Annotated in this window: 55 protein-coding genes; 22 read left to right on the top strand and 33 right to left on the bottom strand. The window is 58.5% G+C overall.

Features of this window, described 5'->3' with window-relative positions:
- Positions 1–136 precede the first annotated feature (136 nt).
- The gene (locus QMX93_RS10785) at positions 137–802 is read left to right on the top strand and encodes a DsbA family oxidoreductase (protein WP_282355560.1); all 666 of its coding nucleotides are present in this window, start codon (positions 137–139) and stop codon (positions 800–802) included.
- A 210-nt stretch (positions 803–1,012) separates the two neighbouring features.
- On the opposite strand, the gene QMX93_RS10780 is transcribed toward QMX93_RS10785, so the two are convergent.
- The 11 genes from QMX93_RS10780 to QMX93_RS10730 form a co-directional block, all read right to left on the bottom strand.
- Positions 1,013–1,351: a GlpM family protein gene (locus QMX93_RS10780; RefSeq protein ID WP_008079444.1), complete on the bottom strand. Its 339-nt coding sequence runs from the start codon at positions 1,349–1,351 to the stop codon at positions 1,013–1,015.
- A gap of 11 nt (positions 1,352–1,362) precedes the next feature.
- Positions 1,363–2,691, bottom strand: coding sequence for a sigma-54 dependent transcriptional regulator (locus QMX93_RS10775; protein WP_053123444.1), 1,329 nt, complete (start codon positions 2,689–2,691; stop codon positions 1,363–1,365).
- Positions 2,688–4,589 carry an ATP-binding protein gene (locus tag QMX93_RS10770; RefSeq protein ID WP_282355555.1) on the bottom strand — a complete coding sequence of 634 codons (1,902 nt, stop codon included), beginning with the start codon at positions 4,587–4,589 and terminating at the stop codon, positions 2,688–2,690. Before QMX93_RS10770 ends, QMX93_RS10775 begins: the two co-directional genes overlap by 4 nt.
- Positions 4,590–4,842: 253 nt before the next feature.
- The gene (locus tag QMX93_RS10765) at positions 4,843–5,577 is read right to left on the bottom strand and encodes an amino acid ABC transporter ATP-binding protein (RefSeq protein ID WP_053123439.1); all 735 of its coding nucleotides are present in this window, start codon (positions 5,575–5,577) and stop codon (positions 4,843–4,845) included.
- Positions 5,574–6,245: an ABC transporter permease subunit gene (locus QMX93_RS10760; RefSeq protein ID WP_003227756.1), complete on the bottom strand. Its 672-nt coding sequence runs from the start codon at positions 6,243–6,245 to the stop codon at positions 5,574–5,576. Before QMX93_RS10760 ends, QMX93_RS10765 begins: the two co-directional genes overlap by 4 nt.
- Entirely contained in the window at positions 6,245–6,991 is a 747-nt protein-coding gene (locus QMX93_RS10755) for an amino acid ABC transporter permease (protein WP_053123437.1), read from the bottom strand. Before QMX93_RS10755 ends, QMX93_RS10760 begins: the two co-directional genes overlap by 1 nt.
- Before the next feature lie 193 nt (positions 6,992–7,184).
- Positions 7,185–8,111 (bottom strand): glutamate/aspartate ABC transporter substrate-binding protein, encoded by a 927-nt coding sequence (locus QMX93_RS10750; RefSeq protein ID WP_159815120.1) that lies wholly within the window; start codon positions 8,109–8,111, stop codon positions 7,185–7,187.
- A gap of 523 nt (positions 8,112–8,634) precedes the next feature.
- Complete coding sequence (gene glpD / locus QMX93_RS10745) at positions 8,635–10,176, bottom strand: glycerol-3-phosphate dehydrogenase (protein ID WP_282355549.1); 1,542 nt, start codon at positions 10,174–10,176, stop codon at positions 8,635–8,637.
- A 247-nt stretch (positions 10,177–10,423) separates the two neighbouring features.
- Positions 10,424–11,179, bottom strand: a complete 756-nt coding sequence (locus QMX93_RS10740; RefSeq protein WP_007916700.1) for a DeoR/GlpR family transcriptional regulator — start codon at positions 11,177–11,179, stop codon at positions 10,424–10,426.
- Positions 11,180–11,274: 95 nt separating this feature from the next.
- Positions 11,275–12,777, bottom strand: a complete 1,503-nt coding sequence (glpK, locus tag QMX93_RS10735; protein ID WP_212546291.1) for a glycerol kinase GlpK — start codon at positions 12,775–12,777, stop codon at positions 11,275–11,277.
- A 77-nt stretch (positions 12,778–12,854) separates the two neighbouring features.
- The gene (locus tag QMX93_RS10730; protein ID WP_282355545.1) at positions 12,855–13,706 is read right to left on the bottom strand and encodes an MIP/aquaporin family protein; all 852 of its coding nucleotides are present in this window, start codon (positions 13,704–13,706) and stop codon (positions 12,855–12,857) included.
- 361 nt (positions 13,707–14,067) lie between these two features.
- Between QMX93_RS10730 and ybaK the strand changes: the two genes are divergently transcribed.
- Positions 14,068–14,538 (top strand): Cys-tRNA(Pro) deacylase, encoded by a 471-nt coding sequence (gene ybaK, locus QMX93_RS10725; RefSeq protein ID WP_053123427.1) that lies wholly within the window; start codon positions 14,068–14,070, stop codon positions 14,536–14,538.
- Between the two features lie 97 nt (positions 14,539–14,635).
- Complete coding sequence (locus QMX93_RS10720) at positions 14,636–15,418, top strand: PhzF family phenazine biosynthesis protein (RefSeq protein WP_282355541.1); 783 nt, start codon at positions 14,636–14,638, stop codon at positions 15,416–15,418.
- A gap of 78 nt (positions 15,419–15,496) precedes the next feature.
- Here QMX93_RS10720 and QMX93_RS10715 read toward each other — a convergent pair whose 3' ends face one another.
- Positions 15,497–16,606 (bottom strand): ABC transporter ATP-binding protein, encoded by a 1,110-nt coding sequence (locus tag QMX93_RS10715; RefSeq protein WP_159815398.1) that lies wholly within the window; start codon positions 16,604–16,606, stop codon positions 15,497–15,499.
- Positions 16,603–17,523 (bottom strand): ornithine carbamoyltransferase, encoded by a 921-nt coding sequence (gene argF / locus QMX93_RS10710; protein WP_045123046.1) that lies wholly within the window; start codon positions 17,521–17,523, stop codon positions 16,603–16,605. The genes QMX93_RS10715 and argF overlap by 4 nt, the downstream gene beginning before the upstream one ends.
- A gap of 403 nt (positions 17,524–17,926) precedes the next feature.
- Between argF and QMX93_RS10705 the strand changes: the two genes are divergently transcribed.
- The 3 genes from QMX93_RS10705 (at position 17,927) to grxD (ending at position 20,896) form a co-directional block, all read left to right on the top strand.
- Complete coding sequence (locus QMX93_RS10705; protein ID WP_053123421.1) at positions 17,927–18,217, top strand: hypothetical protein; 291 nt, start codon at positions 17,927–17,929, stop codon at positions 18,215–18,217.
- A 134-nt stretch (positions 18,218–18,351) separates the two neighbouring features.
- Entirely contained in the window at positions 18,352–20,457 is a 2,106-nt protein-coding gene (locus QMX93_RS10700; protein WP_282355531.1) for a molybdopterin oxidoreductase family protein, read from the top strand.
- A 97-nt stretch (positions 20,458–20,554) separates the two neighbouring features.
- Positions 20,555–20,896, top strand: coding sequence for a Grx4 family monothiol glutaredoxin (gene grxD, locus QMX93_RS10695; protein WP_007916674.1), 342 nt, complete (start codon positions 20,555–20,557; stop codon positions 20,894–20,896).
- Between the two features lie 213 nt (positions 20,897–21,109).
- Here the strand turns inward: grxD and bfr are convergent, their stop codons facing one another.
- Together bfr and QMX93_RS10685 are read right to left on the bottom strand one after the other, a co-directional pair.
- On the bottom strand, positions 21,110–21,583 hold the full coding sequence (bfr, locus tag QMX93_RS10690) for a bacterioferritin (protein WP_042560739.1): 474 nt from the start codon (positions 21,581–21,583) through the stop codon (positions 21,110–21,112).
- 201 nt (positions 21,584–21,784) lie between these two features.
- A complete protein-coding gene (locus QMX93_RS10685) occupies positions 21,785–22,003 on the bottom strand; it encodes a bacterioferritin-associated ferredoxin (RefSeq protein WP_003227725.1) in 219 nt (72 codons plus the stop codon).
- A 314-nt stretch (positions 22,004–22,317) separates the two neighbouring features.
- On the opposite strand from QMX93_RS10685, the gene QMX93_RS10680 reads away from it, so the two are divergent.
- From QMX93_RS10680 to QMX93_RS10670, 3 genes are all read left to right on the top strand, one after another.
- Positions 22,318–22,920 carry a peroxiredoxin gene (locus QMX93_RS10680; RefSeq protein ID WP_003227723.1) on the top strand — a complete coding sequence of 201 codons (603 nt, stop codon included), beginning with the start codon at positions 22,318–22,320 and terminating at the stop codon, positions 22,918–22,920.
- A 216-nt stretch (positions 22,921–23,136) separates the two neighbouring features.
- Complete coding sequence (locus QMX93_RS10675) at positions 23,137–23,607, top strand: type II toxin-antitoxin system antitoxin SocA domain-containing protein (protein WP_007916669.1); 471 nt, start codon at positions 23,137–23,139, stop codon at positions 23,605–23,607.
- 3 nt (positions 23,608–23,610) lie between these two features.
- Positions 23,611–24,024, top strand: a complete 414-nt coding sequence (locus QMX93_RS10670) for a hypothetical protein (RefSeq protein ID WP_282355519.1) — start codon at positions 23,611–23,613, stop codon at positions 24,022–24,024.
- Between the two features lie 58 nt (positions 24,025–24,082).
- Here the strand turns inward: QMX93_RS10670 and rnt are convergent, their stop codons facing one another.
- Together rnt and pyrC are read right to left on the bottom strand one after the other, a co-directional pair.
- Positions 24,083–24,760 carry a ribonuclease T gene (gene rnt, locus QMX93_RS10665; protein WP_007916667.1) on the bottom strand — a complete coding sequence of 226 codons (678 nt, stop codon included), beginning with the start codon at positions 24,758–24,760 and terminating at the stop codon, positions 24,083–24,085.
- Positions 24,757–25,803: a dihydroorotase gene (pyrC, locus tag QMX93_RS10660; RefSeq protein ID WP_008079419.1), complete on the bottom strand. Its 1,047-nt coding sequence runs from the start codon at positions 25,801–25,803 to the stop codon at positions 24,757–24,759. Before pyrC ends, rnt begins: the two co-directional genes overlap by 4 nt.
- A 160-nt stretch (positions 25,804–25,963) precedes the next feature.
- On the opposite strand from pyrC, the gene QMX93_RS10655 reads away from it, so the two are divergent.
- Both QMX93_RS10655 and QMX93_RS10650 read left to right on the top strand, forming a co-directional pair.
- Complete coding sequence (locus QMX93_RS10655; RefSeq protein ID WP_282355510.1) at positions 25,964–26,872, top strand: OmpA family protein; 909 nt, start codon at positions 25,964–25,966, stop codon at positions 26,870–26,872.
- Positions 26,873–27,001: 129 nt separating this feature from the next.
- Entirely contained in the window at positions 27,002–28,219 is a 1,218-nt protein-coding gene (locus QMX93_RS10650; RefSeq protein ID WP_053123414.1) for an argininosuccinate synthase, read from the top strand.
- A 113-nt stretch (positions 28,220–28,332) separates the two neighbouring features.
- Here the strand turns inward: QMX93_RS10650 and QMX93_RS10645 are convergent, their stop codons facing one another.
- Positions 28,333–28,977 carry a hypothetical protein gene (locus QMX93_RS10645; protein WP_282355508.1) on the bottom strand — a complete coding sequence of 215 codons (645 nt, stop codon included), beginning with the start codon at positions 28,975–28,977 and terminating at the stop codon, positions 28,333–28,335.
- A 474-nt stretch (positions 28,978–29,451) separates the two neighbouring features.
- Here QMX93_RS10645 and QMX93_RS10640 point away from each other — a divergent pair, with 474 nt between their 5' ends.
- Positions 29,452–30,078 (top strand): response regulator transcription factor, encoded by a 627-nt coding sequence (locus QMX93_RS10640; RefSeq protein ID WP_053123410.1) that lies wholly within the window; start codon positions 29,452–29,454, stop codon positions 30,076–30,078.
- 88 nt (positions 30,079–30,166) lie between these two features.
- Here QMX93_RS10640 and QMX93_RS10635 read toward each other — a convergent pair whose 3' ends face one another.
- The 8 genes from QMX93_RS10635 to metG all read right to left on the bottom strand — a co-directional run bounded on the left by QMX93_RS10635 (position 30,167) and on the right by metG (position 37,167).
- Complete coding sequence (locus QMX93_RS10635; RefSeq protein WP_053123408.1) at positions 30,167–30,349, bottom strand: hypothetical protein; 183 nt, start codon at positions 30,347–30,349, stop codon at positions 30,167–30,169.
- Between the two features lie 107 nt (positions 30,350–30,456).
- Positions 30,457–31,095: an endonuclease III gene (gene nth / locus QMX93_RS10630; protein ID WP_159815393.1), complete on the bottom strand. Its 639-nt coding sequence runs from the start codon at positions 31,093–31,095 to the stop codon at positions 30,457–30,459.
- On the bottom strand, positions 31,092–31,661 hold the full coding sequence (locus tag QMX93_RS10625; RefSeq protein ID WP_159815392.1) for an Rnf-Nqr domain containing protein: 570 nt from the start codon (positions 31,659–31,661) through the stop codon (positions 31,092–31,094). The genes nth and QMX93_RS10625 overlap by 4 nt, the downstream gene beginning before the upstream one ends.
- Positions 31,658–32,263 carry an RnfABCDGE type electron transport complex subunit G gene (locus QMX93_RS10620; protein ID WP_282355502.1) on the bottom strand — a complete coding sequence of 202 codons (606 nt, stop codon included), beginning with the start codon at positions 32,261–32,263 and terminating at the stop codon, positions 31,658–31,660. The genes QMX93_RS10625 and QMX93_RS10620 overlap by 4 nt, the downstream gene beginning before the upstream one ends.
- A complete protein-coding gene (locus QMX93_RS10615) occupies positions 32,260–33,243 on the bottom strand; it encodes an RnfABCDGE type electron transport complex subunit D (protein ID WP_282355500.1) in 984 nt (327 codons plus the stop codon). Before QMX93_RS10615 ends, QMX93_RS10620 begins: the two co-directional genes overlap by 4 nt.
- Positions 33,230–34,435 carry an electron transport complex subunit RsxB gene (gene rsxB, locus QMX93_RS10610; protein ID WP_282355499.1) on the bottom strand — a complete coding sequence of 402 codons (1,206 nt, stop codon included), beginning with the start codon at positions 34,433–34,435 and terminating at the stop codon, positions 33,230–33,232. Before rsxB ends, QMX93_RS10615 begins: the two co-directional genes overlap by 14 nt.
- Positions 34,432–35,001, bottom strand: coding sequence for an Rnf-Nqr domain containing protein (locus tag QMX93_RS10605; protein ID WP_282355497.1), 570 nt, complete (start codon positions 34,999–35,001; stop codon positions 34,432–34,434). Before QMX93_RS10605 ends, rsxB begins: the two co-directional genes overlap by 4 nt.
- A 114-nt stretch (positions 35,002–35,115) precedes the next feature.
- Positions 35,116–37,167 (bottom strand): methionine--tRNA ligase, encoded by a 2,052-nt coding sequence (gene metG / locus QMX93_RS10600; protein WP_282355495.1) that lies wholly within the window; start codon positions 37,165–37,167, stop codon positions 35,116–35,118.
- A gap of 338 nt (positions 37,168–37,505) precedes the next feature.
- Here metG and apbC point away from each other — a divergent pair, with 338 nt between their 5' ends.
- Positions 37,506–38,600, top strand: a complete 1,095-nt coding sequence (gene apbC, locus QMX93_RS10595; RefSeq protein WP_212546272.1) for an iron-sulfur cluster carrier protein ApbC — start codon at positions 37,506–37,508, stop codon at positions 38,598–38,600.
- An 82-nt stretch (positions 38,601–38,682) separates the two neighbouring features.
- On the opposite strand, the gene QMX93_RS10590 is transcribed toward apbC, so the two are convergent.
- Entirely contained in the window at positions 38,683–39,441 is a 759-nt protein-coding gene (locus QMX93_RS10590; RefSeq protein ID WP_282355492.1) for an SDR family oxidoreductase, read from the bottom strand.
- 163 nt (positions 39,442–39,604) lie between these two features.
- Between QMX93_RS10590 and QMX93_RS10585 the strand changes: the two genes are divergently transcribed.
- The 4 genes from QMX93_RS10585 (at position 39,605) to groL (ending at position 43,128) form a co-directional block, all read left to right on the top strand.
- Positions 39,605–40,336 carry a HugZ family protein gene (locus QMX93_RS10585; RefSeq protein ID WP_282355490.1) on the top strand — a complete coding sequence of 244 codons (732 nt, stop codon included), beginning with the start codon at positions 39,605–39,607 and terminating at the stop codon, positions 40,334–40,336.
- 65 nt (positions 40,337–40,401) lie between these two features.
- Positions 40,402–40,878, top strand: coding sequence for an FxsA family protein (locus tag QMX93_RS10580; protein ID WP_159815384.1), 477 nt, complete (start codon positions 40,402–40,404; stop codon positions 40,876–40,878).
- A 259-nt stretch (positions 40,879–41,137) separates the two neighbouring features.
- On the top strand, positions 41,138–41,431 hold the full coding sequence (locus tag QMX93_RS10575) for a co-chaperone GroES (protein ID WP_007916610.1): 294 nt from the start codon (positions 41,138–41,140) through the stop codon (positions 41,429–41,431).
- A gap of 50 nt (positions 41,432–41,481) precedes the next feature.
- A complete protein-coding gene (gene groL / locus QMX93_RS10570) occupies positions 41,482–43,128 on the top strand; it encodes a chaperonin GroEL (RefSeq protein WP_053123383.1) in 1,647 nt (548 codons plus the stop codon).
- A gap of 164 nt (positions 43,129–43,292) precedes the next feature.
- On the opposite strand, the gene QMX93_RS10565 is transcribed toward groL, so the two are convergent.
- Positions 43,293–44,036 carry a phosphatase PAP2 family protein gene (locus tag QMX93_RS10565; RefSeq protein ID WP_282355485.1) on the bottom strand — a complete coding sequence of 248 codons (744 nt, stop codon included), beginning with the start codon at positions 44,034–44,036 and terminating at the stop codon, positions 43,293–43,295.
- 221 nt (positions 44,037–44,257) lie between these two features.
- On the opposite strand from QMX93_RS10565, the gene QMX93_RS10560 reads away from it, so the two are divergent.
- The 5 genes from QMX93_RS10560 to QMX93_RS10540 all read left to right on the top strand — a co-directional run bounded on the left by QMX93_RS10560 (position 44,258) and on the right by QMX93_RS10540 (position 47,981).
- A complete protein-coding gene (locus QMX93_RS10560; RefSeq protein WP_053123379.1) occupies positions 44,258–44,929 on the top strand; it encodes a response regulator transcription factor in 672 nt (223 codons plus the stop codon).
- Positions 44,929–46,203, top strand: a complete 1,275-nt coding sequence (locus QMX93_RS10555; RefSeq protein WP_053123377.1) for a HAMP domain-containing sensor histidine kinase — start codon at positions 44,929–44,931, stop codon at positions 46,201–46,203. The genes QMX93_RS10560 and QMX93_RS10555 overlap by 1 nt, the downstream gene beginning before the upstream one ends.
- A 161-nt stretch (positions 46,204–46,364) precedes the next feature.
- Entirely contained in the window at positions 46,365–47,033 is a 669-nt protein-coding gene (locus QMX93_RS10550) for a class I SAM-dependent methyltransferase (RefSeq protein ID WP_282355478.1), read from the top strand.
- 4 nt (positions 47,034–47,037) lie between these two features.
- Positions 47,038–47,751 carry a lipopolysaccharide kinase InaA family protein gene (locus tag QMX93_RS10545; protein WP_282355476.1) on the top strand — a complete coding sequence of 238 codons (714 nt, stop codon included), beginning with the start codon at positions 47,038–47,040 and terminating at the stop codon, positions 47,749–47,751.
- 2 nt (positions 47,752–47,753) lie between these two features.
- Positions 47,754–47,981 carry a hypothetical protein gene (locus tag QMX93_RS10540; protein WP_053123372.1) on the top strand — a complete coding sequence of 76 codons (228 nt, stop codon included), beginning with the start codon at positions 47,754–47,756 and terminating at the stop codon, positions 47,979–47,981.
- 178 nt (positions 47,982–48,159) lie between these two features.
- Here QMX93_RS10540 and QMX93_RS10535 read toward each other — a convergent pair whose 3' ends face one another.
- The 5 genes from QMX93_RS10535 to QMX93_RS10515 all read right to left on the bottom strand — a co-directional run bounded on the left by QMX93_RS10535 (position 48,160) and on the right by QMX93_RS10515 (position 56,160).
- The gene (locus tag QMX93_RS10535; protein ID WP_282355473.1) at positions 48,160–51,195 is read right to left on the bottom strand and encodes a multidrug efflux RND transporter permease subunit; all 3,036 of its coding nucleotides are present in this window, start codon (positions 51,193–51,195) and stop codon (positions 48,160–48,162) included.
- Between the two features lie 13 nt (positions 51,196–51,208).
- Positions 51,209–52,357, bottom strand: coding sequence for an efflux RND transporter periplasmic adaptor subunit (locus QMX93_RS10530; protein ID WP_159812575.1), 1,149 nt, complete (start codon positions 52,355–52,357; stop codon positions 51,209–51,211).
- Positions 52,358–52,525: 168 nt separating this feature from the next.
- Positions 52,526–53,626, bottom strand: coding sequence for a DUF1513 domain-containing protein (locus tag QMX93_RS10525; protein WP_212543934.1), 1,101 nt, complete (start codon positions 53,624–53,626; stop codon positions 52,526–52,528).
- A 14-nt stretch (positions 53,627–53,640) separates the two neighbouring features.
- On the bottom strand, positions 53,641–54,705 hold the full coding sequence (locus QMX93_RS10520) for an imelysin family protein (protein ID WP_053123364.1): 1,065 nt from the start codon (positions 54,703–54,705) through the stop codon (positions 53,641–53,643).
- 27 nt (positions 54,706–54,732) lie between these two features.
- Complete coding sequence (locus QMX93_RS10515) at positions 54,733–56,160, bottom strand: di-heme oxidoredictase family protein (protein WP_282355468.1); 1,428 nt, start codon at positions 56,158–56,160, stop codon at positions 54,733–54,735.
- Between the last annotated feature and the right edge of the window lie 151 nt (positions 56,161–56,311).

Here is a 56,311-nt window from a genome sequence, read left to right as displayed (position 1 = left end):
GGCTCGCTCCCACAGGGGAGTGCGTTCCAAATGTGGGAGCGAGCCTGCTCGCGAAGGGGCCAACAGGGACACCAAAAAATCCGGAGCAGGTGTATCGTGCAAACTTTCCCGCACGATTTCCCCTGCGAGGTGTTTGATGAATTCCGCTCTGAAAATCGATTTTGTCAGCGACGTGTCCTGCCCGTGGTGCGTCGTTGGTTTGTATGGCTTGCTGGAAGCGCTGGAAATCCTGCGCAACGAAGTGCAGGCCGAGATCCGCTTCCAGCCGTTCGAGCTGAACCCGAAAATGGGCGCCGACGGGCAGAACATCGCCGAGCACATTCAAGAAAAGTACGGCTCGACGCCGGAGCAATCGCAGAAGAATCGCGACGCGATCCGCGCTCGTGGTGCAGAACTGGGGTTTGCTTTTCGCACCGATTCCAACAGCCGCATTTACAACACCTTCGATGCGCACCGTTTGCTGCATTGGGCGGAGCTTGAGGGTTTGCAGTTGCCGTTGAAGGAGGCGTTGTTCAAGGCGTATTTCAGCGATGGAGGCAATCCTTCCGATCACGGCCAACTGGTGCAGATTGCTGAGAGTGTCGGGCTGGATCGCCAGCGGGCCGAGGCGATTCTGGCGTCGGACGAGTTTGCCGATGAGGTGCGCGAGGAAGAGCAGGTATGGTTGCAGCGCGGGGTGAGTTCGGTGCCGACGGTGGTGTTTAACGGCCAGTACGCGGTGACGGGTGGGCAGCCGGTAGAAACATTTGTCGGGGCCATTCGGCAGATCATGGCCGAGTCGAAGGGTGGGACGGTTAGCTGATATAGGGCAGGAGCCAAAAAGCCCCTCACCCTAACCCTCTCCCCGAGGGAGAGGGGACTGATTGGGGGATGCTGAAGTGATACGCCGACCTGAGCGTGCTTCGCTGAATCCATAATCGACTCGGTTTTTCAGGTCGATGTAACTTGAACGACACCGCGGTCTGCCCCCTCTCCCTCCGGGAGAGGGCTGGGGTGAGGGTCGCTTTTGACCTTAACTGTGCAGGCGCACCCAAACCGTCACCAACACCGTAGCCGCCATCAACCAAGCCACCGCCGCCACCGCCAACGAAGCCTCCAGCCGCATCCGGTCTACCATCACATACAACGTCGCCAGATAGACGAAGTACGGAATGATCGACCACATCCCGAACACGATCGTCGTCTTCAAATCCTCAATCGAGCGCCCCTTGCCAACGATGTAATGCGCAATCAGCGCAAACGTCGGAAACAGCGGCACCAGGCCGGCGATGTAATAGTTTTTGGTCTTCGACAGCGCCGCGATGATCAGCACCACCGCTGCGCCCAACAGCGCTTTGAAAAACAGATCCACGTCGTTCTCGCTTAATGGCTCAGGCCGTATTTTTTCACTTTGTCGAACAGCGTGGTCTTGGCCATGCCCAACTCAAGACTCGCTTGAGTCAGGTTGCCGCCGCTGCGCTGCAATGCATCGCTGAGCAGGTTGCGTTCGAAGGCTTCCACCGCTTCGGCAAAGCCCAGGCCTTGTCCGCCGCTGTTGGCACCGGACTTTTTGAACGCCGGCAGGCCGAGAGCAAAGCGCTCAGCAACGTTACGTAATTCACGCACGTTGCCCGGCCAGTCGTGGCTCATCAGGTTCGACAAGGTCTGGTTGTCCAGCTCCGGCAGCGCGCGGTCGAAGCGCAGGGCCGATTGCTGAGTGAAGTGTTCGAACAGTTGCAGAATGTCTTCGCGGCGCTCGCGCAGGGGCGGTAATTCCAGCGTCACCACGTTAAGGCGGTAGTACAAGTCGCTGCGAAATTCGCCAGCCTTGCTCGACTCGTCGAGGTCGGATTTGGTCGCCGCGATCACCCGGCAATCCACCGCCACGCTCTGGTTCGAGCCGAGGCGTTCGAGGGTGCGTTCCTGCAGCACGCGCAGAAGTTTGATCTGCAACGGCAGCGGCATGCTTTCCACTTCATCGAGGAACAGCGTGCCGCCGTCGGCGTGTTCGATTTTGCCGATGCGCCGTTTGCCGGCACCGGTGAAGGCGTTGGCCTCGTGGCCGAAGATCTCACTTTCGAAGAGGTTTTCCGGCAGACCACCGCAGTTCAGCGCGACGAACTGTTTGCTGTGGCGCCGACTGAAATCGTGCAGGCAACGGGCGACCAGTTCTTTACCGGTGCCGGTTTCGCCTTCGATCAACACATTGGCCGAGGTGTCGGCGACGTTGGCGATCAGTTCGCGCAGGTTCTGCATGGCCGGCGAGCGACCGATGATGCGTCCTTCGAGGGAATCACGTTCGGCCAGTTGCCGACGCAGCGACGACACTTCACGAGCGAGGCTGCGTTGTTCCAGCGCACGTCGCGCAACATCGACCAGACGTTCCGGCGAGAACGGTTTTTCCATGAAATCGTAGGCGCCTTTCTGCATCGCGCCGACGGCCATGGAGATGTCGCCATGCCCGGTGATCAACACCACTGGCAGGCTACGGTCGCGCTGCTTGAGGCGCGTGAGCAGTTCGAGGCCATCGATGCCCGGCAGGCGAATATCGCTGATGACGATGCCGGCAAAATTGTCGCCGACCCGCTCCAGTGCTTCTTCGGCACTGCCGACGCCGACGCAGGGAATGTCTTCCAGCGTCAGCGCTTGTTGGCAGCCGAGCAGCACATGGGGGTCGTCTTCGACGATCAGCACACTGAGTTCTTGGTTCATATTGGCTCGGCGGGAGTAGGGCTTACCAACGGTAAACTGAGGACGAAAGTGGTTCCGCCGCCGCCCGGGTGTTCGACACCCAGATGACCGCCGGTGGCAGCGGCGAGGCTGGCGGAAAGCGTCAGGCCCAGACCCAGGCCTTGTTCGCCGGGCTTGGTAGTGAAGAACGGTTCGAACAGATGCTTGCGCGCCTCGGCGTCGATGCCGTGACCGTTGTCGCGCACGCGCAGGCGATATTTGCCGTTGAATTCTTCGCCCTCCAGCCACAGTTCGGGCTGCGGTTGCGCCTGCATCGCATCGAGGGCGTTGCCGACCAGATTGACCAGAATCTGTTCGAGGCGAGTCTGGTCGATCTGCACTTGTACATCGATGAACTGCCGATGGATTTGCAGCGCCGCATGCTCAACGCGCGCGCCGAGCAATTGCAGCGCGGCGTCCACGGCTTTGCCGAGACTGGCCTGACCCTGATTGTCACCCCGACGGGCGAACGAACGCAGGCTTGCGGTGATCCGGCCCATGCGGTCGATCAGGTCATTGATGGTCTTGAGGTTGGTGCTGGCGACGTCGAGCTGACCGCGTTCCAGAAAACGTACGGTGTTGCCCGAGAGCGTGCGCATCGCGGCCAGTGGCTGATTCAATTCGTGGGCAATGCTGGTCGACATCTGGCCGATGGCCGCGAGTTTGCCGGCCTGCACCAATTCATCCTGCGCGCGGCGCAAGGTCTCCTCGGCTTGACGGCGTTCGCGGATCTGACTCTTCAAGCGCTCGTTGCTGGCGCGCAGGTCGGTGGTGCGTTCGGTAATCCGACGCTCCAGTTGATTGTTGGCTTCCTGCAAGGCTTCGCGGGCGGCGAGGCGGGTGGCGATGACCTTGCGCCGCTCGTTCCAGGCGATCAGCAGGAAGGCGACCAGTGCGAACGCCACGGCGACGAGAATGCCTTGGTTGATCGCCTCGCGGCGCAAGTCCTGCAACGGCGTGAGCAGGGTGAAATTCCATGGCGTGTCGCTTAGCGGCCGGGTCTGCGCCAGGTAGCTGATGTCGTCCTCGCCTGACTGCACTTCGCTGTTGGCCGGGAAGGTAAGTTTCTCCACACCTTCGGCCAATGTTTCGCGGGCCAGCGGTTGTAGTTCGATTAGCGGGAACCAGTAGTACTGCAGGCTGCGGGCGAGTTTTTCTTTGGTTTCCTCGCTCAGCGGAATCACTGATTTGAGCCGGCGTGCCGGATCGCTGGAGAGAATGATGATGCCGTTTTCATCGCTGACAAACGCCTCGAGACGCGCACGCTGCCAGCGTTCTTCCATGGCTTCCAGACGCACTTTGACCACGGCGACGCCGATGATCTTGCCGTGCTCTTCGAGGCCGTGGGCGAGGTAGTAACCGGGTTCGCCGTTGGTGCTGCCGATGCCGTAGAAACGCCCGGGTTCACCGCGCACGGCTTTCTGGAAATAGGCACGGAAGGACAGGTCTTCACCGAGGTAACTGTCGACATCGCGCCAGTTGCTGGTGGCCATGACGCGGCCGGTGGTGTCCATGACGTAGATGGCCCGACTGCGACTGCGCCGGTTCAGGCCTTCAAGGTAAGCATTGACCGTTTGCCGGTGTTCCGGGGTCGGGTCGGCCAGCAGCCGCGACACACTCGTTTCGAGTTCCAGCAGGCTGGGCAGGTAGGTGTATTTGCTGATCTCGCTTTCGACCGCGCGGGCGTTCAGTTCGAGCTGGCGCTGGCCGTTTTCGCTGAGGTTGCGAATGCCAAAATGCTCACTGACCCAGAACCCGGCGTAACCCAACCCGACCATCAAAATGATGATCAGCGGCGGCAGGAACAAATGACGAATCAGACGGGGCTTCACGGCAAGTGATGGCGGCGCGGCGCGATATAGATTGGGGTCGCATTTCATCACAGATGCCTTGGGTCAACCACAACACTTGTTTGTGAATCACCGCTGGTTTGGAGGTGGACTCTGTGGCGAGGGGATTTATCCCCGTTGGGTTGCGAAGCAGCCCCAAAACCATCAATGCGGTTTAACTGAAAGACCGCATGCACAGGTTTTACGACTGCTGCGCAGCCGGACGGGGATAAATCCCCTCGCCACAGGGGATCTCATTGTCAGGCAGCCCGCACCCCACAGACAGGGTGCGGGTGTGTTGCTTTTAGTGCTGCAGGATTTTCTCGAGGAAGTGCTGCGCGCGTTCGGAGCGGGCCTTGATGTCGCCGAAGAATTCCTCTTTCGGGCAGTCTTCGATGATCTTGCCCGCATCCATGAAAATCACGCGATCGGCCACTTTGCGCGCAAAACCCATTTCGTGGGTGACGCACATCATGGTCATGCCTTCGTGGGCCAGTTGCACCATCACGTCGAGCACTTCGTTAACCATCTCCGGGTCGAGCGCCGAGGTCGGTTCGTCGAACAGCATGACGATCGGATCCATCGCCAGCGCACGGGCAATTGCCACACGCTGTTGCTGACCACCGGACAGTTGCCCAGGATGCTTGTGCGCGTGCGCCGACAAACCCACGCGCTCGAGCAGTTGCAGACCTTTTTTGGTCGCCTCTTCCTTGCTGCGGCCCAACACTTTGATCTGCGCGATGGTCAGGTTTTCGGTGATGGTCAGGTGCGGGAACAGTTCGAAATGCTGGAACACCATGCCGACGCGCGAACGCAGTTTCGGCAGGTTGGTCTTCGGATCGGCAATCGACGTACCGTCAACCACAACGTCGCCTTTCTGGAACGGCTCCAGCGCGTTGACGCATTTGATCAGGGTCGATTTACCCGAACCGGACGGGCCGCAGACCACGATCACTTCGCCTTTTTTGACCTCGGTGCTGCAATCCGTCAGTACCTGGAAGTCCCCATACCACTTGTTGATGTTCTTGATAGAGATCATACGGCGAACCTTTTTTGCAGACGCTTGACCAGCAGCGAGGCGGAAAAGCTGATGATGAAGTAGACGACACCGGCGAAGATCAGGAACTCGTTGGAACGGCCAATGATGTCGCCGCTGGAGCGGGCGGAGTTGAGGAAGTCCACCAGACCCACGGTGTAAACCAGCGAGGTGTCCTGGAACAGGATGATCGACTGTTGCAGCAGCAACGGCGTCATCTTGCGGAACGCCTGAGGCAGGATGATCAGACGCATGGTCTGGCCATAGGTCATGCCCATCGCCTGTGCAGCGGCCATCTGACCTTTGGGGATCGACTGCACACCGGCGCGGACGATTTCGCAGAAGTACGCGGCTTCGAACATCATGAAGGCGACGACGCAGGAGGTGAACGCGCCGATCGGCGTGTCTTCACCGGTAATCCAGCGCAGCACGAACGGCACCGCCAGGTAGAACCAGGTGATCACCAGCAGCAGCGGGATCGAACGGAAGTAGTTCACATAAGCGCCGGCCACGCGTGACAACAGTTTGCTCGACGACAGGCGCATCAGCGCCAGGATCGTGCCGAGCACGATGCCGCCGACTACGCCCATGACCATCAACTGCAAGGTCATCACCATGCCGTTCCACAGGCCCGGGATAGCGGGGATGATGCCGCTGAAATCGAAGTCCATTATTTGCCCCCCACGGAGATCAGGCCAGGCACCGCGACTTTCTTCTCGACCACGCGCATCAGCAGCATCAGGCTCATGTTCAGGGTGAAGTAAATCAGCGTGGCCAGGGTGAAGGCTTCAAACAGGTTGGCCGAAAATTCGGCGGTCTGTTTGGTTTGTGCCAGCAATTCCATCAAACCGATCAAGGACGCCACGGAGGAGTTCTTGAAGACGTTGAGGAATTCCGAGGTAAGCGGCGGAATGATGATGCGGTAGGCCTGGGGCAGCAGCACGTTCCAGTAGATCTGCGGCAGCTTGAAACCCATGGCACGCGCAGCCGATTCCTGGCCGCGTGGCAGCGCCTGAATACCGGTACGCACTTGCTCGCAAACACGCGCAGCGGTGAACAAGCCCAGGCACACGACAACGCTCAGGTAAGCCGAGGTGGTCGGGTTGAGGTCTTGTTTGTACCAGTCCTGCAGGTTTTGCGGCAGCAGGTCGGGCACCAGGAAGTACCAGATGAACAGCTGAACCAGCAGCGGCACATTACGAAACAGTTCCACGTAGCAGGTCGCGATGCCCGATACGATGCGGTTTGGCACAGTGCGCATGACCCCCAGAATGGAGCCCAGCAGCAAGGCGATGATCCATGCCACGATGGCAATGGCAATGGTCCAGCCCAAACCGGTGACGTACCAGTCGAGATAAGTCTCGCTGCCGACGCCGGTGGACTTGAAGAACACGCCCCAGTCCCAGTTGTAATTCATTAGGGTCTCCCCTCGAGATCGATCGATGTACAAGCACCCGCTCGGGGAAAATCCTTTCCCGTCCGACGTTGAACGCCGGGCACACGCGATCGGCTCGAAAACCGCCAGGTCGAGTGTTCCACAGTACAGCCAGCAGGTAGTAACAGACGCCTGAGGGAGAGTGGCTCCCTCAGGAGATAAGGTTAGTCAGGAATCAGATTTTTACGTCAGGCGCCGGCTTGTCGCTCGGGGTGGCGATCAGACCTTTTACCTTGTCGCTCATCGGGAAGTTGAGGTTCAGGCCTTTTGGTGGGATCGGGCTCTCGAACCACTTGCTGTAGATCTTGTTGATCTCGCCAGACTTGTACAGACCCACGATGGCGTCATCGACGGCTTTCTTGAAGGCCGGGTCGTCTTTACGAACCATGCACGCATAGGCTTCGAAGGACTGTGGAGTACCGGTGATGATCCAGTCGTTCGGCTTCTTGGCCTTGGCTTCTTCGCCGGCCAGCAAAGCGTCGTCCATCATGAAGGCAACGGCGCGGCCGCTTTCCAGCATGTTGAAGGATTCGCCGTGGTCTTTGGCGGAGATGATGTTCATGCCCATCTGTTTGTCGGCGTTCATCGCTTTGATGATGCGCTCGGACGTGGTGCCAGCGGTGGTCACGACGTTTTTGCCTTTGAGGTCGGCGAAGTCAGCGTAGGACGGCTTGCCATCCTTGTCTTTCTTGACCAGCAGACGCGTGCCGATTTCGAAGATGTTGACGGTGAAGTCGACTTGCTGAGCGCGTTCGGCGTTGTTGGTGGTCGAGCCGCACTCGATATCCGCGGTGCCGTTCTGGATCAGCGGGATACGGGTTTGCGAGGTCACCAGGTTGTATTTGACCTGCAGATCGGGCTTGTTCAGGTCTTTTTTCAGGGCTTCAACGATAGCCACCTGAATGTCGTGGGAGTAGCCCACTGGTTTGCCGGAAGCATCTGCAATGTAGGAAAACGGAATGGAGCTGTCGCGGTGAGCGAGCGTGATGGTGCCCGAATCGTTGATTTTCTTCAGGGTGCCGGTGAGTTCGGCGGCGAAAACTGGCGTGCTGATCAGAGCGGCAGCAATGGCTGCGCCCAGGATATGGGGAACGATGCGCATCAAATTTTCCTCGACATTGTTTTTTTTATGGAGCCAGTTCGTCGGCCCTTTTGTGCTTCGAATGCCTGACGGCTCCTGAAGTGTTGGCACAACAGGCATTCGTCGAGAGAGTGTAGAGCATGACTCGTGCCAGACCAGTCTTGATTGGTTAAGGTTATGATTTATAAGGATATTAAAGTTTTGTGGCGGATTTTTTTGTGGGGAGTGATCCGGTTTACCGAATTGACCGGGGAGTCTCGTTCGGAAAACCGAACAGTCAAGAGCCCCTCACCCTAGCCCTCTCCCGGAGGGAGAGGGGACTGACCGGGTTGTATGAGCGAGATGCACCGACTTGGGATACCGAGTCGAACTTATATTTTGAAGCCCACGAAAATCGGCTCCCTTCCCCCTCTACCCCCTGGGGGAGAGGGCTGGGGTGAGGGGGAAAAGATCTAACTGACTCAATGAGATTCAATAAAACCCACAAAACAAAAAGCCCCTGAACCTTACGATTCAGGGGCTTTTTGTTTAACCAATGTTCAAATCACGCCGCTTCAATCTTGCTACGGTTCTGCTCAACCTTACCCAGATACGCCGCAAGCTTCTCCTGCTCCGCCGGAGTGGTAAACAACCCCAGCTTGCTACGACGCCACAGAATGTCGTGCGCCGTGGTCGCCCACTCTTCGCTGCACAGGTAATCGACTTCACGGGTGTAGAGCCCGCCGCCAATGTGTTCGCCCATGTCGGCGAGGGTTTCAACGCCCTCGAGCATGCGCCAGGTACGGCTGCCGTACGTGGTCGACCAACGACGGGCGATCTCGCTCGGCACAAAGTCGTACTTGTCGCGAATCATCGCGCTCAAGGCTTGCGGCGTGGTCATGTCTTCGCCGCCGGGCAGGGTGGCGGTGGCCGTCCAGCTCGGGCGCATCTGGGTGAAGAACGGCATCAGTTGCGCCATCGCCGATTCGGCGAGTTTGCGGTAGGTGGTCAGCTTGCCGCCGAACACCGACAGCAGCGGCGCTTCTTCAGTGCTGCCGGACAGCGCCAAGGTGTAATCGCGAGTGACCGCCGACGGGTTGTCGGATTCGTCGTTGCACAGTGGACGCACGCCTGAGTAGCTGTGCTGGATGTCTTCGCGGCTGACTTGTTTCTTGAAGTGAGCGTTGACCACTTTCAGCAGGTAATCGGTTTCGCCTTCGGTGATGGCGACCTTCGCCGGATCGCCAGTGTATTCACGGTCGGTGGTGCCGATCAGGGTGAAGTGGTTGTTCAAGTACGGAATGGTGAAAACGATGCGCTGATCTTCGTTTTGCAGAATGTGCGCGTGATCGCCTTCGTACAGTTTCGGCACGATGATATGGCTGCCTTGAATCAGACGGATGCCGTACGGCGATTCCATCTTCAGATCGTCACGGATGAACTTGGCGACCCACGGGCCGGCGGCGTTCACCAGCGCTTTGGCGGTGATCGAAAAAAGGCTGCCGTCGGCGCGTTCCAGGTTCAGGTGCCACAAACCTTTGGCGCGACGGGCGCTGACGCAACGGGTCTGGGTGTGCACGTGGGCGCCTTTTTCGCGGGCGGCCATGGCGTTGAGTACCACCAGGCGAGCGTCGTCGACCCAGCAATCGGAGTATTCGAAGCCTTTCTTGATTTCGCTTTTCAGTGCGCTGTCGGCGCCGAACTTGAGGCTTTTCGAACCTGGCAGTTTTTCGCGCTTGCCGAGGTTGTCATACAGGAACAGGCCGGCACGAATCATCCACGCCGGACGCAAGTGCGGACGGTGCGGCAATACGAAGCGCATTGGCTTGACGATGTGCGGGGCTTTGGCCAGCAGCACTTCGCGCTCGGCCAGTGCTTCGCGCACCAGACGGAATTCGTAATGTTCGAGGTAGCGCAGGCCTCCGTGGATCAGCTTGCTGCTGGCCGACGAAGTGTGGCTGGCGAGGTCGTCCTTTTCGCAAAGGAACACCGAGAGACCGCGACCGGCGGCATCCGCTGCGATCCCCACCCCATTGATCCCGCCGCCGATAACGGCGAGGTCGTAGATCTCGGAGATAGGGGGCGTACGCAAGGTAGATGTGGACATCGGCTGGCCTCAGGCTCTTTTGATTTTCTATATTGGAAATCGAACATGAATGTTCATTTACGAAAATGGTAGCCGATAAACACGCGCACAGCCAGTCGACTTCGATTGAAAAAACTCATCGAAGGGCAGAGAAAGGAAAATTTTCGAACATTAAAAGCAAAAGATCGCAGCCTTCGGCAGCTCCTACAGGTCAAGTGAACCCATGTAGGAGCTGCCGAAGGCTGCGATCTCTTGATCTTGAGGGTTTTTAAACCACTTCCAACCGAATCTTGTGCTGACTCAACAACTGCGCCAACGCCGGCACCGGCTGCTGATCGGTCACCAAACAATCAATCAGACTGATCGGGCCAAGACGAATCATCGCATTGCGCCCAAACTTGCTCGAATCCGCCGCCAGAATCACCTGCCGCGCATTGGCAATGATCGCCTGCGAAACCCGCACTTCCTGATAATCAAAATCCAACAAACTGCCGTCTTCATCAATCCCGCTAATCCCGACCAGCGCGAAATCAACCTTGAACTGATTAATGAAATCCACACTCGCCTGACCGACCACACCGCCATCACGACGAACATTTCCGCCAGTCAGCAGCACATCAAAATCATCCTTGGCACTGAGCATCGACGCCACGTGCAAGTTATTGGTGATGATCTTCAAATGGTTGTGATTGAGCAGAGCGCGGGCAATCGATTCGGTGGTGGTACCGATGTTGATGAACAGCGAGGCGTGATCGGGGATCTGTGCGGCGATGGCTTCACCGATGCGTTGTTTTTCATCGCGCATTTGATCGGCGCGCATCGCATAGGCAGTGTTTTCGACGCTGGAATCATAGGCGGCGCCGCCGTGGTAGCGACGGAGCAAATTGGCTTCCGCGAGCTGATTGATGTCGCGGCGGATGGTTTGCGGAGTAACAACGAACAGCGTGGCCATTTCCTCGATGCTCACATAGCCGCGTTCGCGAACCAGCTCGAGGATTTGCTGCTGACGGGGAGGCAGATTCATGGGGCTTCCTTTGGGCTGCCGTGCAAAATTTGCCCATGATGCCGCAGGAATCTCCTCCCTACCAGTTACAAGCCTTTACAAGTACTCAGGTTGGCTTATTCAGCGTCTTCACGCGCCCAGTCACGGGTGCGGCTGACGGCTTTCTTCCAGCCTTTATACAGCTTCTCTTTTTCTACTTCGTCCAGGCTCGGCTCGAACTCGCGCTCGATCACCGCTTTGCCGCGCAGTTCTTCCAGACTGCCCCAGAAGCCGCACGCCAGACCGGCCAGATACGCCGCACCGAGTGCCGTGGTTTCGCGCATTTGCGGACGCTCGACCTGAGTACCGAGGATGTCGGCCTGGAACTGCATGAGGAAGTTGTTCGCCACCGCGCCGCCGTCCACGCGCAGGGCTTTCAGGCGTTCGCCGGAATCCTGTTGCATGGCGTCGAGTACGTCGCGGGTCTGGTAGGCAATCGATTCCAGCGCGGCGCGGATGATGTGATCCACGCGAACGCCGCGCGTCAGGCCGAACAGTGCGCCACGGGCGTACGGATCCCAGTAAGGAGCGCCCAGGCCGGTGAAGGCTGGCACCAGGTACACGCCGTTGCTGTCCTTCACTTTATTGGCGAAGTATTCGGTGTCGTGGGCGTCGTTGATGATTTTCAGCTCATCACGTAGCCATTGCACGGTCGAACCGCCGTTGAATACCGCGCCTTCCAGGGCGTAAGCGACTTCGCCGCGCGGGCCGCAAGCGATGGTGGTGAGCATGCCGTGCTGCGATTTCACCGCTTTGTCGCCAGTGTTCATCAGCAGGAAGCAGCCGGTGCCGTAGGTGTTTTTCGCCTGACCTGGTTCTACGCACATTTGACCGAACAGCGCCGCTTGCTGGTCGCCGGCGATACCGCCGATTGCGATCCCGCTCTTGGTGTGGCCGTAAATTTCCGAGGACGCCTTCACTTCCGGAAGCATCTCGCGCGGGATGTCGAGAATCTCCAGCATCTTCGCGTCCCACTCCAGCGAGTGAATGTTGAAGAGCATGGTGCGCGAGGCGTTGGTGTAGTCGGTGACGTGCACCTTGCCGCCAGTGAATTTCCAGATCAGCCAGCTATCGACGGTACCGAACAGCAGCTCGCCGTTGCGCGCACGCTCGCGGCTGCCTTCGACGTTATCGAGGATCCACTTCAGTTTGGTGCCGGAGAAGTACGGGTCGGTGACCAGACCGGTGGTGTCGCTGATGTATTGCTCGTGGCCATCGCGCTTGAGCTGCTGGCAGATTTCGGTGCTGCGGCGGCACTGCCAGACGATGGCGTTGTACACCGGGCGACCGGTGGTCTTGTCCCAGACCACGGTGGTTTCACGCTGGTTGGTGATGCCGATAGCCGCGACTTGGTCGTGGTGCAGACCGGCCTGTGCCAGCGCTTCAACCATCACCGCACTTTGGGTGGCGAAGATTTCCATCGGATCGTGTTCGACCCAACCGGCTTGCGGGTAATGCTGAGCGAATTCGCGCTGCGCGGTGCAGACCACGTTCGCGTCGCGGTCAAAAATGATCGCGCGAGAGCTGGTCGTACCCTGATCGAGGGCAATGATGTAGTTCTTATTCTGAATGTCGGTCATGTCGATTGCCTTGGACGAAATAAGGGTGATTGGGCCGTGGCGCAGGCTCGGATGGGCAGGAGCCTGCGCCGACTGTTTCAAGAAGTTCTTGGTTTGCCGTCAATGGCCGGTTCTGCATCCTTTGTAGCAGGTGTGGCGCCGGTCAGGTGACGGGCGATGAGCCCGCGATACCCGGCAGCGCCGAGGCAGGCACCGACAATCGGTGCAAAAATCGGAATCAGGAAGTACGGAATATCGCGGCCGCCAGTGAAGGAAATTTCACCCCAGCCAGCGAAGAAAGTCATCAGTTTCGGACCGAAGTCACGCGCCGGGTTCATCGCAAAACCGGTCAGCGGGCCCATCGAGCTGCCGATCACCGCGATCAGCAAGCCGATCAGCAGCGGCGCCATCGGGCCTCTTGGCAGACCATTGTTGTCGTCGGTCAGGGCCATGATCACGCCCATCAGGATCGCGGTGATGATCATCTCGACCAGGAATGCCTGGGCGGTGGACAGCACTGGATTCGGGAACGTCGAGAACACCGAGGCCAGCTCAAGGCTGGCGACCGACCCGCGAACCATTTGGTGAGTTTGTTCGTAATCGAAGAATAGATTGCTGTACAGCGTGTAAACCAACAGCGCCCCGCAGAATGCGCCGGCGATCTGCGAGAGAATATAGAAGGGCAGTTTGCGCTTTTCAAAGTCGGCGAAGATTGCCAGCGCGATGCTGACAGCCGGGTTCAAATGCGCGCCGGAAACCCCGGCCGTGAGGTAGATCGCCATGCTCACGCCGACGCCCCAGATGATGCTGATTTCCCACAGGCCGAAGCTGGCGCCCGCGACTTTGAGCGCGGCGACACAGCCAGTGCCAAAAAAGATCAGAAGTGCAGTACCCAGAAATTCGGCCATGCATTGGCTCGAAAGCGATGGTTGCTGTAAAGCAGTTGTCATTGAAAACCTCAATTTTTGTTGTTGTCTGGCGCGATTGCCGACAGGGCAAGGCGCGATTTTCACCGGGTCGGAATCCCCATTCGTTTCCCGGTTTACTGCTGAGTGCTGCAATGATGATAATTCTTACATTATTCAGATTCGAAAAAATATAGACAAGAAACAAACCTGTCAAAGGTCGAAAGTGAACCGTCAGTCACAATAGAACTATCAGTCGCATGAATGACTCACCGGGTGACCGCTTTCGTAGCGTTGTGAATTACCTGCAAAGCCGCGTAATTCGGGGCCGGGATAGAGCCTTTTACGGCTCGATGTCCTAGAATCCGGCGCAGGATTTTCTGCCATTGCCGAGCCTGGAGCTGCCATGACCCCTGCGTTGGACTTGTTGAAAAAAGTTCGTGCCGAACATCGCGTGCACAGTTACGAACATGACCCGAAGGCCGCGTCCTACGGGCTGGAGGCTGCGGAAAAACTGGCGCTAGAGCCAGCGCAGGTGTTTAAAACCTTGCTGGCGGCGAGTGAAAAAGGTGAGCTGCTGGTGGCCGTAGTGCCGGTCGTCGGAAGCCTCGACCTCAAAGGTCTGGCGCAGGCGGCGGGGGTGAAAAAAGTCGAGATGGCTGACCCGGCAGCGGCGCAGCGATCCACCGGTTATCTGCTGGGCGGTATCAGTCCGTTGGGGCAGAAAAAGCGTCTGCGCACCTTCATCGATAATTCCGCTCAGGCTTTTGCGACTATTTATGTCAGCGCCGGCCGGCGTGGGCTAGAAGTCGAATTGGCACCCGCCGTGCTCGCTGAACACACCCAGGCCAAATTCGCCGACATCGGTCGTGCGTAATGTTGGCTGATTCTGTATGAAGAAAATTGGCCGGTTCTGTCGCTGGCGCTGATCCGGTATGCGCTGCATGCTAGGCCGACTGACTAGGGAGAAGGTTATGCAGCTCGAGTTTCATCAGGTTGACGCATTCAGTGAGCGGCCGTTCAGTGGCAACCCGGCGATGGTTTATCGGCTGGATGCGTGGCTCGCCGATGATTTGATGCAAAAGATCGCGGGTGAACACAACCTGGCGGAAACCGCGTTTCTGGTGCGTGAAGGTTCGGCCTGGCATATCCGCTGGTTCACCCCGACCACTGAAGTGCCGCTGTGCGGCCATGCGACGCTGGCCAGCGCTTATGTGTTGTTCGATATCTATAAGGAAACGGCCGAGCGTATCGACTTCACTTGCAAGTCCGGGCCGTTGAGCGTGACGCGGGCAGACGGGCGTTTGTGGCTGGATTTCCCCTCGATTGTGCCGTCAGAGATTGGCGTGACCCTGGATGTCGAGCGGGCGCTGGGCGTTGAAGCGGTTGACGTGCTCGGCTCGAACGAACTGTTTGTGGTGCTGGAGTCGGAGCAGGCCGTACTCGATTGCAAGCCGGACATGGTCGCGCTGGCCAAACTGCCGTGGCTCGGTGCAATCGTCACCGCGCGCGGTAATCAGCATGATTTTGTCTCGCGCTATTTCGCCCCGGCGATTGGCATCAATGAAGATCCGGTGACCGGGTCGACGCACTGCAGCTTGATTCCGTATTGGTCAAAACGTCTGGGCAAATCGAGCCTGACCGCGTGCCAGCGCTCGGCGCGGGGCGGGGAGTTGTTTTGTCGGCTGGAAGGTGAGCGGGTGAAGATTGGCGGGCATGCAACGCTCGTCGCGAGCGGCACCCTGATCCTGGGTTAAAAGCTAAAAGATCGCAGCCTTCGGCAGCTCCTACATTGATCCCTGTAGGAGCTGCCGAAGGCTGCGATCTTTTGATCTTTAAAGGGCGGTGTTGTAGCGGCGGACGCCGTTCTCAACTGCCGGGATCTGCGCAGCAGTGCTGCCGGAGGCCTGGAACAGCACCAAGTGTTCAGCCGCAACCCGAATCCCTACTTCCGCACCGACCTGATGATCAGCATGGCTCGGGAAAATCGATTCCAGCTGCGCCCCCGTCGGCAGTTGCAGGCGATACAAGGTCGAAGCACCAAGGAATGTCTTGCCAACAATCCGTGCCTTCAACCCACTGTCTGGCGCATAAACAATGTCATCCGGACGCAGCAACACATCCACCGCCCCGCCAATCGGCCAGGTATAAGCCCGATTACCGCGCAACTCACCCAATTCAGTCTGCACCGATTCCGGGCTGCCGAGCTGGCCGCGAATGAAGTAACCCTGACCGATAAAACTCGCCACAAACGGCGTCGCCGGTTCGTGATACAGGTTGTACGGCGTGTCCCACTGTTCCAGCCGACCTTCTTTAAACACGCCAACGTGATCGCTGACGGCAAAGGCTTCTTCCTGATCGTGGGTGACCAGAATCGCGCTGGTGCCACGGGCCTTGAGAATGTCGCGCACTTCGTGGCTGAGCTTGCGGCGCAGCTCGCCATCGAGGTTGGAGAACGGCTCGTCGAGCAGCAGCAATTGCGGCTCCGGCGCCAACGCACGGGCGAGGGCGACACGTTGTTGCTGACCACCGGATAGCTCGTGCGGGAAACGCTTGCCGAGATTTTTCAGGTTGACCAGTTCCAGCAGCTCTTCGGTGACGCGCTCCTTGTTCGGATGCTTGCGGATACCAAAGGCGATGTTGTCGGCGACGCTCAGGTGTGGAAACAGCGCGTAGTCCTGGAACACCATGCCGATCCGGCGCTTCTCCGGCGCCAAGGTGAAACCGGCGCTGGAAATGGTCTCGCCGCCAAGGGTGATTTCGCCCTCGTGCACCGGTTCAAAACCGGCGATGGCGCGCAGGGTGGTGGTCTTGCCGCAGCCGGACGAGCCGAGCAGGCAGCCGATGTCACCGGCGTTGAGGTGCAGATTGAGGTTCTGCACCACGCGTTGATCTTGATAGCCGCAAGCGAGGTTGCGCAGGTTCAGCAGTAGTTCATGGCTCATGCGTGGTGATATGCCGGTTCAACGAGGAACTCGAGCAGGGCCTTCTGTGCGTGGAGACGGTTTTCTGCCTGATCCCAGGCGACGGAGCGCGGGTCATCAAGCAGGTCGAGACTGATTTCTTCGCCACGGTGCGCCGGCAGGCAATGCATGAACAACACGTCCTCGGCAGCGAGGTCGAGCAGCGCACGGTTGACCTGAAACGGCGCGAACAGCTTGAGGCGCTTGGCAGTTTCCTCTTCCTGACCCATCGAAGTCCAGACGTCGGTGCTCACCAGATGCGCGCCGCGCACGGCGTCTTGCGGATCACGGACGATGGTCACGCGATCGCCAGCCTTGGCGACGAATTCCGGGTTCGGCTCGTAACCTTCCGGGCACGCGACGCGCAACTGGAAGTCGAACTGGATCGCCGCTTCTATATAGCTGTTGCACATGTTGTTGCCGTCGCCGATCCAGGCCACGGTTTTGCCCTGGATCGAACCGCGATGTTCGAGGAACGTCTGCATGTCGGCCAGCAACTGGCACGGGTGCAGGTCATCGGACAGGCCGTTGATCACCGGCACGCGCGAGTTGGCGGCGAATTCGGTCAGGGTGCTGTGGGCAAAGGTACGGATCATCACCGCATCGAGCATGCTCGACATGACGATGGCGCAGTCACCGATCGGCTCGCCACGGCCCAGTTGGGTGTCGCGCGGCGAGAGGAAGATCGCCTGACCGCCGAGCTGGATCATGCCGGCCTCGAAGGAGATCCGGGTGCGGGTCGAGGATTTTTCGAAGATCATGCCCAGCACGCGGTTTTTCAGAGGCTCGAACAGTACACCGCGGTTACGCAGGTCCTTGAGCTCAACGCCTCGACGGATCACGCTGACCAGCTCTTCGGGCGTGCAATCCATCAGGGAGAGAAAGTGCCTTGCGCTCATCATTGACTACCTTTTTGCTACAAACCGCAGATGCTCAAAGCCTTGTTTAACGGAACAACGGGCGAGACCTGCGGCGTAAGCCGCACGGGGCGACGAAATAGGGGGAGGCGCGATATTGACATTAAATGTCGCGTTTTTCCAATAGGCTACGGTTTTGCGGGATTCGGAGAGCGGACAGGATGTTGCAGTCGCGCATTTGAAGCCGGGTTCAGGACAGCAGCGAGTCCCTTTGTACACTGGCCTCGCGGGGCTTGGCAATCCGCCGTGGCGGGGATCGGGTCGCTTGAGTCGGTTTACGACCGTGGCGGCATGCCATCACTTGGTCGGATGCTCAGGTTGAAACATTTGCTAAAGCAAAGTGCTGGGTTATAAATAAGTTTCGAGCGACGCAGGAAGCCTCCGCATGGAATCGAAAGAAAAATTGTTAATGGAATTGCTGGGCCACACGGCTCGCTCTCTGACCCATCTCACCGCGTCAATGACCTCAATGTCCTTCGAGCTGCTGCGCAGCGAAGACGACGTGGTCAAATCCGCCGGCCGCCATATGATTGACCGCATGGCGACCATCAGTGCAGGGCTCGACGAGCATTGGCGATTGATCGGCGAGCTCACCGGCGTACACGTCGCCCACGAGCAGATCGAAACCATTCAGGAAATCCAGCTGGCCGCGCCGCCGCAACTGCCCTCCAGTTGAGTGAGGCGGTCTATCGGCGCACCTGATAGCCGTCGATTCACAAGACGAACGTCGCTGGCGCCTGACCCGCGACGGGGCCATAGTTTTGTTCCCGCGGGCGTCATTGCCCGCCCAGAACAAGACAGAGACTGGCCATGACCAAGACTCTCCATCACCGTGCCTGCCACCTGTGCGAGGCCATTTGCGGCCTGACCATCGAGACCGCTGAAACCGATGGCCACGTGGCGATCACCTCGATCAAGGGTGATGCGCTCGACACCTTCAGCCGTGGCCATATCTGCCCCAAAGCTGTCGCGCTGCAAGACATCCAGAATGATCCGGATCGCCTGCGCCAGCCGATGCGCCGCGTTGGCAGCGAATGGTTGCCGATCGACTGGGACGAGGCGTTTGCGCTGGTGGCCGAGAAACTGGCGGCGATTCAGGAGCGTCACGGCCAGAACGCGGTGGCGGTCTATCAAGGCAACCCGAGCGTGCACAACTACGGGCTGATGACCCACAGCAACTATTTCCTTGGTTTGTTGAAGACGCGCAATCGCTACTCGGCGACCTCGGTCGATCAGTTGCCGCATCACCTGAGCAGCTATTTGATGTACGGCCACGGCTTGCTGCTGCCGATTCCGGACATCGATCACACCGATTTCATGTTGATCCTCGGCGGCAATCCACTGGCCTCTAACGGCAGCATCATGACCGTGCCAGATGTTGAAAAACGTTTAAAAGCGATCCAGGCACGCGGTGGTAAAGTCGTGGTCGTTGATCCACGGCGCAGCGAAACGGCGGCGATGGCCGATCAGCATTTGTTCGTGCGCCCCGGTGGCGATGCCGCATTGTTGTTTGGTGTGCTCAACACATTGTTCAGTGAAGGCCTGACACGCGACAGTCATTTGCCGGTCGATGGATTGGGCGACGTGCGCGCTGCGGTGGAGACGTTCACCGCCGAGGCCATGAGCCCGCTGTGCGCCGTTCCCGCCGAGCAGATCCGCCAGCTGGCGCGTGATTTTGCTGCGGCGCCGAGTGCGGTTTGCTATGGCCGGATGGGCGTTTCTACTCAAGCCTTCGGCACGCTGTGCCACTGGGTGGTGCAACTGATCAATCTGGTTACCGGTAACCTCGACCGGGTAGGTGGTGCGCTGTGCACCGAGCCCGCTGTGGACTTGGTGGCGTCGACGTCGGGCGGGCATTTCAACAAGTGGCAGAGCCGTGTTTCCGGGCGTCCTGAATACGGAGGCGAGCTGCCGGTCTCGGCACTGGCCGAAGAGATGCTCACCGAAGGCGAAGGCCAGATCCGCGCGCTGATTACCGTGGCGGGTAACCCGGTGTTGTCGACGCCGAACGGGCGACAACTGGAGCAGGCGCTGGATGGCCTGGAGTTCATGGTCAGCATCGACCTCTACATCAATGAAACTACGCGTTACGCCGACCTGATCCTGCCGTCGACGTCGGCACTGGAGAACGATCACTACGACACCACGTTCAACTTGTTCGCGGTGCGTAACGTCACTCGCTTCAACCGCGCTATCCTCGCTAAGCCTGAGGGCGCGCTGCATGACTGGGAGATCTTTGTCGGTCTGGCCAAAGCATTCGCCGAGAAAACCGGCAAGGAGCTGAAACCGACCATGCCGCCGGCGAAGATGATTGATATGGGTTTGCGGATGGGCATGTACGGTGACGCCTCCGAGCAGAAACTCTCGTTGGCGACACTGTTCGATCATCCTCACGGCATTGATCTGGGCGCGTTGAAAGCCAATCTGGCGACGCGCCTGAAAACGCCGAACCAGCACGTGCAGGCCGCGCCGCCAGAGATCCTCGCTGACCTCGCACGGTTTGCCGCGTTGCAAGCTCCGGCCGCCGACGAACTGTTGATGATTGGCCGCCGACATGTGCGCAGCAACAATTCGTGGATGCACAACTATCACCGGCTGGTGAAAGGCAAGCCGCGCCATCAGTTGCTGATGCACCCTGACGATCTTGCCAGTCGTGGGCTCAACGATGGTCAGTGGGTGCGCGTCAGTTCGCGGGTCGGGCAGATTGAAGTGGAAGTGCTCGGCAGTCTGGACATGATGAAAGGCGTGGTGAGCCTGCCGCACGGTTGGGGCCATGCGCGTCCGGGTGTGCAGATGACGATTGCCAGTGGTCAGCCAGGTTCGAGCGCGAATGACCTGACCGATGAGTGTCAGCTCGACGAATTGTCCGGGAATGCCGCGTTGAACGGCGTGCCGGTCACCGTGGCGGCGGCTTGAACGTGACCGTCGGGGAGACCGAGCATGGCGCTCGGGATTCCGTTACAATGCGTCACCGTGCCGACCCGTGAGTCGGAAAGTTCAGCCGAGGTGCTCCATGGATATCATCGAAACGATTAAAGAGCAGATTGCCAACAACACCATTCTGCTTTACATGAAAGGCTCGCCGAATGCCCCACAGTGTGGCTTCTCCGCGAAAGCTGCGCAGGCTGTCATGGCATGTGGCGAAAAGTTTGCGTACGTGGACATCCTGCAGAACCCGGAAATCCGCGCCAACCTGCCTAAGTACGCCAACTGGCCGACTTTCCCACAACTGTGGGTTGGCGGTGAGCTGGTCGGCGGTAGCGACATCATGACCGAGATGGCTGCAGACGGTTCGCTGCAAACCACCATCAAGTCGGCTGTTGAAGCGGCTGCGGCGAACAAGTCCGAAGCCTGATGCTTTTGTAGTAGGAGCAAAGCTTGCTCGCGAAAAACGATAACGCGGTGTGTCTGTAGCACCGCGGCGCTTTCTTCGCTGGCGAGCCATGCTCCTACAGAAAAGCCAATAAAAAGCCCCGCGCCTCGAAAGAGGGCGGGGCTTTTTAGTGCGTCCGAAAAGTTACTGCGAGTTGCCGGTGCAATCTAAAAAGATCGCAGCCTGCGGCAGCTCCTACTCTTCGCCCATCTGCGATTGCAGATAGTTCTCAAGACCGACTTTGCCGATAAGACCCAGTTGGGTTTCCAGCCAGTCGATGTGTTCTTCTTCGGATTCGAGAATGTCTTCCAGCAGTTCACGGCTGCCGAAGTCACCGACGGTTTCGCAATGTGCGATCGCAGCTTTCAAGTCAGCGTGGCCGGTCTTCTCGATACGCAGATCGCACTCCAGCATTTCCTGGGTGTGCTCGCCGATGTGCAGCTTGCCCAAGTCCTGCACGTTCGGCAGGCCTTCGAGGAACAGGATGCGCTTGATCAGCTTGTCCGCGTGCTTCATCTCGTCGATGGATTCTTTGTATTCGTGCTTGCCGAGCTTGTTCAGACCCCAATCTTCATACATGCGCGCATGCAGGAAGTACTGATTGATCGCGACCAGCTCATTGGCAAGGATCTTGTTGAGATGCTGGATGACTGTAATGTCGCCTTTCATGATCGGAGTCCTGCCCTGTATTCGCTGTATATACGGCAGAGTTTGAGCTTCGTATTTATAAGTGTCAAACCTAAGTTATTGAATAATATATGAAAATTAATCGGAATAAGAATGTTTGTGTTCCGCGTCTGGAGCCTAAGCAATTGATTTACAGGCATAAAAAAACCGGACATAAGTCCGGTTCTTTGAAATGGGGTGTTATTACGCAGCAGTAAATTCTACCGGATAGGGGATCGCGGCCTGGGCGGTTTGCAGCTTGGTCAGGGTTTCGCGAACGACTTCCTTGGCAAGGCAGGCACATTTGCCGCATTGGCTGGCGACGCCGGTGGCCTGGCGAACTTCTTTATAGCTGCAGCAACCTTCATAGATCGCTTCGCGGATCTGTCCGTCGGTGACGCCAGTGCAGAGACAAACATACATAAGTGAGAACCGTCGCTGGTTGTGACTCAATTGCGATGGATCTTAATGTTAACGAGAATGATTGTCAAAGTGCTTTCCGACCGCTTCAGCGGATTAACAGCTACGACTGACGAACGGTATTTGCTGGCTATTTGCCTGGCCCTGTAAATGCAGCACGGTTCTGCGCCTGCTTTAAAAAACCGTTAAGGACAGGCCAAATTCGCAGTGTATGATGGTCGGCCCTTGCGAAGGGGGTTCGTGTCACAGGGCTGTCGTCTGAGGATGGCAGGCTGGCGCAAACCCTGAACTTCAAGTTTCTACACCAGGAGATATCAATGAGCGTACTCGTAGGCAAACAAGCCCCTGACTTCACCGTCCCGGCCGTACTCGGCAATGGCGAGATCGTTGACAGCTTCACCCTGTCCTCGGCCATCAAAGGCAAATACGGCCTGGTGTTCTTCTACCCACTGGACTTCACCTTCGTCTGCCCGTCCGAGCTGATCGCTCTGGACAACCGCATGGCTGACTTCAAGGCCCGCAACGTTGAAGTGATCGCTGTGTCGATCGACTCGCACTTCACTCACAACGCATGGCGCAACACTCCAGTGAACAATGGCGGCATTGGCCAGGTGAAATACACCATGGCTGCCGACATGAAGCACGACATCGCCAAGGCTTACGACGTTGAATCCGAAGGCGGCGTAGCGTTCCGTGGCGCGTTCCTGATCGACGACAAAGGCGTTGTCCGCTCGCAGATCATCAACGACCTGCCGCTGGGCCGTAACATGGAAGAGCTGATCCGTCTGGTCGACGCTCTGCAATTCCACGAAGAGCACGGCGAAGTTTGCCCTGCCAACTGGAAAAAAGGCGACAAAGGCATGAACGCTTCGCCAGAAGGCGTTGCGGCATACCTGACCGAGAACGCTGCTGCCCTGTAAGGCGCAACGTCGAGGTACAAAAAACCGGCCCAAGTGGCCGGTTTTTTTTGCGCAGAATTGTGAGCAGCAATCTCTCGGCATTATTTGTTTCAAATGCCTGGGAAAAAATACTGGATGACTGAACAGTGGTTGGGTAGGGTGATGGTCGAGCGATAACGGGTGAAGAGGGCGATTGCCTTGGCCTGAATCGCGCTTCAGTTCAGTAAGGACGGTGCAATGGATTGCATGATGCAGAAGGGGATTCAAATGCCGAGTAGCTTGGACGTTGCGGATTATTTCCTCTGCTTGGAAGGGCATGAGGGCGAGATCTCCAATCTCAAGATTCAAAAAATGGTTTATTACGCGCAAGGATTCAGTCTGGCAGTCCATGGCGAGGCTCTCTTCCCTGAAAAGCTGGAAGCGTGGATGCACGGGCCAGTGGTTCCGGATCTGTATCGAAGATTCAGCCAATTTGGATCGAGTGCCATTCCTCCTCCAAGTGATTTCAATCCCGATGTTTTCAGTACCAAACAACAAACTCTGCTCAACGAAGTGTTCGACGTTTATGGCCAATTCTCGGCGTGGAAACTGCGTCAGTTGACGCATGAAGAGGCTCCATGGCGTAGAAACTTCAAGGAAGGGGAGTTCAGCCGAGAAATTCCCGCCTGCGAGATGCAGGAGTATTTCCGGGAGCATTTGGTGAACTGAAAAATGGCCAAGTTCAAACGCAGGGAACGCGATGCGGCGGTGATAGTAACGGCACGGACGTCCACAATCGAAATGGACTCATCGGAAGCCCGACCTCCGGTTTTCTCATTTGAGTATTTGCAGAATGGCTGGTGCATTCAGGATTGTGAGGCCGTCGAACGGTCGAAAATGCTTGAGCGTCTCAGGATCTTGGGAAAGATGCCTTGGAGAGAATTGCGCAAGGAGCATAGGCATCGGTATGGATGTGAAACAATTGAGAGAAACAGCCTGAAAGTGGGGATACCTGCTTTTTTAACAGGTGATGTCAGGTTGTTGGTGTTTCGGGCTTTCGAGCGTGTAGCGATGGTGGGTTACAAGAACTATCGGGTGTTTTACGTAGTGTGGATTGATCGAGAATTTAAGCTCTATAAGCATTAACAAAAAAACCGGCCCAAGCGGCCGGTTTTTTTTATGCGAGGGATTTACTCAACGAGGATCAGTCGTCGAAATCTTCCCAGCCGCCCATCTGTTTCCAGCGGTTGACGATACCGCAGAACAGCTCTGCGGTTTTCTCGGTGTCGTAACGCGCGGAGTGCGCTTCACGGCCGTCGAAATCGATGTCCGCTGCCTGACAGGCTTTCGCCAGTACGGTTTGACCGTAGGCCAGACCGGCCAGTGTCGCGGTGTCGAAGCTGGAGAACGGGTGGAACGGGTTGCGCTTCATGTCCAGACGCGCGACGGCGGCGTTGAGGAAGCCGAGGTCGAAGCTGCTGTTGTGGCCAACCAGAATCGCGCGCTTGCAGCCGTTGGCCTTCAGCGCTTTGCGGATGCCACGGAAGATGTCCGTCAGCGCGGTTTCTTCGCTGACGGCCATGCGCAGTGGGTGATCGAGCTTGATCCCGGTGAACTCCAGCGCTGCTGCTTCAATGTTGGCGCCTTCGAACGGCTCAACGCGGAAGAAGTAGGTGTGGTCGGGGTATACGAAACCCTTTTCATCCATGGCGATGGTGGTCGCAGCAATCTCCAGCAACGCGTCGGTGGCCGAGTTGAAGCCACCGGTTTCTACGTCGACGACAACCGGCAGGTAGCCGCGAAAGCGTGCTGCCATCGGGTGACGGGAACCGCCGCCGCCACTTTGACCGTCCAGTTCGTCGTCGAAATGGTCTTCACTCACGCGTGTTCCTCCAGCAGGCGCCAGCGCAGTTTTTCACCGGCGCGCAGCGGGATAACGGTCAGCTCGCCGAAGGGCAGGCTGGTCGGGGCGGTCCATTCTTCACGAACCAGGGTGATGCGATCAGTGTTCGCCGGCAGGCCGTAGAAGCGCGGGCCGTTGAGGCTGGCGAAAGCTTCGAGTTTGTCCAGCGCGTTACGCTGTTCGAAGGCTTCGGCGTACATTTCGATGGCGGCGTACGCGGTGTAGCAGCCGGCGCAGCCGCAAGCGGCTTCTTTGGCGTGCTGGGCGTGCGGTGCCGAATCGGTGCCGAGGAAGAACTTCGCGCTGCCGCTGGTGGCGGCATCGAGCAGGGCTTCCTGATGCGTATTGCGCTTGAGAATCGGCAAGCAATAGAAGTGCGGCCGAATCCCGCCCACCAGCATGTGGTTGCGGTTGTAGAGCAGGTGGTGCGCGGTGATGGTCGCGCCAACGTTGGCCGAAGCCTCGTTGACGAACTGCACGGCGTCAGCGGTGGTGATGTGTTCAAACACTACTTTCAGTGTCGGGAAACGCTCGACCACGCGGCGCATGTGCTCATCGATGAAGATCTTTTCGCGATCGAACACATCGACGTCGCCACGGGTGACTTCTCCGTGGATCAGCAGCGGCATGCCGACTTCGGCCATGGCTTCGATCGCCGGCAGAATCTTGTCGATGCTGGTCACGCCGGAGTCGGAGTTGGTGGTTGCGCCGGCCGGGTACAGCTTGGCGGCGTAGACAAAACCACTGGCCTTGGCTTCACGAATTTCTTCGGGCTGGGTGCGGTCGGTGAGGTACAGCACCATCAGCGGCTCAAAGCGACTGCCGGCCGGGCGGGCAGCGAGAATCCGCTGGCGATAGCCGTCGGCTTCAGCGGCGTTGCGCACCGGAGGTACCAGGTTGGGCATGATGATCGCGCGGCCAAAAGTGCGCGCAACATCGGCAACGGTATTGGTCAACACGGCACCATCGCGAAGATGAATGTGCCAGTCGTCGGGACGCAGCAGGGTCAGGCGGTCGGACATGAGGGGATTCCAGGCGGGTCAAACTGAGGCGAATGCTACCGGAAAAGACTCTTGCAGGCACTCGCTATCAAGTTTTGCGGGAACCTTCCGATATCCCGTAGGTATGCCGTAAACATCGTGTGAATCGGTCTTTGTGTTTCAGAAGCCAATGGAGCCTCCCGTGCGCCAGCGTTATTTAGCCTTGCTCAGTGTGTTTGCCAGCCTCCCCGCGATGGCGCTCACGTACCAGACACGTCTGGAGAACATTGAGTGGACGGTCGCCGGCGACAAGTTCGAATGCCGCCTGACACAGCCGATTACAGATTTTGGCTCGGGTGAGTTCGTGCGCAAGGCCGGCGAGCAGGCGATATTCCGTCTGAACGCCTACAACGCCATGCTGGGCGGCGGTTCGGCGACGTTGCTCGCAGCCGCGGCGCCATGGCAGCCGGGACGCGCTGACATTAATCTGGGCAGCGTCAGAATCGGCAGCGGCAATGTCTTGTTCAACAGTTCGCAGTCTCAGGCTGGCGGTTTGATCAGCGGTCTGCTGGACGGTCGCAGTCCGGTCGTGCGTCGCGCGTCGGGTGATGGTCGGGTCTCGGAAGTGCGCCTGTTGCCAGTCAAATTCAGCAAAGCGTTTAACGACTACCAAACCTGCGTGGCGAAATTGTTGCCGCAGAATTTCGATCAGGTTAAACAGTCGCAAATCGGTTTTCCCGGCGAAGGCACCGATCTCGACGCCGCCGCCAAAGCCAAACTCGCGGTCATGTTGGAATATATGAAGGCTGACCCGACGGTGAATCACATTGAGCTCGACGGCCACTCGGACAACAGCGGCAACCGTCTGACCAACCGTGAACTGTCGCGCCGCCGGGCGCTGGCGGTGGTCGACTACTTCAAGGCCAATGGCATTCAAGAGTCGCAAATCACTGTGCGTTTCCACGGTGAGCAGTATCCGGTCGTGCCCAACACCAGTGCGGCGAACCGGGCGAAGAACCGCCGGGTCAATGTGCACCTTGCGCGGGTTACGCCAGTCGCGGCTCCGGCGCCGCAAGCGAGTACACCCGCGAGCACTGCAGCAACTTCCTGACCCGCCGGTCATCGTCGCGCTCTCGACAGATTCTGTCGCTTTGTCGTCTTAAGCTGTCGCGCCTCTGTAAATTATCGCGTTTGGGCGGTAGACTCCTCGGCTTTCCGTAGAACCCCGTGGAGTGATGGCATGGCGGACGTAAACAAGGTCGTTCTGGCGTATTCCGGCGGCCTGGACACTTCGGTGATCCTCAAGTGGCTGCAGGATACTTATAACTGTGAAGTGGTGACTTTCACCGCTGATCTCGGTCAAGGCGAAGAGGTCGAGCCGGCCCGCGCCAAGGCTCAGGCCATGGGCGTCAAAGAAATCTACATCGACGATCTGCGCGAAGAATTCGTGCGTGATTTCGTGTTCCCGATGTTCCGCGCCAACACCGTTTACGAAGGTGAGTACCTGCTGGGTACCTCCATCGCACGTCCGCTGATCGCCAAACGTCTGATCGAAATTGCCAACGAAACCGGCGCTGACGCCATTTCCCATGGCGCCACCGGCAAGGGCAACGACCAGGTGCGTTTCGAGCTGGGTGCCTACGCACTCAAGCCGGGCGTAAAAGTGATTGCCCCTTGGCGTGAGTGGGATCTGCTGTCCCGCGAGAAGCTGATGGACTACGCCGAGAAGCACGCGATCCCGATCGAGCGTCACGGCAAGAAGAAATCCCCGTACTCGATGGATGCCAACCTGCTGCACATCTCCTATGAAGGCGGCGTGCTGGAAGACACTTGGACCGAGCACGAAGAAGACATGTGGAAATGGACCGTCTCCCCGGAGAACGCTCCCGACAAACCACAGTACCTGGAGCTGACTTACCGTAACGGCGACATCGTTGCGCTGGACGGCGTCGAAATGACCCCGGCCACTGTTCTGGCAACGCTGAACAAGATCGGCGGCGAGCACGGCATCGGTCGTCTCGACATCGTTGAAAACCGTTACGTCGGCATGAAATCCCGTGGCTGCTACGAAACCCCGGGCGGCACCATCATGCTGCGCGCTCACCGCGCCATCGAATCGATCACTCTGGATCGCGAAGTCGCTCACCTCAAAGACGAGTTGATGCCGAAGTACGCCAGCCTGATCTACACCGGTTACTGGTGGAGCCCTGAGCGTCTGATGCTGCAACAGATGATCGACGCGTCGCAGGTCAACGTGAACGGTGTTGTGCGTCTGAAGTTGTACAAAGGCAACGTGATCGTCACTGGCCGCAAGTCCGACGATTCGCTGTTCGATGCCAACATCGCAACCTTCGAAGAAGATGGCGGTGCTTACAACCAGGCCGACGCGGCGGGCTTCATCAAGCTCAACGCGCTGCGCATGCGTATTGCTGCCAACAAGGGCCGCAAACTGTTCTAAGCCCCTCGGGCCTGGAATGAAAGGGCAGCCTTGTCATCGCGACAAGGCTGCCACTGTCCAAATCCTTCCTGATTTTTGCGTTATCTGTGTTCTTCACGATATTCGCCCGCCTTTTAATGTCCTCTCAAAATTGTCGTGATCTGCTGGCTGACGTTGTAGGCGATGTAGAGCGTGCTCGCTGTGCCTTTTTTCGTCTGTTTGCCGGGGCCGAGCGCGATTTGCTTGAGTAATGCGTCTGACACTGGATCAGTCAGAAACACCATGAACCTTACCGATGACCTGCTGGTGACTGTCAGACTTGCCTGCAACTGATCGAATTGCGCCTTGCAGTTCATCGGTCGTACATCAATAACCCGCAGCGCGTTCATGGGTTTGGGCAACTGCACGTGATGTTCGATCCACGGCGGCGTCGCCCAGTCGCTGGGAGTGGGTGGATCGGGTACGTTGCCCGTACGCTCGTACGTTTTCGAAAGAGGATCGTGTTGATGGTCGCTGGATTTGAACTCTTCAAAGGCTTTCAGAAAATTATCGTCCTTGTCGAAGTCAGACGGCGCATAGAGCGATCGGTAGTTGAAGTTCAAGGTAATAAAAAACAAAAACAACAAATAAAACGGAAAGCTGATTAAAAACCATATGTAAATTTCACGTTCATCGTTATCCAGGAAGGGTAGTGACACCGCTGCGGAAGTTTCCGAAATAAACGCGAAGATCGCGATAACCGTCATTGGGTTGGTGATTTTCTTTTTAAAGTTCCGCATGGCGTTGGCTCTATTGATTTTGAGATCGCTGATTTGATTAAGTGTGTGGTTAAAGTTTTGTGGCTTTAATGTTTATATTAAAAATTGCTGTGTGGGTAGAAGTGTCTTGTTTCAGATTTTTTGCAAAGCGAAGTTAGTTGCCGATATTCTCTGCGGTGCGAGGGCAAGCAGCTTTTCAGAACTGTATCCTCATGCCCAATGGCTTGGACGGCGGCGTATTTTTCGGGCGGGCAACGGGTCTGCATGGGGGTTTTGCGCAAAAAAAATCAGCGGGTTAAAACGCACCTGGATGAAGCGAGGAATGCACGTACAGCCCATTCGATAGCGGCAAGTGTATTTCTTGTAGGAATAATCCTCATTGATTGTAGGGAATGTCTTGCGCTGCAAGTGCAAGAGAACTGCGCTGTGCCACGAGTGAATTGACTAGGCTATTGTGCGGGCTCTAAAAATCGAACAGCGAAATTGGACCTGCCCATGAATAAAGTGCTGATCGTGGATGATCACCCCGTCATTCGTCTTGCGGTACGTATGCTGATGGAGCGTCATGGCTACGAAGTGATTGCTGAAACCGATAATGGTGTCGATGCATTGCAACTGGCGCGCGAACAAATGCCGGATATCGTGATTCTGGACATTGGAATTCCAAAACTGGACGGACTGGAAGTTATTGCACGACTCAGTTCGGTGGCCATGCCGATGAAAGTTCTGGTGCTGACTTCACAGGCCCCCGGACACTTCTCCATGCGTTGCATGCAGTCGGGCGCGGCGGGTTATGTGTGTAAACAACAGGATCTGACGGAGTTGCTCAGCGCCATCAAAGCCGTACTCTCCGGTTACAGTTATTTTCCGAATCAAGCGCTGCATACCGTGCGTACCAGTCTGGGCAATGCCAGTGAAGCCGATATGGTCGATCGCCTTTCCGGACGAGAGATGATGGTGTTGCAACAGTTGGCGCGGGGCAAAACCAACAAGGAGATCGCCGACGGCATGTTTTTGAGCAATAAAACGGTCAGTACGTACAAGACCCGTTTATTGCTGAAACTCAATGCTCGCTCACTGGTTGACCTCATCGAGCTGGCGCAACGCAACGGACTGGTCTGAGCATGACCAACGCTGACGTAATCATGGGCGATCGAATTCAGCGACCAGTAGAAAGTAAAAAGCCTCCGTTTCGGGAGGCTTTCAAGTGTCAGTCATCAAAATCGTATTCGGCCAATTGCTTTTGCAGTCGGCGCTCCTCAAGCAGGTTATCGATGGTGCGGCGTTTACTCAGATTGGTCTTGGCGACCTCGACGACCGGTTCGGCATCATCAGCGTCCACGGCTACAAAATCTTCGTCAGCTTCTTCCAGTTGCTCTTTGCTGGTACTCATAGGTTAACTCCAGGCTAAGAGGGGCCTTTGGCGCTCCTTATATCGACAATCCTGCGGCGGGTAAAAAAGATTTTTTCAATCGGCGAATCGATAAACCCAATAGCCAGTCAATCGTCGGACGTTTTCGCTTTGTATTCGCACAGATCTTCGATTCGACAGCTGCCACAGCGCGGCTTGCGGGCCAGACACACATAGCGTCCGTGAAGAATCAGCCAGTGATGGGAATCGAGCAGGAATTCCTTGGGTACAAATTTCATCAGCTTCTTTTCCACCTCAACCACATTTTTGCCGGGGGCGATGCCGGTGCGGTTGCTGACGCGGAAAATGTGCGTGTCGACGGCCATGGTCAATTGGCGAAACGCGGTGTTGAGCACCACGTTGGCGGTTTTACGGCCAACGCCGGGCAGGGCTTCGAGCTCTTCGCGGGTCTGCGGGACTTCACCGCCATGAAGTTCGACCAGCATGCGGCAGGTCTCGATGACGTTTTTCGCTTTGCTGTTGTAGAGGCCGATGGTCTTGATGTATTCGGAGAGGCCTTCGACGCCCAAGGCATGAATGGCGGCGGGCGTATTGGCAATCGGGAACAGTTTCGCCGTGGCCTTGTTGACGCCGACGTCGGTCGACTGCGCCGAAAGAATCACCGCTATCAGCAGTTCGAAGGGCGAGGAGTAGGCCAGTTCAGTCTTCGGCTCGGGATTGTCTTCATGCAGTCGGCGAAAGATCTCAAGACGTTTTGCAGCATTCATGGGCGATGCGTTTCCTTGGAAATAGAGTTCGGGCGCGTCCACGCCTGACGGGCCGCGAGCAGCAGCCCCAATACAATAAAGGCGCCAGGCACCAGCGTTGCCAGATGCAGCCCTTCGCCGAATAAAACAAGACCTGAGCCATGCGCGGACAACCCACGGCCAAGGCTTCCCTGCCCGATAAGTTCACGCAGCGCGGCGAGCACCAGCATCAAACCGCCAAACAATGCGCAAAGCTTGAAGCGCTGCGCCAGCGGTTGGCGGAAGAAGCCGTTGTGTTCAAGCACCACGCACTGCAAGGCGATCAATCCGCCATAGAGGCCGAACGACTGATGCCACGCCAGGAGCCAGCGTTGCGCCAACAGATCGGCACAACTGGCCAACGTTGCAGCAAGCAACGCACTGGCCAGCAAGGCACTTCCATCTGTCAGGCGCGAACGCAGCGGTGACATGGCCAAAGCATAAATGCCGACCACAACGACGAACATCAACATCGTGCCCAACGCACCGGCCAAAGAAACGGTGGTGCCCAGCAATAGCACCAGCATCAGTGAGTTGGACAGGTTCATGTACCGCTTCCCAGCAATGCGCTTCGATGCTCGTCAAAGTAGCGCAATGCATCGTGGATCGCGTTGATGGCTGCGCGGGAAGTAATGGTCGCCCCGGCCATTTGGTCGAATTGCCCCTGATCTTTTTTCAATGCCCAGCCAGCGTCATTCGGTTCGCCGCGTGATTTGCCAGTGAATACCTGAAGCCAGTGGTTCGGCCAATCGCCAATGGGCCCGCCGAGTGCCGGGGTTTCGTTTTGCTTGAGGGTTTTCACGCCGAGCAATTTGCCGTTGGTATCGATGGCGATCAGCAATTCGATGGCAGCGGCGTAACCTTCGGTCTGATTGCGCAGTAACACTGCAACGGTCTGGCCATTTCTGGTTGCACGGTAACCCGCTGTAAGCGTGCTGTGGCTCAGCCCCTTATCGGTCAGCGGAAGCGGCTGTTCCAGCGGTTGGTTGTCGTAGCTGTCGGCGGGCAGCATGTCGAGCAGTTTGCGGCTGTCGGCCAAACGGTGTTCGGCAGCGATCTGCGGTGCACTGTTGCGTTGCAGCAGATACGTCGTGCCTATGCCGATCACCGCCAACAACAATAGCGTCAGTGCGCTGGCCGTGCGGTTCATGGGCTCACCTGTGGCTGACGGCTAGCGGCAAACCGTTCCAGCGCCGGCACGCAAAGGTTCATCAACAGCACGGCAAACGCGACGCCATCCGGGTAACCGCCCCACGTGCGAATCAGATAGGTCAGCAGGCCGACGCCGACGCCAAACAGCAATCTGGCAAGCGCCGTTCTGGCACCCGAGACAGGTTCGGTGATGATGAAGAACGCACCGAGCATGGTCGCGCCGCTGAGCAGGTGAAACAGCGGCGATCCATGGGAATCCGATCCCGATCCGTTCCAGCACAGCATGCTGATCACAAAAAGGCTGGCGAGCATGCCGACCGGCGCGTGCCAGGCGATCACTCGTCGCTGCAGCAAAAACAGCCCGCCGGCGAGAAACGCCAGATTCACCCATTCCACGCCGCGACCGCCGAAACGCCCGAAGGCCGAATCACTTGCGAACAGCTCATCCATGGTCAGGCTTTTGTTGATGTGCAGACTGTCCAGTGCGGTGGCCTGTACCCACGCATCCGGCGCCTGACCGATGTTGAAAACCTGTTGAAAGCTTGTCGTCAGATCCAGGCCATGGGCGGGCCAATGAGTCATCGGCTGCGCAAACATCACCATCGCCAAAGCAAAACCGAGCATCGCCGGATTGAACGGATTTTTGCCGACACCGCCGTACAAATGCTTGCCGAACAGCAAACCCGCAGCCACCGCCGTCACCGTCAGCCACCACGGGCAATAGGGCGGCAGGGCGGCAGCGAGCAATGTGGCACTGACGATCGCGCTGCCATCACTTAGCGTCGGCTGTAAGGGTTGACGGCGCAGGCGAGTGACAATCGCCTCGACAATCAAAGCGGTGGTAACAGCCAGAATCAGGTTGATCAACACGCCCCAACCGTACAACCAGAACAACGCCAGCAGCCCCGGCAACAGGGCCAGCAGCACAAGCTTCATCGCTTGTTGCAGGCGCTCGTCCGGTGCCTCAAGGGGCGACATGGTCTTGCACCTGGCGCTCGGCGCTTTGCAGGCGGGCGCGGGCCTTGTCGAGGATGTCGTCGGGCGTGTCGGCGCGGCGTTCGAGTTTGTTGAGGTCGGCGCGGGCGTAGGCCAATTCGGTTTTTAGTTGGCGAAGCTGGCTGTCGATCGGGCGTTTTTCGACGCGCACCAAGTCAGGCACTGGTTGATCGCTTGTGGCTTCGGCGTTGTGCAACGCTTGTTCGGCGTCGCGCAGTGCGTGTTCCAGTGTGGCGATCTGCTCCGGTGATGCTTCGGCGGTTTGCGCTTTTTTCAGCTCGGCGCGGCGCATCGCCAACTGGATTTTCGCGCGTTTCAGGTCGGCATCTTTCGCGGGGGCCGGTGCTGCAACTGCCGGGGCGTTGCTTTCCAGTTGCGCCAAGGCCTGTTCCGCCGCTTCAAATTGTTGCTGGAGCACGATCAATTGCGACTGTTGCTCAAAGGTCGGTGGATGGCCGAAGGCTTTCAGCGATTTGTGCAGTTGCGCACGGCTCATCGCCACATCGATCTTGGCTTTTTTCAGTGCGGCATCGGCGGTCGCGGTTTTCTGTGCGCGCACGCGCTCCAGCGCAGCCTGCACTGGATCCGACGCGGTCGCCTCAGGCTGAGCAGCACGTTTGGCGCGGGCTTCACGTTCAGCCTGCTTTTGCTGTTCTTCGCGCAGCAATCGGTCATTGCGTCGCTCGAATCGCAGGCGCGCGTGATCGCGTTTGGCGGCGCGCGCGCGTTGTTCTTCAAGACTGAAGGCCAAGCCGCCCACCACCGGCAACGTGCTCAAAGGCAGAGGATGCATTTCGATGCAATCCACCGGGCACGGCGCCACACACAGGTCGCAACCGGTGCACTCATCGATGATCACCGTGTGCATCAATTTCGCCGCGCCAACGATGGCATCGATCGGGCAGGCCTGAATGCATTTGGTGCAGCCGATGCATTCGGCTTCGCGGATATAGGCGACTTGCGGCGGCGCCGAACCGCGACTGATATCCAGTTCCAGCACCGGCACTTTCAACAGCTCGGCCAACGCTGCGATGGTTTCGTCGCCACCGGGCGGGCATTTGTTGATCGGCTCGCCGTCAACGATGCCTTGCGCGTAGGGTTTGCATCCGGGATGGCCACACTTGCCGCATTGGGTCTGCGGCAGGAGGGCATCGATGCGTTGAATCAGACTCATGTTTTGATCAGTCCACTGAATCCGAGAAAAATCACTGCGATCAATCCGGCGCCGATCAAGTCGATCGGCAAGCCGCGAAAGGGCAGGGGAATGTCGTTGTCGGCGGTGCGCTCACGCAAATCGCAGAACAGGCTCAGCACCAGCCAGAAACCCAGCCCGGCGCCGAGGCTCAGCGCTGTCGCGTGCAGCAGGCCTTGATCGTTTTGCGCATTGATCAGCGCCAGTCCAAGCGCACCGGCATTGCCCAACAACAGCGGCCATAACCCTTCGAAAGGCAAATTCGGCCGCCAGCGCGCCAACAGTTTCAACAGCGGTGCGATCAGCAGCACGCTCACCGGCAGAAACACGAACAGGCGCAGCGCCTCAAGTTGCAGCGGCACCAGCAGCCAATGCCAGATCGCGTAACCGATGACGCCGACGATCAACATCAGACACAACGTCGCCAGCCCCAGCGCATGCACCTGCCGGCGACTTCCCGCCAACAGCGGATCGACGCCCAGCGGCCAGTGCAACACGAAGTTGTTGAGCAGCGCAGCACTGATGAGCGTAAGCACAAGTTCAGTCATGGTTCTGCCAGCGAAACGGGCGGCTGTCTCTTAAGGTTAGGCATTATCCGGCCAGATATGAAAAATCCCACAGGCATGCCGGGCACGCCTGTGGGATCGATTCACCGCCGAGTGTTACTTGATGCGTTGACCCGGCTTGGCGCCGCTGTCAGGGCTCAGCAAGTAGATTTCTTCACCGCCAGGGCCGGCTGCCATGACCATGCCTTCGGAGATACCGAACTTCATTTTCCGCGGCTTGAGGTTGGCGATCATCATGGTCAGACGGCCGTCGAGCTTGGACGGATCCGGGTAAGCGCTCTTGATCCCCGAGAACACGTTGCGTTGCTCGTCACCGATATCCAGGGTCAGGCGCAGCAGCTTGTCGGCACCTTCCACGTGTTCGGCTTTGACGATCAGCGCAACGCGCAGGTCGATCGCGGCGAAAGCGTCGAAGTCGATTTCCGCCGACAGCGGATCCTTGGCCAGTTCGCCATTGCCCGCAGGGGCGGCGGCACCGGTGTCGGTCTGGCTGGCGGTCAGGTCTTCTTTCGAGGCGTCGGTCATGGCTTGGATTTTTACCGGGTCGATGCGGGTCATCAACGGCTTGAACTCGTTCAGTTGATGATTGGCCAGCAGGGTCGCGTGGTCGTTCCAGGTCAGCGGGGCGACGTTGAGGAACGCCTCGGCATCGGCGGCCAGCAGCGGCAGCACCGGTTTGAGGAAGATCACCAGTTGGCGGAACAGGTTGATGCCGGTGGCACAGATCGCCTGGACTTCATCGTGTTTGCCTTCCTGCTTGTTCAACGACCACGGCGCCTTGTCGGCAATCCAGGCGTTGGCGCGGTCGGCGAGACCCATGATTTCACGCATGGCGCGGGCGAAGTCGCGGGCTTCATAGGCATCGGCAATGCTTGGCGCGGCGGCGAGGAAAGCCTCGGTCAGCTCTGGCGCAGCATTGTTGTCGACCAGCAGGCCGGCGTTGCCTTTTTGAATGAAACCGGCGCAACGGCTGGCGATGTTGACGACTTTGCCGACCAGGTCGGAGTTGACCTTCTGCACGAAGTCTTCGAGGTTCAGGTCGAGGTCGTCAACGCCACGGCCCAGCTTGGCCGCGTAGTAGTAGCGCAGGTATTCCGGCGACAGGTGATCCAGATACGTGCGGGCCTTGATGAACGTGCCGCGCGACTTGGACATTTTCTGGCCGTTGACGGTCAGGTAGCCGTGCACGTTGATGCCGGTCGGCTTGCGGTAGCCCGCGCCTTCAAGCATCGCTGGCCAGAACAGCGCGTGGAAGTTGACGATGTCCTTGCCGATGAAGTGGTACAGCTCGGCGCTGGAATCCTTGGCCCAGAACGCGTCGAAATCCAGCTCCGGCGTGCGGTCGCAAAGATTCTTGAAGCTGGCCATGTAGCCGATCGGTGCATCCAGCCACACGTAGAAGTACTTGCCCGGCTCGCCCGGAATCTCGAAACCGAAATACGGCGCATCGCGGGAGATGTCCCACTGTTGCAGGCCAGCGTCCAGCCATTCGGCGATTTTGTTGGCGACGGCGTCTTGCAAGGTGCCGCTGCGGGTCCAGGCTTGCAGCATTTCCTGGAAGTCCGGCAGTTTGAAGAAGAAGTGCTGGGAATCCTTGAGCACCGGGGTGGCGCCAGAGATCGCCGACTTCGGATCCTTCAGATCAGTCGGGGCGTAGGTCGCACCGCATTTTTCGCAGTTGTCACCGTACTGGTCTTCGGTGCCGCATTTCGGGCAAGTGCCCTTGATGAAGCGGTCGGCCAGGAACATTTTCTTTTCCGGGTCGAAATACTGGGTGATCGAGCGCTGGGCGATGTGCCCGGCGTCACGCAGCTTGATGTAGATCTGGCTCGACAGCTCACGGTTTTCTTCAGCGTGAGTTGAGTGGAAGTTGTCGAAATCAACCAGGAACTCGGCAAAGTCGGCGCTGTGTTCAGCCTGCACGTTGGCGATCAGTTGTTCCGGGGTGATGCCTTCCTTTTCCGCGCGCAGCATGATCGCCGAACCGTGGGCGTCGTCGGCGCAAACGTAGATGCATTGATTGCCGCGATGCTTCTGGAAGCGCACCCACATATCGGTCTGGATGTATTCCAGCATATGGCCAAGGTGAATCGAACCGTTGGCGTAGGGCAGGGCGCTGGTGACGAGGATCTTGCGTGGTTCGGACATGTGGGGCTTCGCTACTTGATGAAACGGAGGTCGGCCACTATAAAGCGCTGGCGCATATTTTTCACCCCTGCGCCGCTGGGTACTTTGAGTGCATTTGTGGCGAGGGGATTTATCCCCGATGGGTGGCGAAGCCACCCCAAAACCAGACTACTCGGTAAATCAGGCATACCGTGTTCAATGATTTCACGACTGCTGCGCAGCCGGTCGGGGATAAATCCCCTCACCACAACGGTTTTCCAGCTCAACTGATGTGTTTGGCTATAAATCTCCTGAACTCAAATGAATCAGCGCGGTACGATACCCACCATCTTTTCCCAGTCTTGTTATCGGAGTTGCCCATGAGCGCCGTCACTCGCGCAGCGGTGGAAGCCGTCCTCAGCCAATACACCGACCCTTACCTGAACCAGGATCCGGTCAGCGCCGGATGCGTGAAAAACATCGAGATCGTCGGTGATCGCGTCAATGTGCAGCTGGAAATCGGTTACGCCGCCGGTCTGTTCAAGAGCGGCTGGGCGCAATTGCTGCAACTGGCCATCGAAAACCTCGACGGCGTGGTGATTGCCAGGGTTGAAGTCAACACGGTGATCGCCGCGCACAAGGCGCAGGCGCAGATCCCGGGCCTGGCCAACGTCAAGAACGTGGTCGCCGTGGCCTCCGGCAAGGGCGGTGTGGGCAAGTCGACCACCGCCGCCAACCTCGCGCTGGCACTGGCCCGTGAAGGCGCCAAGGTCGGCATTCTCGACGCCGATATCTACGGCCCGAGCCAAGGCATCATGTTCGGCATCCCCGAGCGCACCCGCCCGGAGGTCAAGGATCAGAAGTGGTTCGTGCCGCTCAAGGCCCACGGTGTCGAAGTCATGTCGATGGCGTTCCTCACCGACGACAACACGCCGATGGTCTGGCGCGGCCCGATGGTTTCCGGCGCGTTGCTGCAACTGGTCACGCAAACCGCGTGGGGCGATCTGGATTATCTGGTCATCGACATGCCGCCAGGCACCGGCGATATCCAGCTGACCCTGGCGCAGAAGGTTCCGGTGGCCGGGGCGGTAATCGTCACTACGCCGCAGGATCTGGCCCTGCTTGACGCGCGCAAAGGCGTGGAAATGTTCCGCAAGGTCAACATTCCGGTGCTGGGCGTGGTGGAAAACATGGCCGTGCACATCTGCTCGAACTGCGGGCATGCCGAGCATCTGTTCGGTGAGGGCGGCGGTGAGAAACTGGCGACGCAGTACGGCGTTGAGCTACTGGCTTCGCTGCCGTTGTCGATGCTGATCCGCGAACAGGCCGATGGCGGCAAGCCAACAGTGATCGCCGAGCCGGACAGCCAGATTGCCATGGTCTACCAAGAACTGGCCCGCCACGTTGGCGCGCGGATTGTGTTGCAGGAAGCGGCATCGCCGGCGATGCCGAACATCACCATCAGCGACGATTGATCGAAAAAGATCGCAGCCTGCGGCAGCTCCTACAGAAATCCCATGTAGGAGCTGCCGCAGGCTGCGATCTTTTGATCTTGCTTCAGATACGCAAGCCGCCATCCATCTCCAGAATCCGCCCGGTGTAGTAGTCGTTCTCGAAGATATACGCCGCCGAATGCGCGATCTCTTCCGGCTTGCCCATGCGTTTGAGCGGAATCCCCGAGGTCATCTTCTCCAGCGCTTCCGGCTTCATGCCCAGGGTCATCTCGGTTTCGATGAAGCCCGGCGCAATCCCCGCCACACGAATCCCGTAACGCGCCAATTCCTTAGCCCACGTCACCGTCGCCGCTGCCACGCCAGCCTTGGCCGCCGAATAGTTGGTCTGGCCAACGTTGCCCGCCCGCGAGATCGACGAGATGTTGATGATCGCGCCGCTGTTCTTCAGCTCGACCATTTTCGCCGCCACTTCACGGGTGCAAAGGAACACGCCGGTCAGGTTGACGTCGATCACGGCCTGCCACTGTGCCAGGCTCATCTTGGTCATCTCGCCGTCCTTGACCTTCAACAGCAGGCCATCACGGAGGATCCCGGCGTTGTTGATCAGGCCGTGGATCGCGCCGAAATCGGCGGCCACCTGAGCGACCATGTGCTCGACCTGTTCTTCATTGGCGACGTTGCACAGATAGCTGCGCGCCTCGACGCCCTTGGCTATACACGCCGCGACCGCGTCGTCGAGTTTTTCCTGATTGAGGTCGACGAGCGCAAGCTTCGCGCCCTTGCCAGCGAAATACTCGGCCATGGAGCGGCCCAAACCCTGGCAACCGCCAGTGATAATGATTACTTTGTCGTTGAGTTGCATTCGCATGCCCCGATAGCAGGTCTGAGTAGTTTTTATTGTCAGCGACTCCCGATCTGCACCGCCGTGGCTGGTTTGCACATGAGAATTGCCCGATGGCGTGACCGAAACTTTCTTCCGGGCGCCTGTCCGTTTTTTCGACGGATTCTATTTAAGGAGTCATAAATTGAGCGTTGAAGTGGCCAAGAATGCCCGAGAATTGCTTCTCAAGGAATACCGTGGAGTGCTGTCGACGCACTCCAAATCGATGCCCGGTTTTCCCTTTGGCTCCGTGGTGCCGTACTGCCTCGACGAGCAGGGCCGCCCGCTGATCCTCATCAGCCGCATCGCCCAGCACACCCACAACCTGCAGAAAGACCCGAAATGCTCGCTGTTGGTGGGTGAGCGTGAAGCCGACGACGTGCAAGCCGTTGGTCGCCTGACCTATCTCGCCGAAGCGCAAAAGCTCGAAGACGGCGCTGCGATTGAAGCCGCCGCCGAGCGTTACTACCGCTACTTCCCGGATTCGCAGAACTATCACAAGGCCCACGATTTCGATTTCTGGGTGCTGACTCCGGTGCGCCATCGTTACATCGGCGGTTTCGGCGCGATTCACTGGATCGATCAAGTGACGCTGGCCAACCCGTTCGCCGGCAAGGGCGAGATCAGCATGGTCGAGCACATGAACAGCGACCACGCCAAAGCCATCGCGCACTACGTCGACCTCGCCGGTCTGCCGAAAACCGTGCCGGCGCAATTGGCGGGCATCGACACCGAAGGCATGCACCTGCGCATCGGTCAGGCGCTGTACTGGCTGCAGTTCCCAGCACCTTGTAATACGCCGACACAAGTGCGCGAAGCCTTGGTTTCTCTGGCTCACGCCGAGGTCTGGCCAAAAAATGAAGTGGCCGACGCTTGAATTCACGAAAGGCCGACGTCATCTAAGGCTTACTGCAAGGCATTTCTTGCGTTGAGGAAACTTTGATGCGCCCTTTTCTGTTGCTCTTTCTGCTGTTTCCGGTGCTGGAGCTGTTCGTATTCGTCAAAGTGGCAGGGGCTATCGGGTTTTTCCCGGCCCTGCTGCTGATCATTGTCGGCTCGATGTTCGGTGTGTTCGTGCTGCGCGTCGCCGGTCTGGCCACGGCACTGCGTGCCCGTGAAAGCCTGAACCGCGGCGAACTGCCTGCGCAAACCATGCTCGAAGGCCTGATGCTGGCACTGGCCGGTGGTCTGCTGATCCTGCCGGGCTTTATCAGCGACGTGGTCGGTCTGGTCATGCTGCTGCCGTTCACGCGTCGTTTGCTGGCGAACAAAATGCGCCAGCGCGCCGAAGAACAGGCAATCCGCCAGCGCGCCTTTGCTGACGATCTGCAACCGCGTGGCGGTCCCGCACCGCGTCAGCCTCTGGGCCGCGAGGGTGATGTGATCGAGGGCGAGTTCGAACACCGCGATCCCAAGTAACGTCTGTATCGACACGGCACCTTCGGGTGCCGTGTTCGTTTGGGGCTGATTTTGTCCGCAGAATCCGCGAAATTTTTTTCGCCTCGCCCTTGTAATAAGCTTATGCGCCCTTATGTATCGGTCACCGAAAGGTTTCTGGCATTTGCGCCAGTCAGTCTTCCGCGTCTCGCTCGACGAGGCGCAACCGGCGAAGGCCGGATTTGTTAAACCCGCCGGGACTACACCGGCCGATGAAAACCACAATTAGGAGAGATCGACAATGAAGCTTCGTCCTCTGCATGACCGCGTCGTAATCCGTCGCAGCGAAGAAGAAAAGAAAACCGCTGGCGGTATCGTCCTGCCAGGTTCGGCTGCTGAAAAAGCCAACCACGGTGTGATTCTCGCTGTAGGCCCGGGCAAAGCTCTGGAAAACGGCGAAGTGCGCGCACTGTCCGTTAAAGAAGGCGACAAGGTTGTGTTCGGTCCTTACTCCGGCAGCAACACAGTGAAAGTCGACGGCGAAGACCTGCTGGTAATGAGCGAGAACGAAATCCTCGCTGTTATCGAAGGCTGATACCCCCGTTCATTTTCCCGCTACTACAAAGTATTTAAGGAATATCGATCATGGCTGCTAAAGAAGTTCTGTTTGGCGATTCCGCCCGTAAAAAAATGCTCAAGGGCGTCAACGTCCTGGCTGACGCAGTAAAAGCGACCCTGGGCCCGAAAGGCCGTAACGTGATCATCGAGAAGAGCTTCGGCGCTCCGACCATCACCAAGGACGGCGTTTCCGTCGCCAAAGAAATCGAACTCGAAGACCGTTTCGAAAACATGGGCGCGCAGCTGGTCAAAGACGTTGCCTCCCGTGCCAACGATGACGCTGGTGACGGTACTACTACCGCTACCGTTCTGGCTCAGTCGATCGTCAACGAAGGCCTGAAAGCCGTCGCTGCCGGCATGAACCCGATGGACCTGAAGCGCGGTATCGACAAAGCGACCATCGCTATCGTCAAAGAGCTGAAGAACCTGTCCAAGCCTTGCGCTGACACCAAGGCCATCGCTCAGGTAGGCACCATCTCCGCCAACTCCGACAGCTCCATCGGCGACATCATTGCCGAAGCCATGGAAAAAGTCGGCAAAGAAGGCGTGATCACCGTTGAAGAAGGCACTGGCCTGGAAAACGAACTGTCGGTTGTTGAAGGCATGCAGTTCGACCGTGGCTACCTGTCCCCGTACTTCGTCAACAAGCCAGAAACCATGGTTGCCGAGCTGGACAGCCCGCTGATCCTGCTGGTCGACAAAAAGATCTCGAACATCCGCGAAATGCTGCCAGTACTGGAAGCCGTTGCCAAAGCCGGCCGTCCACTGCTGATCGTTTCCGAAGACGTTGAAGGCGAAGCCCTGGCGACGCTGGTTGTGAACAACATGCGTGGCATCGTTAAAGTCGCAGCCGTCAAGGCTCCAGGCTTCGGCGACCGTCGCAAGGCCATGCTGCAGGACATCGCTGTTCTGACCGGCGGTACCGTTATCTCCGAAGAAATCGGCCTGAGCCTGGAAGCAGCAACCCTGGAAAACCTGGGTAGCGCTAAAAAGGTCAGCATCTCTAAGGAAAACACCATCATCGTTGACGGTGCTGGCGTTGAAGCAGACATCCAGGCGCGTATCACTCAGATCCGTGCCCAGGCTGCTGAAACTTCCTCGGACTACGACCGTGAAAAACTGCAAGAGCGTCTGGCCAAGCTGTCCGGCGGCGTTGCAGTGATCAAGGTTGGCGCTGGTTCCGAAGTAGAAATGAAAGAGAAGAAAGCCCGCGTTGAAGACGCCCTGCACGCAACCCGTGCAGCCGTTGAAGAAGGCGTGGTACCTGGCGGTGGCGTTGCGCTGATCCGCGCTCTGCAAACCCTGAACGACCTGAAAGGCGACAACGCTGATCAGGACGTTGGTATCGCTGTTCTGCGCCGCGCTGTTGAAGCTCCGCTGCGTCAGATCGCTGCCAACAGCGGTGACGAGCCAAGCGTTGTGGTCAACGAAGTCAAGAACGGCACCGGTAACTTCGGTTACAACGCTGCGACTGGCGAATACGGCGACATGATCGAAATGGGCATCCTGGATCCAACCAAGGTGACTCGTTCCGCTCTGCAAGCTGCATCGTCGATCGGCGGTCTGATCCTGACCACCGAAGCTGCAGTCGCTGACGCGCCGAAGAAAGACGGCGGCGCTGGCGGCGGCATGCCAGACATGGGCGGCATGGGTGGCATGGGCGGCATGATGTAAGCCAGCCTTACCCCGTAACGAAAAACCCCGCTGACGCGAGTCAGCGGGGTTTTTTATTGTCCTTCAAAAGATCACAAGCAAAAGATCGCAGCCTTCGGCAGCTCCTACAGGGGATCGCGAACATCTGTAGGAGCTGCCGAAGGCTGCGATCTTTTGATCTCCATTCAGGCACTGATTGGTTGTGTTTTGACGACCGCCTCAGCCCTCACCGCCGGGCGATACAGCACCCAGTAATACGACCCCAGACAAATCAGCCAGCAGAAAATCGCCGTCCACACGTTGTGCGAAAAGAAGTGCGCACCCTGCATCATCCGGCTGATCGAAAACACCGAACCCAACGCAAAGGCAAAGATAAACGCCTGCCTGGCCAAACGCGGACGACGATCACGCAGCACGAAAAACAGCGCAAACAAGGTAAACCCGGTAGCCGCATGCCCACCCGGCCAGCAACGCCCCGGCTTGTCGGTCTGCGGACGGTGTTCCATGAGCTTGCTGTAAGTCTCATGGCCACCAAACTGTTCAAGGCTCCACGGGCATTGCACCGCCGTCATGGCTTTGACCGGTGTGACAAACGAAGTCGCCAGCCCCAGCGACAGCACCAGACAGCCCAGTTCACGCTTGAACGGTTTCAGCCGCTCTATAAAAAACGCGCCAATGAAACCAAAGATCGCAAACACCGAAAACGCAATCACCACCTCCTTGGCGCGGTCATGCAGGATGTCTTCGAGAAAGTAACTGTGTCGCCCGATAAAATCACCCGCGACCGGGTCGTAAAACAGTTGAGCCAGGTACATGTCCAGATCGGTCAGTTCGAGCAGTACCAGAATGATCGCCGCAACAGCGGGTATTCCCAGGCACCACCAGAAATTCAGCGGCCGGGGAGCGGGGCGGGCAGAGGTCGACACCATGGGTAATTCCTTGGTCGGTAAGTGTGTTCTGAGGAGCGCAACCGCGGGGAGTCTGCGCGCGCTGGCGTCGCTGATTTGTTAATCGAAAGTGAAAAAAACGTTGGCGGCCACAATGAACGTTTTTCTCGCAAAACAACCCAACACACGCCTAGCCGTCAGCCACACTTGGCCGTAAGCTGCGCGGGCCAAGACGGCCATTACTGTGTACGGAAGAGGTGCCCATGCGAATTCTGGTGGTCGAAGACAACCGCGACATCCTCGCCAATCTGGCCGATTATCTGGGCCTCAAGGGCTATACCGTCGATTGCGCGCAGGACGGACTGTCGGGCCTGCATCTGGCCGCGACCGAACATTACGACCTGATCATTCTCGACATCATGTTGCCGGGCATCGACGGCTACACCCTGTGCAAGCGCCTGCGTGAAGATGCGCGCCGCGACACGCCGGTGATCATGCTCACCGCTCGCGATCAACTCGATGACCGTTTGCAGGGCTTCAAGTCCGGTGCCGACGATTACCTGATCAAGCCGTTCGCTTTGTCCGAACTGGCTGCGCGGGTCGAAGCAGTCATGCGCCGCGCGCAAGGTGGCGGACGCCGGGCGTTGCAGGTTGGCGAGCTGAATTACGACCTCGACACGCTGGAAGTGACCCGCGAAGGCAAGTTGCTCAAGCTCAACCCGGTGGGCCTCAAATTGCTCGCGGTGTTGATGCAGAAGAGCCCGCACGTACTGCGTCGCGAGGTGCTTGAAGAAGCGCTGTGGGGCGACGACTGCCCGGACAGCGACAGCCTGCGCAGCCATGTGCACCAGTTGCGTCAAGTGATCGACAAACCGTTCGCCAAACCACTGCTGCATACCGTGCACGGCGTGGGTTACCGCCTGGCCGATGCGTAATGGAGTTTAGACAGAGCCTTTCGCAACGGATCATCATCGCTTTTGCATTGATGAGTGCGCTGGTGGCCGGCGCGTTTGCCATGGGCATTGTCGCCACGGTGCATCTGGTCGAAGAGAAACTGATTTCGGCGGGCCTGGGCGGCGACTTGCAGCGCTTGCTGTTGATGGACAACGTTTCGGACTGGAGCCATCGCCCCGAGCCGGATCAATTGTTCTATTTCAGCGGCGGGCCGGGCGATTTCGAACTGCCTAAAGATCTGCGTCACCTTGATTCCGGTTTCCACGAAGTGTTCCGCGAGCAGCTGTCGTATCACGCGATGGTCGAGATCGTCGACGGTCGGCGTTACGTGTTGCTGCAGGATCAAAGTGATTTCGAAGAGCGCGAGCGCGTGCTGTTCGCCGTGGTGCTGGTGGGCTTTGTGCTCAGTCTGGCGCTGGCGGTGTTCCTCGGCTGGGTGCTCGCGCGCAAGGTAATGGCACCGGTGGTGCGCCTGGCGCGCCAGGTTCGCCATCGCGACCAATTACTTGGGCTGGCGCCACCGTTGGCGCCGGATTATGCCGCTGACGAAGTTGGGGAACTGGCGGTGGCATTTGACGCCACGCTGGGGCGCCTGCGTCAGGCCCTGACCCGTGAGCGGCTGTTTACCAGCGACGTCAGCCATGAGCTGCGCACGCCGTTGATGGTTCTGGCCAGTTCCTGTGAGCTGCTGCTGGAAAACCCGGCGATCGACGCACGCGGCCGTTCGCAGGTCGAGCGCATCGCCCGCGCCAGCGAAGAAATGCGCGAACTGGTGCAAACCTTCCTGATGCTCGCCCGAGCCCAGCGTGAAGACGCGGGTGCAGCGCCTCAGCAAAGCCTCTCGCAAGTCGCTGAAGGGTTACTGTGTGTGTGGCGTGAGCCGATTGAATCCAAGGGCTTGAGGCTGGATTTTGCCGCCGGCCAACCCACGCAGACCCGTTTCAATGCGACCTTGTTGGGGGCGGTGATGGGCAACCTGCTGCGCAACGCCTGCCACTACACCGAAAAAGGTTTTATTCGCCTGACGCTGACCGGCAACGGCTTTATCGTCGAAGACTCCGGCGTGGGCATTCCGGAGGAAAAACGCGAGGCGATGTTTCAGCCTTTCGTGCGCGGGGCCGAGAAACGCGGCGAGGGTCTGGGACTCGGATTGTCGCTGGTGCAGCGCATCTGCGAGAACGAGGGCTGGAGTGTCAGTTTGAGCACGATGGAACCCAATGGCTGCCGCTTCGAAGTGGATCTTGGCAAACTTTGAAGCCCGTAGTGGCCCCGCGCTACTCCCGCTTACCTGTCTAAATCCTGTATAACTCTGAAATAGTTTGACGGTTTACCCAACGAAATTTTCACAATTGGATGACCTGACACTGACACCCCCATCCCTAAGGTGGGGGCATCAGTAATTCAGGAGTCCTGGTGATGGCCGGCCCGATCAAGCTCGATTTTTCCGAAAAGTACGACGACAACCATGCGCAGAAATATCTGCACAAGCATCAAGCCAATCTGGGGCGCCGCTTGTCCCATTGGCGCGATGTTCAGTTGGCCCGCAAGGCGCTGACCCTGGCCGGTGAGCCGGGTCTGGTGCTGGATTTGCCCTGCGGTGCTGGTCGTTTCTGGCCGATGCTGGCGGAAAAGTCGAATCGGGTAATCATCGGTGCGGACAACTCCGAATCAATGATCAAGACCGCGATGCAGGCGCAACCGGCTGATGTGGTGAAAAGGGTACAACCCTTGCACACCTCCGCGTTCGACATCGCTTTACCGGACAACGCCGTCGACAGCATTTTCTGCATGCGCTTGCTTCATCACATCGGTGAAGCCGAGCATCGGATGGCGATCCTGCGTGAATTTGAGCGTGTGACCCGTGACAGCGTGATTATTTCGCTGTGGGTGGATGGCAATTTCAAGGCCTGGAAGCGCAAGCGCTCCGAGGCAAAACGTGGGCAGGAAGGTTACCAGAACCGTTTTGTGTTACCGGCCGCTACGGTCGAGAAAGAATTCGAAGCCGCCGGTTTCCGCATTCAGGAACAATTGGATTTTATCCCGCTATACGCGATGTGGCGGGTCTACGTATTACGCAAGAGGTAGCAGGATGGCAGTGCAATTTGCAGCAGAGACGGACGTCGCTCCGCAGGATCGTTTCGACTACTACTGGAACCAGCAAGGCGAATGGGTAGAAGAACCCAATGTCCGCCGTGGTGGCCAAAGTGGTGTTCAGCGAGTCGTGGGGCGTGATGGTCAACTGCTGTATGCCAAGCGCCAGACCGGACACATTTACCGCAGTTGGCTGCACCCGTTTGGCCGTCCGACCGTATTGCGTGAGCTGGATGCCCTGACCGGCGTCAGCAAGCTCGGTGTGCGTGTGCCGGAGATCGTGTTCTGCGGTGCCCAGCCGGATCCGCAATACAAGTGGCGTGCGCTGCTGGTGACCAAATCCCTGGACGGCTTTGACGAGTTGGAAAAGTGGGAAGCCGCCGGTGGTCGTGCGCAGTACGGCGAAGCGGTGTATGAGCGCGTGCTCAAAGACCTCGCCGAGAACATGGCGCGCATGCACAAGGGCCGTTGGCAGCACAGCTGCATCTACATCAAACACGTTTTTGTACGGGTGACCGGCGAAGGGGATTCGGTCAAGGTTGAAGTGGCCTTGATCGATCTGGAGAAGTGCCGTCAGCGTCTGACCGCCTATCGCGCCGCCTCCCATGACATGAAACAAATGCGCCGCCATTCGTCGTTCAGCGATGCTGACTGGAAGAAACTCGTCTACTTTTACGAGACGGCGTTTGGCAGCGCTATCAAAGGTTTATAGCGATGAAACTCGAAATTGCACGAGGTTTGTTTCTGGTTGGCGCCTTGGCAGTTGCTTCATTGGCGGTGGCTGCCTGGGAGCAGCCACGCATGCAGGTCATCGGTGCGTCCGTAGAGGGCGAGCACTGCGCAATACCACGGGTGGCGAAAGCCTCCGTGGCGACCAAACCCGACCATGATTTATTGCTGTTCATGTTCGGGATGGCACAGGGAATGAGGCCGCAAAGTTGAACCGATTGAAGCCAAAATAAAAGGCCTCGCAGATGCGAGGCCTTTTTTATGCCCGAAATATATGGCCACCCCCAATCCACTGTAGGAGCAGAGCTTGCTCGCGAAGGCGGTGTGTCAGCCCAAATATTTATCGGCTGGTACACCGCTTTTTCGCGAGCAAGCTTTGCTCCTACAAGGGTTATGCGGTGGGTTTGGGATCGGGTTTTGCCAGCAGGGTGTAGATGCACGGCAATACAAACAGGGTGAACAACGTGCCGATCGACATCCCCGTCGCGATCACCGTGCCGATATCGAACCGACTCACAGCGCCCGCACCGGTCGCCAGAATCAGTGGCACCATGCCAAACACCATCGCCGCCGTGGTCATCAGCACCGGGCGCAAACGAATCGCCGCCGCTTCCTCCACCGCCTCGCGCGCGGTCAGGCCTTTGTCCTTGCGTAACTGGTTGGCGAACTCGACGATCAAGATCCCGTGTTTACTGATCAAACCGATCAACGTCACCAGCCCAACCTGCGTGTAGATGTTCATGCTCGACCAGCCAAGAAACAGCGGAATCAGCGCCCCGCATATCGACAACGGCACCGTCACCAGAATCACCAGCGGATCACGGAAGCTCTCGAACTGCGCCGCGAGCACCAGAAAAATGATCGCCAGCGCCAAGGCAAACGTCACCCATAACGCACTGCCTTCCTGCACGAACTGCCGCGAAGCGCCGCCATAGTCAAAGGCAAACCCGGCCGGCGCTTCTTCGCGGGCGATCTGCAGCACCGTGTCGATGGCTTCGCCCATGCTGACCAGCGGGAAACCGGAAATCTTCGCCGCGTTGAGTTGCTGGAACTGGTTGAGTTGTCGCGGTCGCGCACGATCGGTGACTTTGATCAGCGTCGACAGCGGCAACAGCTCGCCCTGGGTGTTCTTCACGTAATAGTTGTTCAGCCAGTCCGGGTTATCGCGATACGGCCGTTCAACCTGAGCGATGACCTTGTAGCTGCGCCCTTCAATGGTAAAGCGATTGATTTCCGCCTCGCCCAGCAGCGTCGCCAGCGTGCTGCCCAAGTCGAGCATCGACACGCCCATCTGCGCCGCTTTGGCGCGGTCGATGTCGACCACCACTTCCGGTTTGTCGAACGCCAGATCAAGGTCGACGAAGGCGAACTTGCCCGACTCCATCGCGCGTTTCTTGATCCGGTCGGCCACCTGTAACAGCAGTTCGTAATCGTTGGCGGTGTTGATCACGAATTCAAACGGCAAGCCTTCGCCAGTGCCTGGCAGGGAGGGCAGGTTGAAGCCGAAAATCTGCAGGCCTGGAATGCCTTCGAGTTTGCCCTGCACCTCGGGAAGAATTTCCATCTGCGTGCGGCTGCGCTCGTTCCACGGTTTCAGCAGGAAACCGCCGATGCCCGCCTGCACGCCGTTGTAGCCGTTGATCTGGAACGAAGAGTAGTACTCCGGGAACTCCTTGAAGATCTTGATGAATTCGTCGGTGTAAGTGCTCAGGTAATCGAGGTTGGTCGGTTGCGGCGCGTTGGCCATCATGAAAATGATGCCCTGGTCTTCGTCCGGCGCCAGTTCCGATTTGGTGAACTTGAGGAACACCGGAATCAGGCACAGTACGATCACCGCAAACACCAGCACCACCGGCCGCGTGTTCAGCGTGCCGTGCAGCGTGCGCTGGTAGCGGCGCTTGAGGCCGTCGAAGATGCGGTCGAGACGATGGGCGAGGCCGCTGGGGTTTTGTTCGTGGCGCAGCAGATAGGCGCACATCATCGGCGACAGGGTCAGGGCGACGACCCCGGAAATCACCACCGCCCCGGCCAGCGTCAGCGCGAACTCCTTGAACAGCGCCCCGGTCAGGCCGGTGAGAAAACCGATCGGCGCATACACCGCCGCCAGGGTGATGGTCATCGACACCACCGGCATGGCGATTTCCCGGGCGCCTTCGAGGGCCGCGTCAAACGGCGTTTTGCCTTCCTCGATGTGCCGGTGAATGTTCTCCACCACGACAATCGCATCGTCGACCACCAGGCCAATCGCCAACACCATCGCCAGCAGCGTCAGCAGGTTGATCGAGTAACCCATCATCTGCATAAAGAACATCACGCCGATCATCGACAGCGGAATGGTCACCACCGGGATCACCACCGAGCGCAATGCGCCAAGGAACAGGAACACCACCACAATGACGATCAACACCGCTTCGAACAGGGTTTTCACCACTTCGTCGATGGAGGCCTGAATGAACAGCGTGGCGTCGTAGGCGATCTCGCTTTTCAGGTTCGGCGGCAGCTGCGCTTCCAGTTCCGGCATCAGCTTGCGCACTTCCTTGATCACGTCCAGCGGGTTGGCCCCCGGCGTGGCTTTGATGCCGATATACACCGACGGCGTGCCGCCGAACGAGCTGATCGAGTCGTAGTTTTCCGCGCCCATTTCCACCCGCGCGACATCGCTGAGCAGCACGCGGCTGTCGCCACTGACCTTGAGCGGAATCGCGGAAAACGCTTCGGCGGACTTCAGTTCGGTGTTGGCGTTGATGCTGGTGACGACGTACTCGCCTTTCACTTCGCCGGCGGCGGAGAGGAAGTTGTACTGGCGCACGGCGTTGGTCACGTCGGCGGCGCTGAGGCCGAACCCGGCGAGCTTCACCGGGTCGAGCCACAGGCGCATGGCGAACACCTGATTGCCGAGAATCTCCGCTTCGGCCATGCCCGGCAGCGTCGCCAGTTTCGGCTGGATCACCCGCGACAGGTAGTCGGTGATCTGCGGGTTGCTCAAGTCCTTGCTGAAGAAGCTGATGTACATCAGCGCGGAAGCATCGGCGGATTCTTTGCTCAATACCGGGTCTTCGGCGTCTTGCGGCAGCTTGTTTTTCACCTCGTTGGCCTTGGCCAGCAACTCAGTGAACAATCGGTCGGTGTTCGAGCCGATACGCGCGTAGATCGAGATCACCGAGAAGTTCTGCCGACTGACCGAGGTCATGTAATCGATGCCCTCGGCGCTGGCCAGGCTCTGTTGCATCGGCTGGGTGATGTAGCCCTGAATGGTTTCGGCGTTGGCTCCGGGGTAGGCGGTGGTCACCGTGATCAGGGCGTTTTCCATTTGCGGGTATTGGCGCAGCGGCAACTTGCTCCAGGCCTGGAAGCCGAGCAACACAATCAACAGGCTGACCACGGTGGCGAGCACCGGGCGGCGGATGAACGGATCGGTAAAAGCCATGGGGATTCCTTGATCAGTCGGCGCGAGGCGGACTGTTCTGCTCGCCGAGGGTCTTGTCGTCGCTGATGGCGATGCGTGCACCGTTGTCCAGTTTGATCTGGCCAGCCGTCACTACTTGTTCGCCGCTCTGCACGCCCTTGTTGATCATCACCAGGCCATCGCGGCGCTCACCGGTTTCGATGAAACGACGCTCGGCGATCAGTACTGGTTGGCCCTTGTCATCCTTTTCGACGGTGCCGTCCTCGGCTTTCTTTTGCCCGACCACGTAGATCGAGTTGCCGTAGAGGGTGTAGGTGATCGCGCTTTCCGGCACCACGATGTGTTTTTGCGGATCGGGCAACAACACCTCAAGGCTGGTGAACATGCCCGGCAATAATTTGCCGTCCGGGTTGGCCAGGGTGGCGCGGATCAGAATGTTGCGCGTGGTGCTTTCGACGATCGGGTTGATCGCGCTGATCTTGCCGGCGAAGTTTTGTCCCGGATAAGCCGAGACCGAGATTTGCACCGGTTGGCCGATCGCCAGTTTCGGCACCGATTGTTCGGGCAGGTAGAAATCGGCGTAGAGGCTGCTCAAGTCCTGCAACGTCGCAATTTTGGTGCCGCTGGCGAGGTAGTCGCCGATGTCGACCTGACGGATGCCGATGGTGCCGCTGAACGGCGCGAGGATGCGTTTTTTCGCCAGCGAGGCGTTGAGCTGATTGACCGTGGCTTTGTTCTTTTGCAGCACGGCGGAGAGGCGGTCGTACTCGCCTTTGGAGATGGCGCGGCTGTCGACCAGTTGCGCGCCACGGCCGAAGTCCAGTTGCGCGAGGCCCAGATCAGCCTTGGCGGTTTCCAGCAGGGCGGTTTCGACGGCGCTGTCGAGTTGCAGCAGCGGCTGCCCGGCTTTTACCTTCTGCCCGGATTCGAATTTGAGTTCAGTAACGGTGCCGGCGACTTCCAGGCTCAGCTCGACGCCTTGCAGTGCCTTGAGCGTGCCGACGGTGGGCAAGCGCATCTGCCACGGGCGCTCGGCGGCGGTGGCCACGGCAACGCTGATCGGCGGTTTCGGTTTGGAGAAGCCCTGGATCATTGTGTAGATCGAAAAGGCTTTGTAGCCGCCCAAGACCAGGACGATCAACAAGACAACACCCAACATGATCAGCATGCGGCGACGCAGCATATTTCCATTTCCTTGGATAAATCAGGTGAGACAGGCCCGAACATTACTCCGAGAGCGGCAGGGAATCCAACTGCCGACACAGCAGAAGATCGCAGCCTTCGGCAGCTCCTACAGGGGAATGCATTCCAAAGTAGGAGCTGCCGAAGGCTGCGATCTTTTGCGGTGGGTTCAGGCCATCAGGTGCAAATGGTTGTCCCAGAGCCCCGCCGGCAGTTCCAGCGGCTTGGCCAGCAGTTCATCCTGACGGCAATCGTAGTAGCGGCAGCGGCCCTGACCAGACGTCACAACGAATCCATCCTGCACCGCACCGACACCCGCGCAATCCGGCAATGGTGCATCAAGGCGCACTTCGCCGCTGTCCAGATCCCAGATAAAGAATCGATTACCCCGCGGTGCCGTCAGTGCGACCAGACGCAAATCACTGTGCACGGCAACGCTGGCGGTGTAATGCCCCATCGACTGCAACTGATGCTCAGGCACCGGGAACGCCACAAATGGCTGCCCCGGACGCTTGATCGCCAGCAGCTCCGAGCGCTCATGCGACGCGCCCATGAATTGCTGACCGGCAACGATGGTGCCGTCGCTGGCGATACCCAAATGGCGCACGCTGTTCATCTGCTGGGCGAGGGTTTCCTTGCTCAGCAGCGTACCGTCGCGCTGCATCAGCACCAGGCTCGGCTCCATGGCGCTGAGGTTCATGTCGACGCGGCTTTCCGCCTCGGTACGAATCCCGCCGTTGGCCACCACCAGCGTCTCGCCATCGGGCATCCATGACACCTGATGCGGGCCGAGGCCGTGGGTGGAAATCTCGCCGCTGTGCACCAGCCGCTCGCCTTCGAACTTGTACACACCGAGCAAACCACGGCCAGGATCGGTCGTGTCGTTTTCGGTGGCGTACAGGTACTCGCCGTCTTTGTGCACCACGGCGTGGCCGTAGAAGTGCCGGTTCGGCTGCGAGGTCACTGTCTGCAGCAACGTGCCGTCGCGCAGGTCGATCAGGTAACTCTCGGTACCCGGACGCCGCGCGACGAACAGCGCAATCGGCTGCGTCGGATGATTAATGATGTCGTGGCAACGTTGACCGACTTCGGTGGCGAACACCCGCGTGCCGTCCAGCCGATAGCCGACGGCGTAGTGCTTGCCGTCGGTGTCATCGCGCGCCGACAGCAGCAGCGGGCTCTGATCCTTGCGTTTGAACAGCGTCCAGCCGCCCAGTGTCACTGCTCCCAGCAGCGTACTAGCTAAAGTCAGAGCCTGGCGTCGCAGCATGGCACTTGCCCTCATCAGTCACCGTCGTTGGCGTTAAAGCCCAGTTGGATGCCCAGCGCCTTGGCCAGTTCGCCTTCGTGCAGGCGATGGACGACGTTGAGGCTGTCGTAGATGTCGTTGAGTTGCTGACGACCGGCGTCGTCTTCAAGCATTTCGCCGAGCGAGCGCTGGGTGCTGTCGAACAGTTTCAGCGAGGCCGCGTAAGCAGCGTCGATCTTGTCCGCCAATGGCTTTTGCTCAGCAGGCAACAGACCACGCAGGCCTTTGTTGTCGACGCCTTCCCACACGGTTTTCGCGGCGGTGAGGCTGGCTTCCAGCGCGGTCAACGAAGACTGGCTGCGCCATGCATCGGCCTGGAACGGCTGTGGCACGCCTTTGCTCTGGCGGCCCATTGGCGTGCCGAGTTTTTTCTTCAAGGTGTCCAGCGCGGTGACTTGCACACGCAGCAGATCGGCGATCGCTTCGTGGGAGTCGGCGTAGCGCTGGTTAGGGAACTTGGACATCTGCGCGAGCATGCCGTCGGTGTTGTTCCAGCTCTGCAAAATCTCTTCGGCCAGTTGCTTCTGACGCTCGCCGATGGCGATCAGCAGTGGGCAGTATTTGGCTTTCTGCTCGTCGTTGGCCACATCAGGCTTGGCGTCGAACAGGATGTATTCGTAAGCCGACAGACCCTGAACGACCACGCTCGATTTGGCCAGTGCGGCGGCATCGATTTGTGGCTGAGCGACGACCAGTTGCTCGACCTGACGACCGACCAGGTTCTTCTTGTCCGGCCAGAACTGGACTTGCCAGGCGCGGTTGCCTTCAGCCAGCGGCCCGATCAGCAGCGGTTGCAACTCGGCCCAGGCTTTCTGCGCGTGCAGGAAGTCGGCGCGGGCGGTCTCCAGGGTTTCTTTGCCTTGGCAGTAGGCGAGGGCGCTGACCGCCAGTTGCTTGTCGGCTTCGACCCAACGGGTGTAGGTCGGCAGGATCACCGATTTGGCGATGGCCGCCGAGGTGACCGCTTGCGGATCCTGCGGCGAGCAGGCGCCGAGGGCGAGCGCGGCGAGGCTGGTGAACAGTAGCTTGGGACGGAACATGTCGGGCTCCCGATTCTTTATCAGTGTTTAAAGTGAGTTCAGAAACGCCAGCAGCGCAGCACGCTGCTCGGCATTGAAAGATAAAACCTGTTGCTGCGCCGCCGTCGCTTCGCCGCCGTGCCAGAGCACCGCTTCGAGCAGATTGCGTGCGCGACCGTCATGCAAAAACTGCGTGTGACCGCTGACCGCTTGCGTCAGGCCAATCCCCCACAACGGCGGCGTGCGCCAGTCGCGGCCGGAGGCCTGGAATTCCGTGCGGTTGTCGGCCAGACCGTCGCCCATGTCATGCAGCAGCAGATCGCTGTACGGGCGAATCACTTGATTGGCCAGTTCAGGTTCAGCGGCGTTGGCGGCGGTGGTGTATTTTGGCGTGTGGCACGAGTCGCAACCGGCCTGGAAAAACAGGTTCTTGCCGGCGATGACGTCGGCATCGTTAACGCCACGGCGTGCCGGCACAGCGAGGTTGCGGCTATAGAACAGCACCAGACGCAGAATGTTGTCGCTGACTTCCGGTTCGCCGTCCGGGCCATTGCCGCTCGGCGCCTGCTTGCAGGCGGTTTGCGCGTCGGTGCAATCATCGAACGGTCTGAGGCTGGTCGTCAGGCCCATATCACCTGAAAACGCGTGAACATTCTGTTGATTGAGGTTCGGTTGTCCGGCTTTCCAGCCAAATCGGCCCATGACGGTTTTTTGCAGCTCGTCATCCCAGACCTGGTTTGGCCGGCCATTGATGCCGTTTTTCGCTTTGGCCTGTGCGGCGGCGTTGGCGAGGATGGCTTCTTCGGGAATCGCTTCGAGCAGGCCGAGGCCGATCATCGGCGGCGCGACCCGCGCGGAAAAACGCGTGTCCGGGTGCATCGGGCCGTAGCCGAGTTGAGTGATCTGCAACAGCGGTTTGCGCAATTCGACTTCGGTGCCGTCCTTGAAGCGCACGGGGACTGGCGTGTAGTCGACGCGCACCTTGCCTTCCGGGATGACGCCGGGGATCGCCATGTCCTGAAACTGCCCGCCATACACCGGCTCCGGCACGATGCCGACCTGCTCGATGAGTTTGGCGTAGGCCGGCGTGTCAGGAATCGACAGGCGCACCAGCATCGACACGGCATTCGACGCACCGGGCGTCGGCGGATGTCCGCGACCGTCCTTGATGTGGCAGTTCTGGCAGGCGTTGGTGTTGAACAGCGGGCCGAGGCCATCGCGGGCTGTGGTGGTCGCCGGGGCGATCACCCACGGATTGCGGAAAAAGCTGTTGCCGACGCTGAAATCGACCCGGCGCGACGGCGGCAGATTGGCCGACGGCAGGGAAAACGCGTTCTGATCAGTCTTGCGCACAGTCGCCGCCCCGCCGGATCGCGCTTCACCGGGCTCAGCCTTGGTGAAACGCGGGGCGTCATCGCAGGCACTCAGGCCCAGGGCCATGAACAGTGCGAACAAGCGAAGAGGCAGCGAGGGCATCAGACATCCTGCGGACGAGCGAAAATAAAGGCGCAAAGTCTAACAGGGCGAGGGGGTTTGAATAAGAGGAATTATCGTTTGCTTGATTCAGCGCAAATGCAAAACCCTGTAGGAGCTGCCGAATGCTGCGAAATTTTTGACATGGGTTTAA

It is taken from the genome of Pseudomonas sp. PS01303 (assembly GCF_029959385.1).
Classification (GTDB): Bacteria; Pseudomonadota; Gammaproteobacteria; order Pseudomonadales; family Pseudomonadaceae; genus Aquipseudomonas; species Aquipseudomonas rustica.
Note: the sequence above shows the minus strand (reverse complement) of the source record. Positions and strands in the feature narration are given on the sequence as shown.

Coding starts and splice junctions, on each gene's coding strand:
- QMX93_RS10785 (WP_282355560.1), top strand. CDS start 137: ATGAATTCCGCTCTGAAAATCGATTTTGTCAGCGACGTGTCCTGCCCG.
- QMX93_RS10775 (WP_053123444.1), bottom strand. CDS start 2,691: ATGAACCAAGAACTCAGTGTGCTGATCGTCGAAGACGACCCCCATGTG.
- QMX93_RS10770 (WP_282355555.1), bottom strand. CDS start 4,589: ATGAAATGCGACCCCAATCTATATCGCGCCGCGCCGCCATCACTTGCC.
- QMX93_RS10765 (WP_053123439.1), bottom strand. CDS start 5,577: ATGATCTCTATCAAGAACATCAACAAGTGGTATGGGGACTTCCAGGTA.
- QMX93_RS10760 (WP_003227756.1), bottom strand. CDS start 6,245: ATGGACTTCGATTTCAGCGGCATCATCCCCGCTATCCCGGGCCTGTGG.
- QMX93_RS10755 (WP_053123437.1), bottom strand. CDS start 6,991: ATGAATTACAACTGGGACTGGGGCGTGTTCTTCAAGTCCACCGGCGTC.
- QMX93_RS10750 (WP_159815120.1), bottom strand. CDS start 8,111: ATGCGCATCGTTCCCCATATCCTGGGCGCAGCCATTGCTGCCGCTCTG.
- glpD (WP_282355549.1), bottom strand. CDS start 10,176: ATGTCCACATCTACCTTGCGTACGCCCCCTATCTCCGAGATCTACGAC.
- QMX93_RS10740 (WP_007916700.1), bottom strand. CDS start 11,179: ATGAATCTGCCTCCCCGTCAGCAGCAAATCCTCGAGCTGGTTCGCGAA.
- glpK (WP_212546291.1), bottom strand. CDS start 12,777: ATGACCGACATTCAGAATAAGAACTACATCATTGCCCTCGATCAGGGT.
- QMX93_RS10730 (WP_282355545.1), bottom strand. CDS start 13,706: ATGACAACTGCTTTACAGCAACCATCGCTTTCGAGCCAATGCATGGCC.
- ybaK (WP_053123427.1), top strand. CDS start 14,068: ATGACCCCTGCGTTGGACTTGTTGAAAAAAGTTCGTGCCGAACATCGC.
- QMX93_RS10720 (WP_282355541.1), top strand. CDS start 14,636: ATGCAGCTCGAGTTTCATCAGGTTGACGCATTCAGTGAGCGGCCGTTC.
- QMX93_RS10715 (WP_159815398.1), bottom strand. CDS start 16,606: ATGAGCCATGAACTACTGCTGAACCTGCGCAACCTCGCTTGCGGCTAT.
- argF (WP_045123046.1), bottom strand. CDS start 17,523: ATGAGCGCAAGGCACTTTCTCTCCCTGATGGATTGCACGCCCGAAGAG.
- QMX93_RS10705 (WP_053123421.1), top strand. CDS start 17,927: ATGGAATCGAAAGAAAAATTGTTAATGGAATTGCTGGGCCACACGGCT.
- QMX93_RS10700 (WP_282355531.1), top strand. CDS start 18,352: ATGACCAAGACTCTCCATCACCGTGCCTGCCACCTGTGCGAGGCCATT.
- grxD (WP_007916674.1), top strand. CDS start 20,555: ATGGATATCATCGAAACGATTAAAGAGCAGATTGCCAACAACACCATT.
- bfr (WP_042560739.1), bottom strand. CDS start 21,583: ATGAAAGGCGACATTACAGTCATCCAGCATCTCAACAAGATCCTTGCC.
- QMX93_RS10685 (WP_003227725.1), bottom strand. CDS start 22,003: ATGTATGTTTGTCTCTGCACTGGCGTCACCGACGGACAGATCCGCGAA.
- QMX93_RS10680 (WP_003227723.1), top strand. CDS start 22,318: ATGAGCGTACTCGTAGGCAAACAAGCCCCTGACTTCACCGTCCCGGCC.
- QMX93_RS10675 (WP_007916669.1), top strand. CDS start 23,137: ATGGATTGCATGATGCAGAAGGGGATTCAAATGCCGAGTAGCTTGGAC.
- QMX93_RS10670 (WP_282355519.1), top strand. CDS start 23,611: ATGGCCAAGTTCAAACGCAGGGAACGCGATGCGGCGGTGATAGTAACG.
- pyrC (WP_008079419.1), bottom strand. CDS start 25,803: ATGTCCGACCGCCTGACCCTGCTGCGTCCCGACGACTGGCACATTCAT.
- QMX93_RS10650 (WP_053123414.1), top strand. CDS start 27,002: ATGGCGGACGTAAACAAGGTCGTTCTGGCGTATTCCGGCGGCCTGGAC.
- QMX93_RS10645 (WP_282355508.1), bottom strand. CDS start 28,977: ATGCGGAACTTTAAAAAGAAAATCACCAACCCAATGACGGTTATCGCG.
- QMX93_RS10640 (WP_053123410.1), top strand. CDS start 29,452: ATGAATAAAGTGCTGATCGTGGATGATCACCCCGTCATTCGTCTTGCG.
- QMX93_RS10635 (WP_053123408.1), bottom strand. CDS start 30,349: ATGAGTACCAGCAAAGAGCAACTGGAAGAAGCTGACGAAGATTTTGTA.
- nth (WP_159815393.1), bottom strand. CDS start 31,095: ATGAATGCTGCAAAACGTCTTGAGATCTTTCGCCGACTGCATGAAGAC.
- QMX93_RS10625 (WP_159815392.1), bottom strand. CDS start 31,661: ATGAACCTGTCCAACTCACTGATGCTGGTGCTATTGCTGGGCACCACC.
- QMX93_RS10620 (WP_282355502.1), bottom strand. CDS start 32,263: ATGAACCGCACGGCCAGCGCACTGACGCTATTGTTGTTGGCGGTGATC.
- QMX93_RS10615 (WP_282355500.1), bottom strand. CDS start 33,243: ATGTCGCCCCTTGAGGCACCGGACGAGCGCCTGCAACAAGCGATGAAG.
- rsxB (WP_282355499.1), bottom strand. CDS start 34,435: ATGAGTCTGATTCAACGCATCGATGCCCTCCTGCCGCAGACCCAATGC.
- QMX93_RS10605 (WP_282355497.1), bottom strand. CDS start 35,001: ATGACTGAACTTGTGCTTACGCTCATCAGTGCTGCGCTGCTCAACAAC.
- metG (WP_282355495.1), bottom strand. CDS start 37,167: ATGTCCGAACCACGCAAGATCCTCGTCACCAGCGCCCTGCCCTACGCC.
- apbC (WP_212546272.1), top strand. CDS start 37,506: ATGAGCGCCGTCACTCGCGCAGCGGTGGAAGCCGTCCTCAGCCAATAC.
- QMX93_RS10590 (WP_282355492.1), bottom strand. CDS start 39,441: ATGCAACTCAACGACAAAGTAATCATTATCACTGGCGGTTGCCAGGGT.
- QMX93_RS10580 (WP_159815384.1), top strand. CDS start 40,402: ATGCGCCCTTTTCTGTTGCTCTTTCTGCTGTTTCCGGTGCTGGAGCTG.
- QMX93_RS10575 (WP_007916610.1), top strand. CDS start 41,138: ATGAAGCTTCGTCCTCTGCATGACCGCGTCGTAATCCGTCGCAGCGAA.
- groL (WP_053123383.1), top strand. CDS start 41,482: ATGGCTGCTAAAGAAGTTCTGTTTGGCGATTCCGCCCGTAAAAAAATG.
- QMX93_RS10565 (WP_282355485.1), bottom strand. CDS start 44,036: ATGGTGTCGACCTCTGCCCGCCCCGCTCCCCGGCCGCTGAATTTCTGG.
- QMX93_RS10560 (WP_053123379.1), top strand. CDS start 44,258: ATGCGAATTCTGGTGGTCGAAGACAACCGCGACATCCTCGCCAATCTG.
- QMX93_RS10555 (WP_053123377.1), top strand. CDS start 44,929: ATGGAGTTTAGACAGAGCCTTTCGCAACGGATCATCATCGCTTTTGCA.
- QMX93_RS10550 (WP_282355478.1), top strand. CDS start 46,365: ATGGCCGGCCCGATCAAGCTCGATTTTTCCGAAAAGTACGACGACAAC.
- QMX93_RS10545 (WP_282355476.1), top strand. CDS start 47,038: ATGGCAGTGCAATTTGCAGCAGAGACGGACGTCGCTCCGCAGGATCGT.
- QMX93_RS10540 (WP_053123372.1), top strand. CDS start 47,754: ATGAAACTCGAAATTGCACGAGGTTTGTTTCTGGTTGGCGCCTTGGCA.
- QMX93_RS10535 (WP_282355473.1), bottom strand. CDS start 51,195: ATGGCTTTTACCGATCCGTTCATCCGCCGCCCGGTGCTCGCCACCGTG.
- QMX93_RS10530 (WP_159812575.1), bottom strand. CDS start 52,357: ATGCTGCGTCGCCGCATGCTGATCATGTTGGGTGTTGTCTTGTTGATC.
- QMX93_RS10525 (WP_212543934.1), bottom strand. CDS start 53,626: ATGCTGCGACGCCAGGCTCTGACTTTAGCTAGTACGCTGCTGGGAGCA.
- QMX93_RS10520 (WP_053123364.1), bottom strand. CDS start 54,705: ATGTTCCGTCCCAAGCTACTGTTCACCAGCCTCGCCGCGCTCGCCCTC.
- QMX93_RS10515 (WP_282355468.1), bottom strand. CDS start 56,160: ATGCCCTCGCTGCCTCTTCGCTTGTTCGCACTGTTCATGGCCCTGGGC.